The sequence below is a fragment of the Ruminococcus flavefaciens genome (assembly GCF_900143025.1).
GTDB lineage: Bacteria > Bacillota > Clostridia > Oscillospirales > Ruminococcaceae > Ruminococcus > Ruminococcus flavefaciens_I.
Window position 1 is genome coordinate 1 of the sequence record NZ_FRCT01000016.1, and the last position, 57,671, is coordinate 57,671.

The window sequence follows — 57,671 nt, forward strand, 5'->3', positions numbered from 1 at the left end:
TCTTATTCGCATTGTTCAATTTTCAAGATGCTGTTCCATACTCTCTCTTCCGAGACAGCTTTAATATTATATCACTTTCTTTCAGAGTTGTCAAGACTTTTTTCAAAATTTCTTGAAAAATTTTTCTCGATTCGCTGTTTTCTTTCAGCTCTCTGTCGGACAGTAAATATATTATAGCACCCTTTACAGGATTTGTCAAATCAAATTTTATGAATTTTTCAAAAACATTTTTATACAAAATCACAACTTACAACTTTTTCCTATTTTAACTGCTCAAATTTTTTCTTTATACATAATATAGCTCTGTCATCAGAAAAGCCATAGTACTTCCGACTGAATATCAGAAATACTATGGCTTAAAACTTCTGTATCGGCGCACCTCATTCCTGAGTTGCCGGCATATTTATTCCGCTGCAAGCAGCTGTTTATACGTATCAATATACAACTCAGCTGATGATGACCAGCTGTGGTCACACTGCATCGCACGCACGACGAGTTCCTCCCAGACCTGCTTATCCTCGTAATCACGACGGGCACGTCTGACTGCATCAAGCATATCGTTAGCATTGTATGTCTTGAATGTAAAGCCGTTTCCGTTTTCGCCGCCATTATCACGGACTGAATCTCTCAGACCGCCAGTTTCACGAACTATAGGTACAGCTCCGTACCTCATGGCGATCATCTGTGCAAGTCCGCAGGGCTCGCTCTGCGACGGCATAAGGAACATATCCGAGCCTGCGTATATCTTATGTGAAAGCTCAGGGATAAATCCCACGGTTACGGACACCTTATCAGGATATCTTGCAGCCATTTCAAGGAAGAAATCCTCGTATATCTTCTCACCGCTGCCAAGTACCGCGAACTTTACTCCGCTTCGCACTATCTCCTCAAAGACGCACCTTATCAGATCAATGCCCTTATGCTTTACAAATCGTGTAACTATACCTATTACAGGCTCGTCACCGGGAGCAAGTCCCAGCTCTGCAAGGAGAGCTTCCTTACATTTAGCCTTACCGTCAAGCTTCTTAGTTGAATAATTTTCAGCTATCATTTTATCCTTTTCAGGATCATACAGCTTTGTATCAATTCCGTTCATTATACCGCGCAGCTTGTACTGCTTGGTAACGAGTATCCTGTCGAGACCATGAGCGTACCACGGGTCAAGTATCTCCCAAGCATAGCTCGGACTGACCGTAGTTATCATGTCACTTGTCTCGATAGCCCCCTTCATCATATTGACAGAGCCGTCATACTCGATAAGTCCTGCGTTATACATAGGTATGCCCATGAGTTCACTGAGAACTTCTTTTCCGTATTTGCCCTGATACTCTATATTGTGTATGGTATAAACAGTCTTGATACCATCATATCCCTGCTGATACTTGTAGTAAACATTGTAATACACAGGTATCAGCGCAGTCTGCCAGTCGTTGCAGTTGATGATATCAGGAGTAAAATCAATGTACTTCAGCATTTCAAGCACTGCCCTGTCAAAGAAAACAAATCTCTCACAGTCGTCATAAAAGCCATAAAGTCCATCTCTTGAAAAATAATACTCATTATCAATGAAATAATAGGTCACGCCGTCCTTTATAGCCATGAATATGCCGCAGTACTGCTTACGCCATGAAACGTCTACGGTCATATTCGTAAGGAAAACCATTTTTTTGCGGAATTCCTGCGGAACCGATTTATACAGAGGGATAACCACTCTGCAATCATGTCTTTTTGATTTTATAGCCTTTGGAAGTGAACCTACTACATCTGCAAGTCCGCCCGAAGCTGCAAAAGGTACAGCTTCACTGGCAGCAAATAGTATTTTCATATTTTATCACCGCCGTCAGATCTTACCGCCTTTTCCTATATATAGCGGATATGTCTCGGAGCCTGTAAGCACCTTTTCATTGCTTATCTCAACGTTTTTATCGGTTATTACCGATGCGATGCTGCAATTTTCTCCAACCTTTGTCCCCTGAAGAAGAACGCAGTCCTTGACCACTGTATCCTTTCCGACTTTAACGCCTCTGAAAAGTATGGAATTGATTACCGTACCCTCGATGACGCAGCCGTCTGCAATGAGTGAATCCTTTATATTTGACTCCAGACCGTATTTTACAGGTCCGTTATCACCTATCTTTGTAAGAACAGGCATATTCTTCGGGAAAAGTGCGTCCTTCTTTGCAGGATCAAGGAGAAGTCTGTTGGCTGCATAGTATTCCTGAATACTGTCTATCCTTGTGAAGAAGCCTTCATGCTTATAGCCCATTATCTTGAATTCGTCCTTCTTGCGCTGGAGTATCTCGCGGGTAAAGCTGTACTGATTTCGGCTTGCCGCATCTGATACTATCTTCTTTAAGAAGTCCTTTGTGACGATACACATTTCCAGCCAGATATTGCACTCGCCTGTTATCTGCGGATCAACAAGAACGTCCTTCAGTCTGTTTTCATCATCGAATTCAAGCACAGTCGTGCAGTTGTCCTTTTCACAGTTGTAAAGACCTCTGCTGTACACCAGTGTTATATCAGCCTCTGTTTCCATATGCTGCTTGAGCACAGGATTGAAATTGAGGGTAGTAACTACATCACAGCTTGCCATGATGACATATTTAGCGTTTGAATGTTCAACATATCCCCAGATATTATTCAGAGCGTCCAGTCTACCGTTGTAGATACCGCCTGTCTGGCTGTACGGCGGCAGAAGGTGGAGTCCGCCCTTTTTACGTGAAAGATCCCAGTCACGTCCCGAACCGAGATGATCGAGAAGTGAGCCGTAATTTGACTTTGTGATAACGCCAACCTCTGAAACTCCCGAGTGAACGAAGTTTGAAAGCGGGAAATCTATAAGGCGGTAACGTCCGCCGAAGGGTATAGAACCCATAGTTCTCCTCTTTGTCAGCTCACTGACATAAGAATCATGCATACTTGCAAAGATAAGTCCCAAAACATTATAATTAACACTCATAGTAACATTCCTCCGTCAGATATTTTCGCCGATGATCTGCTTTGGCTCAACGACCTTTTCAGCCGAAACAGTAACGTTATTTCCGACAACGGCAATGCCCCATTTGTCCTTGTCCTCTACATTTTCGGGACTTGTTCCTATATGAGCGCGATTTTCGATAACGCTGTCGCTTCCGATTATTGCATACTCGACAACAGCACCCGATTTGATAACAGTACCGGGCATAACGATGCTGTAGTTTACAGATGCACCTGCCTCGATAGTAACTCCCGAGAAAAGGATAGAGAAATCAACAGTGCCGTCGATAGTGCTTCCTTCTGAGATCATAGAGTTTTCTATGCAGGCATTGTCGCCAACATACTGCGGAGGCATATTGCTGTTGCGTGAATATATCTTCCAGTTCGGATCATAAAGATCAAGGGGAACGCTTGGACTGAGAAGATCCATATTAGCTTCCCATAAGGAATCAAGAGTTCCAACGTCCTTCCAGTAGCCCTCAAACTCATAAGCAAAAAGTCTCTGCTTGTCACGGAGCATGGAGGTGATGATATCCTTGCCGAAGTCCTTTGACCAGGGCTCGCCCTTCTCACGCTTAACGTTAGCATCGTTTTCATTTTCTATAAGATATTTGCGGAGCTTCTCCCATGTGAATACATATATTCCCATTGAAGCCAGAGTAGACTTAGGTACCTTCGGCTTTTCAACGAAATCCGTTACCTGCTTCTTCTCATCGCATATCATAATACCGAAGCGTGAAGCCTCAGCCTTAGGAACATCAATTACGGAGATAGTACAGTCGGCATTGTTTTCAACGTGGAAATCCACCATTTTTGAATAATCCATTTTGTAAATGTGGTCGCCGCCTAAGACAACAACATACTCAGGGTCATAACGCTCGATAAAGCGCATATTCTGGTAGATAGCATTAGCCGTGCCCTCATACCACGAAGCACCTGTCTGGGTCTCATAAGGTGGGAGAACGTGTACTCCTCCGTTCATCTTATCAAGGTCCCACGGCTGACCGCTTCCGATATATTCATTCAGTACAAGAGGCTGATACTGTGTGAGAACGCCCACTGTATCAATACCCGAATTCGTGCAGTTTGAGAGAGGGAAATCTATAAGACGATATTTGCCGCCGTATGGCACTGCGGGCTTTGCAACATTTTTGGTCAGTGCATATAGTCTGCTGCCCTGACCGCCTGCAAGGAGCATTGCAACGACTCTTTTTTTAGTATACATATTATTCCTCCTGGATCGTTTAAAACATAATGGAATTTATTTTGCCTTGGCAGAGGTCTTTTTCTTTGCCGAGGTCTTGGTCGTTTCTGTCTTGTCAGCCGCCTTTGCTGTCTTTACAGAAGCAGATTTTGATGCAGAAGCAGTGCGCTTCCTTGCGGGAGCTTTTTCAGCCTCTGCCGTTACAGCCTTTGGCTCTCTCTTTTTCACAGGCGAGAATTTAAGATATATCACCGAAAGAGGAGCGAGGGTCATAGAGATACTGTTATCATGTCCGTGCATAGGAACATTTTCCGACTTGAACGAGCTTTCCGTAATACCCGATCCGCCGAACTCAACTGCATCGGTATTGAATATGAGCTTGTATTTCCCCTTCTGAGGAACGCCTATCCTGTAATCGCGGCGTTCAACAGGTACGAAATTGCATACAGCTATTATCTCATCACCGTTATCGTCGATACGTCTGAAAGCAATAACGCTCTGCTTGTAATCGTCATTTGATATCCAGCTAAAGCCGTTCCATGAATCATCATTCTGCCAGAGAGGCGGATTATCGACATAGAATTTATTCAGCTTTTCAGAGAACTTCAAAAGCCCCTTGTGCGGAGCGAAGTCCATCAGATTCCAGTCGAGCTGCGACTTGTAATCCCATTCCTTCATCTGACCGAACTCCTGTCCCATAAACAGAAGCTTCTTGCCGGGGTGGGCGATCATATACGCGAGGAAAGCACGGTACGAAGCGAATTTCTGCTCATACTCACCCGGCATTTTGTTCAGCATCGAGCATTTGCCGTGAACGACCTCATCATGTGATATAGGCAGTATATAGTTCTCGGAGAATGCATAGAAGAACGAAAATGTGAGCTTATCGTGATTGAATGCACGGTAGATTGGGTCAAGTGACATATAGCTGAGCATATCATTCATCCAGCCCATATTCCACTTGAAGTTAAAGCCGAGTCCCCCTATATCGGTAGGCTTGGTGACCAGCGGCCATGCCGTTGACTCTTCGGCTATCATAAGTGCATCGGGGTGCTTGAGAAAAACTGCTTCATTGAGATGCTTGAGGAACTCCACAGCTTCAAGGTTCTCGTTGCCGCCGTAGATATTGGCAGCCCACTCGCCCTCACGTCTGTCATAGTCAAGGTAGAGCATTGAAGCTACAGCGTCAACTCTCAGACCGTCAACATGGAATTCATCAAACCAGTAATTTGCGCTTGAAATAAGGAATGAGCATACCTCAGCCTTGCCATAGTCAAAGACTCTCGTTCCCCATGCTTTATGCTCCTTCTTGCGGTCATCGGTATATTCGTAGCAGCAGCTGCCGTCGAATTCGTAGAGACCGGCTTCGTCCTTAGGGAAATGCGCAGGCACCCAGTCAAGGATAACGCCTATCCCTGCGGCATGGAACATATCTATCATCTTTCTCATATCATCGGGAGTGCCATAGCGCGAGGTAGGCGCAAAATAGCCTGTTACCTGATATCCCCACGAACCGTCGTAGGGGTACTCGGTAAGGGGCATGAACTCCACATGAGTGTATGACATTTTCTTGAGATACGGGATTATTTCCTTTGCGAATGTCACATAGTCGAGGAACTTCTCCTCACCGTAGTTCTTCCACGAGCTGAGATGCACCTCGTAAACATTCATAGGGCTTTTGTAAATGCTCACATTGCTTTTATTTTCAAACCATTTGTCATCTTCCCATTTGTAATCGCTCTCGTATATCTTTGAAGCTGTACCCGGACGCGTTTCAAAATGAGGCGCATAAGGGTCAGCCTTCATAAGTATCCTTCCGTCCTGAGTCTCGATGCTGAACTTGTAAGTATCAAACTGTTCAAGTCCCTTGATCTCAGCCTCCCAGATACCCTCAGAAATAAGCGACATAGGGTTTTGTGTTCTGTCCCAGCCGTTGAAATCGCCGACAACAGATACACTTACAGCATTAGGAGCCCAAACTCTGAAAGTGAAAACCTTGCTTCTTCCCTTTTTCTTAGAATGAACGCCAAAAAATTTATATGCTTCGTAGTTTTTTCCCTGGTAAAAAAGGTACAGAGGAAAATCGTTATTGTTATTTTTATTAACAGACATAATTCAGCCTCCTTTGCTATAATACATTTTATCAGAATCAGCAGAATTATTCAAGCTTTTTTGAAAAACGCACATAAATTTTATAGGTTATGCTAATATTGCCATATCTAATTAGTGCAATTTGACATATTTATTTTGAGGATTTCTCGCACCCTCTTGTTATATTGCACAGCTATCGCCCAGCTTTTGCTTATGCTGTATGACATTTGAGTTAATATTTTGTTAACAAAATTCCTCACTCCCTGACTCTGAAAGCGATCACAGTAACGTCATCGGAATGAATGGTCTGATTGAAAACATCAGCTTTTGTGCATATTTCGTCCACGATATGTTTCATGTCATCACCGCCCAGAAGCAGCTCTTTTATGAAGGGATAAGCATTTTCAGAGATACCGTCGGAAAACATTATCACTATATCCCCCGCCTCAAATTCACACTCTCTTGTGAACAGCTCCGAGTGCTCATATATCCCTATAGGGAATGTGGGAGCAGTTATTTTCAGCACATTGCCGCCGTGACGGATAAGAGTTGCCGCCGCACCTGATTTTATCACTGTCAGGCTGCAATCATCAAGGTCGAAGCACAGTCCGTCCAGCGTCGCAAAGCTCTCCTCCCGTGACTTAGTCACCATGAATGAATTGATGAGCTTCACTGCCGAAGCTACGCTGACTCCGCTGCATACAAGCCTGCGGAAAAGTCCTGCCACCATACGTGACTCCACAGCCGCATTGTTCCCTGTGCCCATTCCGTCGGAAAGTACAACATAGCCCATGCCTGCACCGTCTGTAAAGACAGTATAAGTATCACCGTTTGCGGCAGAATTATCAGCACAAGATGATGAAGCGTACACCTCCATACTGTAACGCGGTCTTTCATACACCCTTATGCGCAGCTCCTTTCCCGAACGTATAAGCTCCGTGCAGGACATCTGCAAATGCAGCTCATCTGCTATAAGGTCGCATATCCTCGTACCGTTTTCAGGAGCGTTTTCCTCTGAAAAATAAACCTCCGCAATGAGTCTGTTCCTGTTGTTGTAATAAGCCGTTACCGACGAGATGACAAATCCGAATTTTTCCAGTTTCAGCCTTATGCTCCTGCCGACTGTTTCCGAGCAGCGTATATCCAGTCTTTCGCCCGTTGATCTTATGATATCCTCGGTTATGAGCATCTGCTCGTGAAGCAGCTGGCGGCTTTCCGAAAAGCGCATTTCCATAAGCTTTGCAGCCGCCTTTTCCCTTGCACTTTTCAGGAATACCTCCGATATCTTCTCCTTGTGAAGGCAATCCGCAAGCTCCTGCGGAAAGCTCTCCTGCGCAAATTCACCCATTTCCGCAAGTCTTTCAAAACCGCGGTAAGTATTGCCTCTGTCGGACTTCCAGCAAAATGGTCTGCGATAGCAAAGAGAGCATACCTCAGCCGAATTTGCTTCTATTTCGTTTTCCGCATCACAGCATTTTGTAAGCATCTGCGATACTCTTTCCGACTCCTTTCTCAGCTCTCCCACAGTCTCCGAAAGAAAGCTCATACGCGTATTTATCATGTCCGTCAGGGAAGTATTTTCACTGTCGGTACGTATCCATTTATCGGAAAACACACTTGCCGTCGGTATAAAAATACCTGCTGCGCATATAATATCTATCATACCTCCCACACTGCTCAGAGTCAGACCTGTAAGCACAGTAAAAACAAAACTTATCCCTGCAAAAAAGGCTGCTGCCGTAAAGGGCTTCTGTCTGCGCATATATCCCGTAAGAAGTCCGGCGGCAGGCAGAAGGACTATCCCCATACCTGCCTCCGATGATGACAGAAAAGCACCGCAGACTGTAAGCGCACCGCAGATAACTCCCCCTGTCTGCCCGTAAAAATAAGCTCCCGTAACGGTAACTGCTGCCCCAAGTACAACTCCTGCATTTACAACAGGTATATCCGCACCGCACAGCGACGAAACAGCAACTATGTACACAACTGCACATGAAAAACCGCCGCTGCCCGAAAGGTCGATCACCCTCTTATGCTTCAGGTCCATAATAAACTTTGCAGCCGAATAAGCCGTAAAGCCTGCAAGTCCGCCGTAAAAGGCATAAAACAGCAGCTTTCTCGCCAGCTCTCCGATGACGGCAGAAACCGCCGCACCCGATACAAGTACGCTCACCCCTGTATTAACACCGCACAGTCTCTCATCGTTTTTTGGTTCAAGGAACATTTTGATAATAACTATCAGCGCTATAGACGAAAGCTTAACGATGTTTCTTCCAACTCTACCGCCTATGATGCTCCGAACCATGCTGCCCGTGAATACCGCCGCCGAACAAGGAAGCCCGACTGCTCCTGCCACCGAAATATCTGCAAAGGAAGCCACTCCTCCCACCCTTGCTCCCGACAGCAGAAATCCTGCAAGTCCGCAGGCGGCAAAGGAAAATGCAAAGGAAGAATACTGCCATTCCCTCAGTATTTTTATATTCATCATCAACTATCACCTCGCAAAATATACCAATGATTATATCACATTCCAAGCGCATGATATGTCGGAATACGCTGTCAGATACGCAGACTCTTCCCCGATTTTTGCCGCAAAAGAAAAAAGCTGTGCATAATCGTAATACTGATATAGAATATTTATGTAAACTATTGAGGAGGACCCTTTTGAAAAAGGGTCTCTCCTCAAACTCCTCCCCTAAAACTTTCAGTTTTATTTTTTCACAGATAGGGCACACCATAAATAAAAAAGTCCCGCAAGTAATGCGGGGTGTGCCCTATCTGTGAAAAAATCAGCTAAAAAGTCTTTGGAAAGGGGTTCGGGGTTACTCCCCACAGTGTGGGGAGATGCCCGAAGGGCAGAGGGGCGCGCCTCCGTCAGAGGAAGCCTTTCTTCAGAAAGTTTTTCCCCGATAATTGCATATATACTTCTGTGTTTGTATTACGATTATGCACAGCTCATCAAAAAAACTTTATTGAATACGAACAAAATCAGCAAGCGATTTTATGCAAAACAGAGAAATCAAAAATTTCTTTTTCAATAATCAACGGTTTTCCATTGATTTCCGCTTATTTTTGCCCCTCTTATGAAAGCACATTTTTATTCTCTTCCCGTTGCCATATACAAAAGAGCGTTGCATATAGCCGCAGCCACATTGCTGCCGCCCTTTCTTCCTCTTGCAACTATGCAGGGTATACCGCTTTCGATTATAAGCTCCTTTGACTGCACCACATTCACAAAGCCCACAGGTACGCCTATGACAAGCCTCGGCACAAATGTACCTGCGTCGATGTGCTCACGGAGCCTTATAAGCGCAGTCGGAGCATTTCCCACGGCGTAAATAACAGGCTTTCCGAGCCTCGCTGCCTTGTCAACAGATGCCACCGCACGGGTAGTCCCGTTTGCAGCCGCAGCCTCCGCTACATCACTGTCCGCCATGAAGCACTCCACCGTACAGCCAAGCTTTCCGAGAGCAGCCTTGTTTACTCCCGACTTCACCATATTGGTATCCGTAACTATTACAGCTCCCTCAGAAAGCACCGCCAGAGCCTTCTGCACAGCACCCTCGGAGAAATACATATTGTCGTAGTAATCAAAATCCGCAGTAGTATGTATCGCCCTCATAACTATGGGACGTATATCATCGGGAAGCTTCCTTTCTCCCAGCTCAGCCTCTATTATCTCAAAGCTTCTGTGTTCGATATCCTGCGGAAGAACATATTCAAGCTCCATTATATCCCCTCCCCGATTATCCTGTAAAGAAGCTCCATATCAATACTTCTGCGCACTCCATCTGCAAGCATATCGAACTGCGCCTGCTTGTAGTTCTCTCTGTTCACGATACCGCCGCGGTAGGTGATGTCCTTGTGCTCGAACAGCCTTTTCACCAGTCTTTCGGACACGTACTGACTGTCGAAGATACCGTGTATATAACAGCCGTAAACATTGCCCTCATAAGCACCTCCACATTCCAAAAGCTCAGGGCTTTCGCTTTCTGTAGTACCCATGTGTATCTCATAGCCGCTGAACTCCGCTTCGCTGAGACATTCAAAGAATCCGCCTATCTTGCAGAAGTTTCCCTTAGTCTGGGTCTGCACCTTTTCAGCGCCGAATACAGTCCTGCATTTCAGCAGTCCCATACCGCTTATACTTCCGCCGCCCTCACTTCCGAGCGGATCTGATATGCTCTCTCCCAGCATCTGAAAACCGCCGCATATGCCGAATACAGGTACGCCTCTTGCGACACATCTTTTCACCGCAAGTTCCATACCGCTTTCACGCAGCCATTTCATATCGGCAATGGTACTTTTAGTACCAGGAATTATTATCATATCGGGCTCTTCAAGATCATCGTATTTTGTAACATATCTCACACTTACACCGTCATACTGCGCAAACACATCGAAATCCGTAAAGTTTGATATCCTCGGCAGTCTGATAACAGCGATATCAATGATACCCTTACTGCCTCTGCTGTCAAGCTTACGCGAAAGGCTGTCCTCGTCCTCGATATCGCATCTGAGATAAGGCACAACTCCTAGTAAAGGCTTTCCGCCCCTCTCTTCAAGTATTTGTTTTCCGCTGTCAAACAAGGAGATATCGCCCCTGAACTTATTCACCACAAGTCCCTTCACCATGTCAAGCTCATGCTTTTCAAGCAAACTCAAAGTGCCGAGAAGCTGCGCAAAAACACCGCCTCTGTCAATATCCCCCACCAGCAGCACGGGAGCCTTTGCAAGCTGTGCCATGCCCATGTTTACGATATCATCAGACTTCAGATTAAGCTCCACAGGACTTCCCGCACCCTCGATGACTATGATATCATGCATAGCCGAAAGCTTGTTGTACGACTCCATTATCTGCGGTATCAGTTCTTTTTTACGCTTGAAGTATTCAGCCGCGGTCATATTTCCCACAGCTTTTCCGTTTACGATGACCTGCGAGCCAACGTCGGTAGTAGGCTTTAAAAGAACAGGATTAATGAGCACGGACGGCTCGATGCCAGCTGCTTCTGCCTGCATCGCCTGTGCTCTTCCGATCTCAAAGCCGTCGGCGGTTATGTAGGAATTAAGAGCCATATTCTGTGATTTGAAGGGCGCACAGGAATAACCGTCCTGACTAAAAATACGGCAGAGCGCAGCCGCAAAAAAGCTTTTTCCTGCATTGGACATAGTCCCCTGTATCATTATCGCCTTAGCCATTAAGACACCTCCTCATTGCGGAAATAAGTACTTCATTCTCATCATGTTTTTTTACAGCGATACGGTAAAAGCTGCTGTCAAGTCCGCTGTAATCGCCGCAGCAGCGCACAAGTATCCCTTCTCTCAGCAAAGCTTCGCCGAGAGCTTCATCAGCTCTGAAAAGGATAAAATTCGCATCTGACGGATAGGACTTCACTCCTGACGCGCTTAGCTCATTTTGCAGGTATTCTCTTTCATTCTTCACGAGCTCCGCTGCTTTGCAGACATATTCCTCCTCATCAAGAGCAGCGATACCTGCCGCCTGTGCAGGAGTCGAAACGCTCCAGTACTGTCCTGTGCCCGATATCTTCTCAGCAATATCCTTATCGCCGCAGACCGCACAGCCAAGCCTCAGACCTGCCATTGCATAAAGCTTTGTGAAGGAGCTGAGAATTATGGTTTTAGCATTAAGAGATCTGATAGCTGACAGTTCTTTTTCTCTCCCCGTGAAGCCCATAAAGCTCTCATCGCAAACCAGAAAAGCTCCGTTTTTTTCACATTCACGGGATATTCTTCCGAGTACATCAGGAGCAATTATCCGCCCTGTAGGATTGTTGGGAGTGCAAAGAAAAACCATATCATGTCCGCAGATATGAGATAGTATTTCTTCCGTGACCTCAAATCCATTCTCCTCGGAAAGCACGTATTCATCGACCTCACAGCCATTTTCAGCAAGTGCCTTTCGGTACTCGCTGAAAGCAGGCGAAACGATGAGTGCACGCTCAGGTTTAAGCGCCGATACAGCACGGTAAATAAGATCGTCCGCACCGTTTCCGCAGACTATATTATCCGCAGGAACACCATACTTCTCCCCAATTTTTTCCCTAAGTTCAAAGCAAAACGGGTCTGGATATCCCTCCGAAACCATAACAGCATCAACAGCTGCCTGTCGTACACCTTCTGGCATACCGACAGGAGAAATATTCGCGGAAAAATCATAGATTATATCAAGTGACAGGTCATTTCCGCCGTGTTTTCCGTTCAGCATAAAATACCTCCCACGATGATGCATCTTACAGCAAGTGCGGCTGCAAAAACAAGTGCAGAGCTTGCATACATGAGCCTGTTAGCGCGGCGTATATCCTCATTCTCAACAGGACGCTTCGGGTCGCCGATGAACTCCTTTTTATGGAGCTCTCCAAAGTAATAGGCATCGCCTGCAAGCTGAACTCCCAGAGCCCCTGCACAGGCAGACTCGGTCTGCGCAGAATTCGGACTTGCGTGCTTGCGTCCGTCACGTATCCATATACGGTATGCGTCCCTACAATTCAGCCCTATAAAAGGCGCAGTCACCACCATAGCAAGAGCCGTAAGCCGTGACGGAAAATAGTTCAGTACATCGTCCAGCTTAGCTGCAAAACGTCCTATATCGGCATACTTTTCATTTTTGTAGCCTATCATGGAGTCCATAGTATTCACGGATTTATAAAACGCTCCCAGTACCGCGCCGCCAAAGGACATATACATTATGGGGGCAGTAACTCCGTCTGAGGTATTCTCAGCAACAGTCTCCACAGCTGCCTTGATTATGCCCTCTTTGTCAAGAACAGCCGTATCACGCCCAACTATCATAGAGACCGCCTTACGCGCACCCTCTACATCATTTTTTTCAGCCGCATGATATACCTTCATGCTCTCATCTCTCAGGCATTTTGCCGCAACGAGATAATAGCACATTACGCCCTCCGCAGCAGCTCCGAGCCACGTTGAAATCGAGTACAAGATAATTAGTATCAGAAGCGGCACAGATACCGATATCAGTATAACTGTCAGTGCAAGAAAAACTCCTCCCTTTCGCAGGTCAGAGCTCCATTTTCTGCGCACAATGGCTTCCAGCTTTGATATCAGCTTACCTATGAGCCTTATAGGGTGGGGCAGACTGTAAGGGTCGCCCAGTAAGCAGTCCAGCACAGCCGCAATAACAAGGGGCAAAGCCCCGATAATGTAATTCATATCTTCTCCGTTACCGTGATATTTTTTCCGTCAAATTCCGTGATATAGCCGTGACCGTTGCCAATATGCCAGTCGTAGTAGCCCTTATGAGGTACTGCAAATTTTTCCAGCATCGCCATGATAGTACCGCCGTGAACTACAAAGGTCACTTTTTCGCAGTCAGCAGCCTTTTCAATACACTTCAGAAAGCCCTTGATACACCTTTTTTTGAAATCCGCAGGGTCTTCACCATTTGGGAAAGCAGCCTCTCCTCCGCTGTCTATCCAGCGCTGATATCGGCTGTCCATAGAGAGTTCGATATAGTTCTTGCCCTCAAAATCGCCGAAATCGCACTCTCTCAGCTCATCACAAATGCTCATTTCCACGTTAGGGAATATGAGCTCCGCAGTCTGTATGCAGCGTTTCATGGGACTGCAAAAAAGCCTTCCGCACTGCGGATAATCTATCTTCATAAGCTCGGCGATCCCCGAAAAAGCAAGGGGCTCATCTGTACTGCCGATGTATCTCAGCTCAGTATTTCCCACAGTCTTGCCGTGGCGAATAAGATCTATCCTCACTTGCCCTCTCCTTTCAGAAAATGCGCAATACCGCAGATAACACGCACTACCTCATCGCTTTCGGCAGCAATGATACAGCCGCAGCGTCCCACGTTTTCGCGGTACACTCTTTCTTTCCTTTCCATAGGAACTATGCCGCAGCCTATCTCGTTCATTATCAAGATACAGCTGCTGTTTTCGCGGCAAAGTCGCTTTGTAAATTCAACAGGGTCAGCTCCCGTATCCATAAGTCTTGAAACCAGCCTGTGATAGTCCCTGATACATTTTGCCGTAAGGACTTCTTCAAACTCACAGTCCTCACCGCTGATGATATCTTCCTTCCTTATACCGAACAGCTTTAAAGCGGTCTCAGCCTTTCCCTGATAAGCTCCGCCTGTGATAAGCTTCATACTCAGACCACCTCCGTAAGCCTTGATACAACCGCAGCTGTAAGAGCTATGATAAGCTCGCACATCTGCAAGAACCAACCTGCAAGATCTCCCGTGATACCGCCGAATTCCTTATACGCAACATAACGGTAATACATCACTGTTAAAATTACAGAAATTATAACTGCCGCACCTGTCCTAAAGCTCACAAACATCATAGCTGCGCATGAAAAAGCTGCTGTAACAGCAAGAACAGAGACAGTAATTTTTTTATGAGCAGGCAGTGTAAAGCTTTGCAGCGTTCCCTCTTTTTTCGCAGCCCTGAAGGTCACGGCGGTAAGTCCGCTGAGAGCCCTTGACAGCACATACCCCAAGCCTACGATAACAGCGCCCTCAATGGAGTAAAGCTCCGATAAAGCAGCAGTACAGACGATAAGGTATACTCCCAGCTTTATAGCTGCAAACGCACCTATATGAGAGTCCTTTAGTATCTCAAGTTTTCGGGCTTTATCGCCCCATGAAGCCCTTGCATCGCAGGTATCGCAGAAGCCGTCAAGATGTATGCCGCCTGTGACGAGAATATTTATGAGCATTATAACAGCCGCATACATAAAGCCGCCGAAGCCTAACTCCTCACTAAAAAGCTGCCAAAGCACGGCAAGTCCGCCGATAACAGCACCTATTAGGGGAAAAAAGCAAAGAGAATAACGCCTGTTTTTTTCATTCCATTCTATCCTCGGCATTGGGATACGGGAGTACATCTGGAATGCCGAAACTAAAGACTTTAGCAAATTACCGCTCCTTTCCGCGGTACGGGTATACCGTATACACATTCGATGACATTGTCCGCAAACTCCGAAATCCTGCGGTTTATCTCGCTGAGCTGACTGATATACAGCATAGTTTCAGGTGAATAATCAATACCGTCGCAGCTCACCTCATTAGTCACGATTATAAGCTCCGAGACTCTTTCCGAAAGAGATTTTATATCCGAAACTATCTTGTCCGCAGGCTTTAAAATATCATTTTCCGCAAACATCTCATTTGCACAGAGGTTTCCCATACATTCAAGGAGAATACCGATGTTTTCAGGCACTTCTACGCTGCCGACATCACGCTGACACTCAACGGTAACGTAGCCCTTGCCCTCACGCATTTTTCTGTGACGAGCAATTATCTCCCACGCCTCTGCACCAAATGGCACCATAGTCGCAATGTAGTATTTTTCACCGCCGAAAAGACTGAAAAGCTTTTCAGCATACCGCGATTTACCGCACTTTGAGCCGCCTGTGACAAGAGTTATCATTTCAGTTCAGCATACCTTTCTATACCGGAATTTTCAAACTTATGGGAATTATAATAAAGCGCAGCCGCGCCGTCAAGCAGCGGCAGGAGAAGTATTCCACCCGTGCCTTCGCCCAGCCTGAGACCTCCGTCAATAACTGCTCTGAGCCCAAGCTTTTCAAGGAGTCCCCTCCCCGCAGGCTCGGCTGAAACGTGAGATGCAAGCATATAGTCAACGCAGTTTTCCGAAAACATAGAAGCAAGAACAGCAGAAACTGCCGAAATTACGCCGTCTATGACTACAGTTACACCATATACCGCACTACCGAGAAAAAGACCTGTCATGCCAGCTATCTCATAGCTCCCGAGTTTTGAGATAAGCTCGGCAGGATCGTCGGAATAAGGCGAATTTACGGAAATTGCACGTTTCACGACTTCAATTTTATGTGTAAGCATCTCACTTGAAAGCCCTGCGCCGCGGCCTGTGACCATTTCGGGAGGAAGTCCAAGCAAAACTGAGGAAAGCGCTGCCGTAGGAGTTGTATTACCGATGCCCATTTCGCCCGTAACTATGAGCTTTACGCCCTTTGCAGCGAGCTCTCCGACAATGTCCATTCCGACCTGTAAAGCTCTGAAAACATTTTCACGCGGCATGGCAGGTCCTGTAGCAATATTGTCCGAACCGTATGCGATCTTTCTGTTCAGAAGCTTATCATTATCCACATCATCAGCGATACCGATATCCACAGCAAGCACCTGCGCACCATAGAGTTCAGCAAGAGAATTTATATTTGATTTTCCGCAAGCTATAGCCTCTGCACAGATCTTGGTCACAGAGTGGTCAGTCTGTGTGACCCCCTCGGCAACCACACCGTTATCTGCGCACATCACAACTGCTGCTCTTGAAGAAATATCAGGAAATTCAGTCTGCTGAACAGCAGCAATTTTGTTCCAGAAATCCTCGAGTGCACCAAAACTGCGCAAAGGTTTTGCAACTCCGTTCCAATGCTCCTGCGCCAAATAAATATACTTTTTATCAGTTGGAACTATATTATTTATCCTTTTCATGTTTTTCTCCAAATTCCATACAGGCGGCAGCAAACCGCTCCGCAATGCTTATATCGGCGTAGAAATAAAGATGCGGAAAGCCTGCATACAGCGTATTATCGGCATGAACGCACTCCCAGCTTCTTCCGTCGGATTTACGCGCAGCAAAATCCGATCCGCAATTCGTACTATCCCAGTAATGGAATTCATGTGCAGCAATTTTGTTTGATTTCATACATACAAGACAGTTTTTCCGTGCTTCAAGAATTACATATCCAAAACGCTGAAGTTTCTTCGTCGGAAATACAGTTCCGCTTATAGCTCCGACCATATTATAACTTTCTTTGTCAGACAGCTGCATCTTTTCATGCAGATACATAAATCCCCCGCACTCCGCAATAGTCGGCATACCGCACTTTATCGCATCTCTGACAGCTTTAAGCATATCGTGATTATGTGACAGCTGCCTGGAATATAACTCGGGATATCCTCCGCTCAGAATAAGTCCGCAGCTATTGTCGGGAAGCTTTTCATCCCTGAGCGGCGAGAAATACTCAATCTTGCAGCCGATTTTTTCAAGCAGAGCAATATTGTCCGAATATAGAAAACAAAACGCTTCGTCTTTAGCAACCGCAATAATTGGTCTGCAATTCTTTTCAATAATATGCAGTTTTGGTTCTATAAAAGGCGGATACGGATTACACGGGGCTCCAATTACTTCATCAAGCAGTATGTTTTTCTCTGCAAGTACCCGAAGTTCTGAAATCTTTTCCTTTATATCCTGCACCTCATCAGCTGTGACAAGTCCGAGTTTCCTGCTTTCAAAAGTAAAACTATTCGTCGGCATATAGCCATAATATCCAGTTTTGAACTCAGCGCACAGCTCCTTCATACGCGGAACAAGTCTCTCGGGCAGTCTGTTGAAAATGAAGCCCTTAATCATATTCGGCTGCTTATATTCAAGAAAGCCTTTCATAATCGCGCCGATCGACTCGCTCGCACCTTTGCAGTCGATAACGATGATAGCAGGAGTCCCCGTTATCATGGAAACAGAATGAGCAGAACCTCTGCCGTCGACTCCGTCATAGAATCCCATAACTCCTTCAGTTACCGAAATATCGGAGTTTCTACCATTTTCAAACATCAGATATTTCAACGTTTCATCGTCACAGAAAAAGCTGTCGAGATTATGCGAAGGAACTCCGATGACTTTACGGTGAAACATCGGATCAATATAATCAGGTCCGCATTTGAACGCTGAAACATTAATATCCCGAGCCTTCAACGCAGCAAGAATTGCACAGGTTACAGTGGTTTTTCCGCAGCCGCTGTGAGTGCCTGCGATCATTATTCTTTTCATTTCTACTTCCTTTTTATTATAAATATCGGGTTTTCAGCTGACATCATTGTGTGTCCGCCTATTTTTCGAGTCCTTGTAACAGCTAACTGCGTTATATCGGGAACAAGTCCATACTTATCAAAAATACGGATACACTCCGAAAGAGTTTCAAGAGATACTGCGGTTACAGTCAGTCGGATATTGCTATTTTTGGTAATTACAGCACCGATAATCCTCTCCATTTCACCGCCCGAACCACCTACAAATACGCAGTCAGGTACAGGAAGCTCCTCCACTTTTTCCGCTGCGTCGCCCTCAACCACAATTATGTTATCACAGCCGAATTTTCGGCTGTTCTCGATTGTCAGTCCTATCGCCTCAGGGTTCTTGTCAATGGCATAGACAGTCCCTTTTTCACACTGCACAGCCATTTCAACAGACACAGAACCGGTTCCGCAGCCGATATCCCAGCACACATCGTTTTTGCCTATTTTAAGCCCGGCGACCACATTTGCACGTATCTCCTTCTTGGTCATCGGAACCTTGCCCCTTACGAAACTTTCATCGTCGATGCCGCATGGAATAAACCTCTCAAAATCGGGATTTTCAGCCAGCATCACGCTTAATCCGTCTGCACAGTACCCGATAAGCTCGTGAGCTTTTCCTATAGTGATCTTTTCATTTTCATAGCCGAGATTTTCACCGATATATACCAGAATATCGCCTTTTCCGTATTTGTAGAGCTTTTTGCATATGTCTGCTGCGGCAACATCTCCCCCAAGCAGAAAGAAGGTTTTCTCGTGAGAGCAGACGCTCCTGACAACATTTCCGCTTTTTCCGTGAAGGCTTACAAAATGGCAGTCCGACCAGTCCTTTTTCAGCTTTGACAAAAAATAAACAGGTGAAGATATGCCGCTGATAAATTCAGTTTCAACATTGGTCAGAAGCTCCGAAAGCTTCTTTGCACCGCTGAAAAATCCGCAGTCTCCAGACATAAGGACCGCCACGTTCTTGCAGCCGCAAGTCTCGATATATCGCACTATCTCAGCACTTTTGTACTCCTCGAAAAACTGCTTTTCCATATGTCTGAACGGTTCAAGCATACGCTTTGCGCCGATGAGAACGTCCGCTTTTTCAACAGCTTCAACAGCTTCAGCGGTCATGTTTTTTTCACTGCCCATTCCGATACCGACTATATATACCTTCACCTGCTCACCTCATTCTGATATAATTTTTATAATTTCGTCCAATGTATAGCCTTTTTCCAAAGGTCGTTCAAGTACGATGACTTCAGCCCCGCAAAGCCTTGCAGCTTCGATTTTTTCAGGAAATCCACCTGTCGTGCCGCTCTCCTTTGTCACAAGAATTTCAGCTCCGCTAAGTTTTAAATGCTCAATGTTCCACTCAGTGCTGAACGGACCTTTTTCGGCTATAACTCGGAACCTATCAATACCAAGCTTCTCGCATTGTTCTATGATATCCTCATTCGACAGCACCCTGACCCAGAGCCTTTCCCTGTATTTTTTCACAGCTGTCAGCTTTGGTATTTCCTTGCTGCCGAGAGTACTCAGAACATTTTTTTCAGTGCTGTTGAGGACTTCAACAAGCTGCTCCATATTCCTGACTTTTCTGCACTCCGTAGTCTCTGATGAGCTTCGCAAAAGCCTGTAATACGGCATTTGCGTTACCGTACAGGCTGCTTTTATATTCACTGTTACCTCCGTGGCGTAGGGGTGGGTCGCGTCGATCACGCACTTGCATTTAAGCTCAGAAATAAGCTTTTCCATGCCGCTGCTGTCAAGTCTGCCTGTGATTATGCGCAGATATTCGCTGACAGGAAGCAACTCCGCACCGTAATCCGTTGCCACGCAAACTGCCGATCTTATGCGTTTTTCGCAGCAGTATTCCGCAAGCTCCCTGCCCTCGGTAGTACCGCCGAAAATAAGCAGCTCACACATTTCTGTACCCTCTCGGAGTGACCATTTTTCCATTTATCACCTTGGTTTCGGAGTTTCCTACAAACACAGTCGTAAACATATCCACCTGTGTATCACGCAACTCACTGAGCGTCAATATTCTGCTTTCCTGTCCCTCTCTGCCTATATTCCGCACGTAGCCGCATACCGTATCAGTGGAGCGGTATTCAAGGATAATATCGCAGGCATTTCTGAGATAGTCTGCGCGTTTTTTCGACGAGGGATTGTAGAGCGCGATAACAAAATCCCCCTCAGCCGCGCATCTCAGCCTTTTTACTATCTTTTCAATTGGCGTGAGCAGATCAGAAAGGCTTATTATAGCCAAATCGTGGGTCATCGGCGATCCGAGCACCGCCCCTCCGCTAAGCGCAGCCGTAACTCCTGCAACTACCTCAACTTCCACATCGGGATAGTTTTCGGAAAGCTCTATTGCAAGCCCTGCCATGCCGTAAAGCTGGCTGTCTCCGCTGCAAACGAGCGAGACAGTTTCGCCGTTTGAAGCCTTTTCGAGGGCAAGCTCCACCCTGTCCTTTTCCTGTCTCATTCCCGTAGACAGACAGTTCTTTTCGGGATAAAACTGCTTTATCTGGTCGGTATAGACCGTATATCCCACTATAAGCGTACTTCTCAGTATCGCCTGCTCGGCTTCAAGAGTAAGACCGTTTCGGCTACCGCAGCCTATTCCAACTACATAGAGCTTCATAGTATCTTCCTCTCAAAATCAAGATATATCGGCTTTTCCGCAGCCGCTACAGTAACTCCGTCAGAGGCTGTTTTATGTATCATAAGCTTTCCGCCGCTGCCAAGAACCGCACTTCTTTCACAGACATTATCTGCTCCCGTTGTTTCAAGAACAAAATCGGAGCTTTCAAAATTGCCCTTGACGTTCATAAGCTCCTCGGCGGTAAACGTCCTCATTGGGATAGAATATTTTTGGCAGAAGCTGCAAAGCCCTTCCTCGTCCTTTTTGATATCTATCGTACAGACCTCAGATATCATGGTGATATCGAGGTCATATCGTCCAAGTGCATCTGATACCGCTTTCTCTATGCTATCCTCGGAAGTACCCTTTTTACAGCCGATTCCCAGCACTATATTTTTCGGGACAAGCCTGAGTGTAACTTCAAACGGCTTTGCGCTCATATCATGTCCGACATATACGCCCGTGCGGCATATTCCGAAGGCTGTAAGCTCATCGGGAAGGCTGCTGTGGGGATAGTCCGAGGAAAAGCCTATTTTCTCATCGTCAACAACAGCTGCGGCTATCTCCTTTGCAGCCTTCAGATCGGTAATTATAAGATCATTTGCAACTGCAAAGCTGTCGGGAGAAAACTTTCCGCCCACATCTGTAGCTGTAGTTATAACGGCAGTTCCGCCCACTGCTTCGGCAATAACCTCCGCAAGGCAGTTTGCTCCGCCAATATGTCCCGAAAGCACAGGGATAGTGAATTTTCCGTGATCGTCCATTACTATTACGGCGGGATCATCGGCTTTTGTGCCGAGATACGGAGCTATAGCCCTTACTGCTATACCGCAGGCACATATAAAAATAAAAGCGTCTGAACGCTGGAAAAGTCTGCCTACCATGCTGCCCATATTCCAGAATACTGCCGAATCATCGTCGGTATGCTTATGGAAGCAGTACCTGCTGACGAAGTGCTCACCTCTCAGCATTTCGGCTACTCGCTGAGAAAGCTGTCTGCCGTTTTCTGTCACGGAAAATATTGATATATTCATGTCTTGTCAGCCTTTCTGAATTCAGTTTCAAAGTCCTTGTCATAGAGCTTTGAGAGCTGATGATAGTCTCCGAGGAAATCGCCCACGGTTATAAGCGCAGTTTTCGTGATACCGTTTTTTCGTGCAGACTCCGCAAGCTCTCCCACTGTACAGCGTATCACCTTTTCATCTTCCCATGTAGCCTTGTACACTATCGCCGCAGGAGTCTCGCTGCTGTAGCCGCCTGCAATGAGCCGCGCAGAAAGCTCCGCAAGCATACCTGTGCTGAGGAATATCACCATAGTTGCTCTGTGAGCGGCAAGGCTCTCTATTCTCTCCTTTTCGGGCACGGGAGTCCTGCCTGCCATTCGTGTAAGTATCACGGTCTGGGATACGTCGGGGAGTGTATATTCGGCATTTAAAGCCGCAGCCGCTCCGCAGAAGGAGCTTACTCCCGGAGTTACCTTATACGCTATCCCAAGCTCGTCGAGCCTGTCCATCTGCTCGCGTATAGCTCCGTATATCGAAGGGTCACCTGTATGCAGTCTTACGGTGTTTTTTCCCTCGGACTCCGCTTTTTTCATTACCTCTATCACCTCATCAAGGTGCATGAGGGCACTGTTATATATCTCGCAGTCCTCACGGGCATAGCTCAGCAGCTCGGGATTTACCAGTGAGCCTGCATATATTATCACATCTGCCTGACCGAGAAGCTTCTGTCCGCGCAGAGTTATAAGGTCAGGCGCACCGCAGCCTGCTCCAACGAAATCAACCATTTTCTTCCTCCGAAATTGCATTTATAAGCTCATCTGCAAAGGCAGTCCTTACATTTATCTCACGCTTGTATGAAAAAGCCAGTGCGGCTATTTTTATTTCGTCCTTTACTCTGCCGCGGAGATAATAGTCCATGCGGCTGCTGAGTATTTCCAGTGTCTTGTCAAGGTATCCTGCCTCTGCAAGTATATCCATTGCCGCATCTGCCGTAGCACAGTCGGGGAGCTTTTTCAGTGTCTCCGTATCAGCTCCTGCAAGAAGACCACAGGTGACCAGCACTTCCATTCTTCCGTCAGCCCAGGAGGAATGAGTGTTCATGATGCCTGCCCCAAGCTTTACAAGCTTGCCGATGTGTCCCACTATGAGTATGGAGCTGAAGCCAAGCTCTATGCCGATATCTATAGCATCACCGATGAAATTGCTGCAAGTTACGCTTCTTTCCAGTGAAAACGGCATTTCGTCCTGCACGAAGCTTTCACTGTAATTGCCGATAGTCAGCAGCATATTTCTCTGCCCCTCTGCACGGCGCATTTTTGCTTCCGTGCGGATAGTCTCAATAAGTGCGGTATTGCTCATGGGCTCGACGATGCCGCTGGTGCCGATTATTGATATTCCGCCCTCGATACCCATTCGTGGATTGTAGGTCTTTTTGGCAAGCTCCGCACCCTCGGGGACTGATATAACTACCTCAAATCCTCCCGAGTAGCCGTACTTTTCAGCTGTTTCCATAACTGCCGAGGTTATCATTTTACGGGGCACGGAATTTATAGCAGCTTCGCCTACAGGCTGGTCAAGACCTGCCTTTGTGACTACTCCTATGCCCTCGCCGCCGAGTATTTTTACACCCTTATCTGCAAGGGAAACAGCTGCAAATACCTTTATTCCGTTGGTAATATCAGGGTCGTCACCGCTGTCCTTTTCAACGGCACAGGACGCTGTTTTTTCGGTAATAACAGGCTCTATGATATCGGGGCGGATAACTATGCCCTTAGGCGTGAGTATCTCCGCAGATGCCGATTTTCTGCCTGTAAGCAGCATTTCCGCAGCTGCCTTTGCAGCTGCTGTCGCACATGAGCCCGTGGTATATCCGCATCTCATCTTCTGTGAGCCCTTGTAAATATACTCCTCAAGCTTCATGGCGTTTCTCCTTGTCATACACTATAAATACCGTAAAATAGCTTAGTTCGTCCTTTATTTCATCAATACTGTGATATATCCTCTCGTTAGGAAGTCCACAGTTTTCCACTATGGCAGTACACTTTGAAAGTCCTTTTCTGCGGAGTATCTCCGCAAGCTCCATATATCGGCTGCCTGTTTTCATTATCACTTTCGTACCGCAGATATCAAGCTGTGCTTCAAAGTCCTCGCAACCGAACGGGATAACGTGAAAAGGCTCATTTCCGAGACACAGTGGTAATTTCAGTTTCGCAGCTGCCGCACTGAAACCTGTTACTCCCGGGCATATCTCAGTTTCAAAGCCCATTTTTTCAACACGGGCTCCAATATAGCTGAATGTGGAATAAACAGAAATATCCCCGAGCACAGGTACTGCTACATCGTTTTCCGCAAGCTCATTGCACAGAAGCTGCGCTATGCTATCGTAGTTTTCATCGAGCAGCTTTTTATCCCTTGTCATAGGGAAATCAAGGTATATTATGAGCTTGCCTGTAAGGTCTGCCGCCTGCTGAGCTATCGAAAGCGCAAGGGTGTTTTCGCCCTTAGTCCGCGGCACAGCTATAACGCCGCAGCTTTTCAGTATTTTCACTGCCTTCACAGTCATTAGCTGAGGTTCGCCTGCTCCCACACTGACTCCGTAAAGCTTTCCCATATCATTCCTTCATAAGCCTTGCGGAAAAGTCTATGAGCTGCTCCATATCAAGCTGCTCGATACGTGCAGTTTCGGGAAATCCCATAGCTTTCAGCGCGGAATACACATTTTCCTTGGGTATCCCCATTATGGAGGCAAGAGAGTTGGCAAGAGTCTTTCTGCGCTGCTCAAAGCCTGCCTTTACCACCTTGAAGAAGAATTTTTCCTTCTCCTCGTCAAGGCGGTGCTCGCCGTTAAGGTCTATGCGTATAACAGCTGAGTCCACATTTGGCGCAGGCATGAAGCTGCCGCGGGATACGTCAAAGAGTTTCTTTACTTCGCCGTAGTAGTTTACGCCTACAGTTATAGCTCCTGCGTCACGGCTGCCAACCTTTGCGCAAAGGCGCTGTGCGGCTTCCTTCTGTACCATAACTGTTATGGATTCGATAGGAAGTCTGTTTTCAAGGAGCATCATTATGATAGGCGAGGTGATATAGTACGGAAGATTAGCACACACTGCCACTCTGAGACCGTCGAATTCCTCCTTTATGAGCTTGTGCAGGTCGCACTTCATTACGTCCTCGTTGATTATCTTCACGTTGTCAAAGTCCGCAAGTGTTTCCTCCAGTATGGGAAGAAGCCTTGTGTCTATCTCGACAGCCGTCACCTTGTCTGCCCGTTTTGCAAGCTCCGCTGTGAGGACTCCTATACCCGTTCCTATCTCAAGTACTCCGAAGCCTTCGCAGGCATTACCGTTTTCTGCTATTTTAGGGCAGATGTCGGGATTGATGATAAAGTTCTGTCCCAGTCCCTTCGAGAAGCTGAAACCGTGGCGTGAAAGTATCTCCTTAACTGTACCGATATTCGTTAAATTCATTAGATATGCTCCTTAAACCTTGTGCCTTTCTTTTTCGGAAAACTCCTTCTGCTTAGCGTCATTGAGCTTTTCCATGCTGTTCACCAGATAGTCGGCAGAACGGTATGCTCTCTGAAAATCCATGTCCTTGAAATGGACCTTCAGGTCTACAAATTCGCCGTCTATGATAATATCAAGCTGACTTATCTGTCTGCCCACATATTTCTGTCCCGCATACTTTATGTACTCGTCTATCTCGCGTCTGTCCATTTCTCCGCCGATCACATTGATCTTCATAACTAAGCCTCCTGTTCTTATTTCAGTATGTTTATATTGTCCGCAAACGCAGCCTTTGCGATGACGCTTTCCTCGCCGTCACCGTTTATGAGGAGTATCTCCTTTCCATTGGAGTAAACTATTCCCTCATCGCACAGTGCGTAATCCAGAACACCCTTTTTTATCACGGTCTCGCTGCCATCGGCAGCTTTCTTCACAAGGACTCTGCTTCGCGGCAGTATACTCGGATTTTTATCACCCGACGCTGCATTTTCCTTTTCGTTCTTCTCGGCTTCAAGAAGTCTGCCCTCGAAATACAGCTCTCTGTTGGACTTTGTCTTTGTTTTCACATCGCCCTTCTGCTGATTTTTTCTCAGCGGTTCACCGCCGAATATAGTTGTAAATGCGTTGAGAAAACCGATTATCGCCTTTATGAGCCTTACGGGAAAAAGCAGTATGGATTTCAATATGGGCTCTTTCTTGGGTCTCGGCTCTTTATACGGCTGACGAATAAAGTAATAATTTCCCTCGGAGTCGTTCTTTGGCTTGATAAGGTCGGTATTCTCCTCGGCAAAAAGCTCGTCCATTTTTCCTGCATCTGTATCTACAGCCATTATGGAGCTTGGAGAAACTCCGCCGTCTCCGCCAATGGAAAAGCCCACAGTGGAACAGAGTATCCTGTTATCGTTTGCCGACCAGAAGGGATATCTCTCGGCAGATGCGCCGTCAGTTATCTCATCGTAGTCGCCCCGCTCATCAAAGACTGCAAGATGACCGTCCATAATTGCGGCTATTTTTCCGTCCCTGAAGCATATATCCGTAATCCGCCTGTTCATGCCTGTGTAGATATGTCCTTCGGGAGCTTTCGGCTCGTCGGCATTTTTCCTGTAGATAGCTCCCATTTCGCCGAATACTGCTGAATATACAAATCCGTCATAGGCAGACGAGATACCGAAAATGTTTGTCTGCTTTGAAGCGTCCTCGTAATGCTCCACAGCTCCCATGAATTCCGCACCTCTGCCGCTGTGCTTCCATGCCTTGTTCTTGTTTATCTCATTGACGGTATCGGCATACTTGTCAGCTCTTTCGCAGGGAAGCTGACTGACCTTTCCGTCGCTGCATACGTACATTGATCCTTCAGAAAGATATACTATCTTCATAACTCAATCCTCACATATTCCCAATCTTTCGCAAACTGCCTCGGCACATTTCATTCCGTCAACAGCTGCCGAAACTATACCTCCTGCATAGCCTGCTCCCTCGCCGCATGGAAAAAGCCCTTCCAGTGATACGGACTGAAGATCCTCTCCTCTGTTTATCCTTACAGGAGAACTGCTCCTGCTCTCTATGCCTGTCAATAGAGTATCTGCGTCGTCAAAGCCCTTTATCTTTTTTCCCATTTCCTTTATGCCAAGTCTCAGGGACTCGCATACATAGTCCGGAAGATACTCCTCGGGAGCTGCAAAATGTATATCGGGACGGTAGGAAGGCTTTACTCTGCCCAGCTCTTCACTGACCCTGCCTTCCATAAAATCCCCCAGCACTGCCGCAGGTGCGTGATAATTCCTGCCTCCTGCAATGAAAGCCTTCTCTTCAAGCTCGCGCTGAAAATACATTCCTGCAAGAGGGTGATCGCTGCCATAATCCTCTGTATTTATATTTACAAGGAGAGCACTGTTGGAATTCTCGGCATCACGGGCAAAAAAGCTCATGCCGTTAACTGCCAGCCTGCCCTCCTCAGATGAAGCCGCTACAACATGACCTCCCGGACACATACAGAAGGTATAGAGCGTGCGTCCGTTGGGCAGATGTATCGCAAGCTTGTAATCGGCGGCTTTCAGCGCAGGGTGTCCTGCAAAATCGCCGTACATTGCCCTGTCGATATCCTTTCTGAGATGCTCGGCACGTACTCCCACGGAAAAATTCTTCTGTGAAAGAGTAATGTTTTTGTCCCAGAGCAGTTCAAAAACGTCCCTTGCACTGTGACCTGTGGCAAGGATAAGACTTTTTGTTTCAAGACTGTTCTCCTGCCCGTCCTGTCTATATCTGACTGTGGAAAGAACGCCGTTTTCGGCTTCAAATCCGCAGAATTTCGCATTAAATCTAACTTCTCCGCCAAGAGAAACGACTCTTTCACGAAGTGCCTTTACAGCTCCACGGAGCTTGTCCGTACCGATATGAGGCTTTGCAAGGTAAAGTATCTCCTCAGGCGCACCGAACTCAACAAGCCTTTCAAGTATCCAGCCTATACGTCTGTCCTTTATGCCTGTTGTAAGCTTGCCGTCGGAAAAGGTACCTGCTCCGCCCTCGCCGAACTGCACATTGCACTCGGGGTCAAGCCTTCCGCCGCTCTGAAATTCCTCCACTGCCCTGCATCGGCTGTCCACATCGCCGCCTCTTTCAAGGACAACGGGCTTTGCTCCTGCCATTGCAAGGACAAGTGCCGCGAACATTCCCGCAGGTCCGAAGCCGACTATAACAGGACGATATGGCAGGCTTTCAAGTCTCGGTATCTTATACTCTGTATTTTCAGCCTTTACAGCGTTTTTCAGAGTTTTGAGCAGCTTTTCCTCACCCTTGGCTTCTATGTCAAGAGATATAAGAAAGTGTACATCTGATTTCTTTCGCGCGTCCACGGACTTCTTCGCAAGTTTTACGCTTATTATCCTGTCGCGGTTTATATGCAGCTTTTTTTCACATATGCGCACAAGGTCGCTGAGATCGGTATCAAGCGAAACTCTTATACCGCCTGCTCGTATCATAATGCTGCTCCTCTCAGTGACTCCGCACAGTTTCTGCCTGCAAATATTCCCGATGACCACGCCCACTGTAAATTGTAGCCGCCGCAGTCGCCGTCTACGTCAAGTATCTCGCCGCAGAGGAAAATGCCCTTTTCGCTTCTGAGCTGCAATCTGTCGTCAACGCACTCGCCGCTTATGCCGCCTGATGTTACCTGTGCGTCCTTCCACGGTGCGCTGCCGAGAATATCAAAATCCATGTTCTTTATGAGCTGTGCAACCTTTCTGAGATCGCTGTCTGTCAGTGATGATATCTTTTCGGTAAGCGGCTTGCCAAGTGCTCTCTTGGTTATGTATTCAGCAAGATTACGCTGAAAAATTCCTGTAAGAAGCTCGCCTGTGGTATGTTTTCCGCGCTGATAGTGAATGATGCGCAGATAGCCCATGAGCTGTTCGTTTTCCATATCAGCCGCAAGGTCAAGCCTGAGAGTCAGCTTTCCGTCGTACCTTGATACAAGATGAGCCATGTTGAAAACACATATGCCGGAAAGTGAGCTCTCTGTAAACTGTATCTCGCCTATTTCGTCCTTCAGGAAGCGTCCGCCCGAATAGGCTGTAACTCTGCCCTTTGCGCGGACTCCTTTAAGTCCTTTGAGTAGCTCGGGGCGAACTCTCAGAGGTGCAACAGCAGGGCATATCTTTGTAGTATGGCAGCCCTTGCTGCGGAGAAGCCTTATAACACTGCCGTCCGTTCCGAACTGCGGTGCAGCATAGCCTCCTGCTGCAACTATTATGCGTCTGCACGGGTACTTTTCACCCGAAGCCGTGCATATCCTGAAGCATTTTTCCGTACTCTCTATGAAGTTTGCCTCAAAGCCGCATCTTTCTATGACGCCCAGCTCCTCTGCCCTCATTCTCAGCGCATTGAGGACAGTTGCCGCATTATTGCTGCGAGGATATATCCTGCCCTTAGAATCGGCTGTACAAAGTACGCCCAGACTGCCGAAAAATTCCTTTGCCGATGGCGCAGACTGCATTATCCTCCTCAAATTGCTTACGCTGCCGTGATAATGCTCCTCGCTGAGCTCGGTGTTGCTGAGATTACAGCGTCCGTTGCCTGTTGCAAGCAGCTTCTTGCCTACTCTGTCAAGCTTTTCCAGTATGACTACCTTTGCCTTAGGCATTACTGTCTTTGCTTCAATTGCTGCTGCAAGTCCCGAAGCTCCTCCTCCGATCACTGCTATATCTGTGATTATTTCCCTGCTCATACCTTTCACCTCTTTGGTTCAACATCTAATATGACTACTTCGGGTCGGTTATTGAAGCGGAAAGGACCCGGATAAACTCCTAATCCCGATGTTATGAACATTTTCCCCCCGTCATAATCAAAAAAGCCTTTGTCATATATTTCAAGCTCCTTATCCGAGAGCTTTGGAAGCCATGTTTTTGTTTCCGAATCATAAAGCGGTCCCATAAAAGGGATCTGTACCATATCTCCGTGAGTGTCTGCACATATAGTAAGATCAGCGCCGAATGAGGCGAATTTCTCATAGTTGGGTATGTGTGCAAGCAGGATATCGAAGCAATCCGCGTCCTGCGTGAATTCGTTTCTCAGGTCAAACGTGGGACTGTAGTAAACATTGTCTATGCCCATGAGATGCACACGATTTCCCTTTATGTCAATGTATTCGCTTTCATATTCAAGCACATTCGCACCTGCGGCTTCAAGATCATCTATATATTCCCTGTCTGTGTCATGCTCTCCTGTAACTGCGTAGACGGGATATCCCGCCTCTGTGAGCTTCCTTGCAAGGTCTACAGGCTTGCTCATAAGCTCGCTGTCGCTTTCCCTTGTGTACATATCCCCGAGAAAAAAGACAGCATCGGGCTTTTCCTTGTCTATGGCTTCAAATATTGTCTTATTCTTTATGCCGTGTTTTGTGGCGTGCTGGTCGCTTATGACTGCAAAACGCAGCCTGCTGCTTACCATTGACGACTTCATGCTGACACTGTTGGTTTTCAGCGTGAAATTATTGAACCACCATACTATCAGCAGTATCAGTATCCACAATACTCCCGATGACTTCTTTTTCTCTTTCTTTTTGGGTGCTTCGTTTTGTTTTGCCTCGTTGTTCTTTATTTCGCTCATTAAACCTTATCCTTTATGTGTATATCAAGCTGGTCAAACGGTATCTCTATATCGTTTTCATCAAATGCAGCCTTTACTGCCTCTGTCATATTGTAACTCTCTTCAAGATAGTCTCCGTTGTTTACCCATACCAGCACTGCTATAGATACCGAGCTGTTATTGTGTGAGCTCATTCTGACTATAGGCGCAGGAGTCTTTAGTATGAGCTTTTCATTGGCGATTATGTCAAGTATCACCTGACGAGCCTTTTCAAAGTCCGCACTGTAGCTTATAGCAAAGCTCATATCTATTCGTCTTGCAGGCGTTTCGGTATAGTTCACTATCTTTGCATCGGTTACCTTGCCGTTTGGTATGAATACCGTCTTTCCGTCGAAAGTAAGCATTTTCGTATAGAATATGCCTATATCACGTATTGTTCCCACCGAGCCGTCAAGCTCTATTATATCTCCTGTGGTAAACGGCTTGGTAAAGAGAATTATAAATCCGCCGCTCAGGTTCGACAGACAGCTTTGCAGCGCAAGGCTGATAGCAAGTCCTGCTGCACCGAGAATGGTTATTATCGAGGACATCGGCACCTTCATTACAGACAGCGCCATAATGATAACTGCGATATAAAGGATTATTTTTATCAGCGATACAAGGAAGCTCTTTGCGGCTCCGTTAACATTGGACTTTGATACTGCCTTTCCTACTATCTTTGCTATGAGCTTTGATATGAGGATACCGATAACAAGTATGAAAAGTGCTACAATGACCAGAGGCAACGCCTTTCTAAGGTATTCAGCCGCATCACCGAAAAATCCAGAGGTCTTTTCGACCGACTCCTGTATTGTACCCATGATCTCATTGGTCTGTGCCTCAGTCACAACTTCCTCGATAGTGTCGGTTTCTATCATTTTATCATCTCCGAAAAACTGATACCTGCATTGCAGGATTGTTTTAATATTATTAATGTATAGATATAATTATTATAACATAAATTGCTAAAAACGTCAATATAAAGACGGTATATCGTGCAGGTCAAATTGCTTTGAAAACTCAACTCTAAGTGCCAAGAGCCGAGAACTTGGAAATACAGCCCGAAACCGAAGACGCAGGAACTAATTACACCGAAGCAGAATAAGTAAAAAAATAAAATTATTCCTTAAAGCTTGCAATGAGAAGAAATTTGTGATAAAATAATATACATAATGTGTCCCAATAGCTCAGTAGGATAGAGCGACTGCCTCCTAAGCAGTAGGCCGGAGGTTCGACTCCTCTTTGGGACGCTCTTAGCGGGATCGCCCGCAGATATGTTCGCGTTTCAGTAAAGCTGGAACGCGAATTTTTATTATTCATAAAAAATGACTTGACATTTTCCGGTCATGGGTATATAATGTAAAGCGCTGAAAAACACAGGCAAATGTTACCTATGGAGAGAGATTATGGAAGATGTTGAAATTTTTCTGAGCAAACTGGCTACTGAGGAAAAGCTCTACGCCGAGACTGCAAAAAAGCTTGACGATCCCGACATAAATGACAAATTCACACTGGCAGGAGCTATCGCTCAAAAAGGTTCACCTGCTTCGTATAAGGTGTATGTATCGGACGAGGATATAAACAACGATATCGTTGACGAGATCAAATCGGTATTTACAGAGGCTGCCGAACAGGATCCCGAGATAAAGGTGGAGTTCATTGTAGATGAATTTCTCAACCTCATTGACGACAAAGCAAGGATAACCTCCGAAAGCAAGCCCCGCACCCTTGTTCACAGGGACGGCGAGCTCCACCCTACCGTACATATTTGGATGATAAAACGCCGCGACGGCGGTATATTCGTGCTTCTGCAAAAACGTGCCCATGAAAAGGACATAAACCCTGACTGCTATGACGTTTCGGCAGCAGGTCATGTTACACAGGGCGAGGAATTCAGACACACTGCCCTTAAAGAGGTCCGTGAGGAGCTTGGACTTGATATAAACCGCAGTCAGCTTGAATTCATAGGACTGAAAAAGGCTGAATATTCAAACGGCGATATCCACGATAACGAGCTGGTGGCTGTATACATCTGCCGCGAGCCTGTCAATATCGAGGATCTCACATTGCAGTCCTCCGAGGTCTCCGAAGTGGGCTGGGCTGAGATAGACGAGCTCCTTTCAGTTATGAAATATGAGGATATACCTAACTGTATCTCACTCAAAGAGCTTGACATGATAAAAAAGGCTGTATTCTGATAAAGATATCAAAAATTCAGGAGGACTCCAAAAGAGTCCTCCTTTTGTTTTATGCGAAAAAATAAGGCTTCCGAAATTCGGAAGCCTTTATTGTCGTTATTCTGAGGCTGCTGCGCCGCCTGCTGAACCGCCGCCCTCTACAGGTGCAGCTGCTTCGCCGCCGGTTGAACCGCCGCCCTCTACAGGTGTTACTGTTTCGCCGCCGGTTGAACCGCCGCCCTCTACAGGTGTTACTGTTTCGCCGCCGGTTGAACCGCCGCCTTCTACAGGTGATACGGTTTCGCCGCCTGTCACACCGCCTGCACCGCCGTTAGGTGTGCTGGTGATAGGTGTTCCGCTGCCTGAATATCCGCCTGTAGCAGATGTTGTTGTGGTCTGGAAGGTAGGTGTGAAATAATTCTCACCGGGAGTACCGCCAGATGGTATCTTCTGTCCTGTGTAGAAGCCCGAACCCTGAGTGACCCTCGGGATATCTGTGCCTGTAGTCCTGCGGACAGTAGTTGTTTTGGTCTTTGTAGTCGTTGCGACCACCATATCGTTATTTGAAGTAGTTATTGACGTTGTCACCGATGTTCCCGTAGTGTCATTCTTATATATGCTTTCGCGTCCGAATGCCGTTATTACCTTTTCCGAAGGTGTTATTGGGAACATAACGAAGAAAAAGAGGATTGCTGCCGAAAGTGCAATGAAACAGCCGCAAGAGATGAGTGTTATCTTTGTGGATTTTTTCAGATTACTGAAAACGCCGTTTCCTTTACTCATGTAAAAAACACGCTCCTATATAATAAATATAGAATATTATACTACGTATTTCAGAAAAAGTCAAGCCTAAGATCGTCCGCATTTGTGATAATAAAATGAAAATTGACTTATATCCTCCGATCTGACGCTGTATTTGATTGACTTTTGCGGTAATTGATGCTATAATTGCCAATATAATGATATTTTAGATTTCAAAGGAGAAGAAATGATAGTACAGATACAAGACAAAGATAAAAAAAGAGCTATATCACGCAGGATCCTTGAAGCTTTAACAGAATGGTTCGAGGTTGAAGAGTCAAGAGAACAGTATATAAACGACTGTGCAGACTGGCTGTTTCTTGCCGCAGAGGAAAACGGCGATTATGCAGGCTTTCTCTGCTTGAAGGAAACAGGAAAAGATACCGCAGAGCTTGCGGTAATGGGCGTTTTGAAGGAGCATCACCGTCACGGTATCGGCATGAAGCTTGTTGAAAAAGCAAAGGAAGCTGCAAAAGCCGCAGGCTATTCATTCATGCAGGTAAAGACCGTCCAGATGGGCAAATACGAGGAATATGACAGGACTAATCTTTTCTATCTCGGCTGCGGCTTCAAGGAGTTTGAAGTGTTCCCGCTATACTGGGACGAAGCTAATCCCTGCCAGATATACGTTATGGCACTTTAAGATATAAAAAACAGCCTTTCGCTAATTACGGAAAGGCTGTTTTTTTCATGCGGAACGCCGAGAGCGGCGTTCCCTGCTAATTGCCGCTTACTTCTTTTTAAGCTTTGCCATTTTGTAGATGAAAAGCTCAAGGGAGATAAGTCCTATAACTGCTGCTCCGCAGATAAGGGCTGTTCTGCCTATTCCGCCTGACTTTTCGTCTTTATCTTTCTTTGTATCCTTGTCGTCTGACTTAGCTTTCTTTGTAGTGGTGGTGTCTGATTTTTCCTTTTTGGTAGTTGTTTCCTTTTCATCATCGTCATCACTTGGCTTCTTTCCGTTGCTGTGGTGACTTATTTCTATTCCGTCGTCACTTGCTTCCTGAGCAGTAAAGGCTGTGAGCCATGCAAGAGATGCGTTCCAGTTGATAGTACACTCGTTTACAGACCATGCCTCGATATTGTCAAGATAGCACTTCTGAGGCGGTATCTCGCCTTTCTTCCAGCCTGAGCCCTGTACCCACGGGTCCTGCATACCTGAGTTTGGTCCACCGCACATAACACCGTTTGGAGCCTTCGGGAATGTCTCGTCTATCTGCTTTGCCCAGAAACGATGATGCGGATATTCTATGGCGTGTGTACCGTAACCGGTAACGTAGGAATAGTCCATAGCGTTTCTGCCGAGGAGATAGTCCATACCGCCTATAGCGCCGTCAAGGTACTGAGCCTCATTTGTAAGGAGATAAGCGTAAGCCATTACTATGGCATTATCTGCAACAAACGAATTTGAGCCCCATATATAGCCCTTATCGCTGTCATTATAGCTGAGAGTGCTCGAACCGTAGGGCAGTCCGTAGCCCTGATTTTCCTCTAACTTGATATATTCGTCTGCGGCAGCTATGATAGCTTCCTGTAATATCTCTGCATCGCCCTTATCGAATTTCTCGGGATTGAGCGCAGCACTTAATGTTGCAAGTGCGCCTGTGTTGCCCCAGTCAAAGCTGCCCACTGTATCTACGCTCTCACCGCCGCCAAGCGACTTTGGAACATCAAGGAAGAACTTATTTTCAGTTGCTTCGTCATAATAGTCCTCATTGCCTGTTGTAATGAAAAGCTCAAGAGCTGCCCAGCAGAATTCGTCCTCAACATCGTCATCGCCGTAAGCTCCGCCGCCTACAGACTCGTCAAGAGGGGCGTACATATCAGGGTGCTTCTTTGCTGCCTCAAAGGCGTTTTCAGCAGCTTCAAGACACTCGTCTGCAAAGTCCTTGTCGATATCCTTCCAGAGTCTTGCAGCCTGTGCCGCACAAGCAGCAAGATTGAGTGTTGCTGCTGTCGTGGGAGGCTTTACGATACGCTTCATGTCATCATCGGCAGGAGCGATGCCCAGTGCTGTCCACTTTTCATCGTGAGCCTTGTGGTACGCCATGCCCTTGTATTCGCCCTTATCCACGATCATTTTCAGCATCCATTCCATTTCCCAGCGAGCCTCGTCAAGAAGGTCGGGAGTGCCGTTATTATTTTCGGGAATGAGCATGGTTCCGTCAGCATAGGCTTTCTCAAAGCCGTATTTAAGAGCAGTCTCGTACTGATTCTGCATGAGCCAGAGCGAGAAGCCGCCGTTAACAACGTATTTGCCGTGGTCGCCTGCGTCATACCAGCCGCCTGTAACATCTATGGAACCGCTGCTGCCGCTGTAGCCCCATGTCTGCTCTATCTCAGCCGTATCCTTCGGGTGACCTGCTGCACGGGCAAGCTCCGAGGTATCGCCTGAGGAGATGAAATCACTCTCTATCTCTATACCGCTTCTGTTCTGATAGAAGTAGTTCAGCGAGTCGTATAACAGTGAGGAATAATCCTCAGAGCCGTCTATCTTGAATTCATGGCTTTTATTGCCGTCCTCGTCCTCAAGATAATATGTACCTGGCTTGGTGAAGTCTGAGAAATCTATGATATGCACCTCGTCATCGGAGTCCTTATCAAGACCGAAAGGAGTGCTCTTGCCTTCGTATACAGTCTTTCCGTTCTCGTCCTTCAGCTCGAAGCTGACTGCCTTTGAGGAGTCACTGAGCAGAGTTGCTTTCTTGACTCTGTCCTTGAAATATCCCACCTGATTTGTGAGTATCCCAGCTCTTTCGTATTCTTCCTTTTCAGGATAGTCGTTCTCGTCGCTTGTAAGGTCTATAAGCGACATATTATCGAACTTTATCTTTGTTCCCACAGGGAAACAGTCGCCGTTGGTGTACTGACCGTCGCCGCCTAAATGGAACGCCCATTCTGCAACGTCAAGTGACTTATCGGCAGTAAAGGTAACTTCCACCTTTTTTGTCTCGTTTTTGCCTATCTGGATACAGTCCCATGTGGAATTGAAGTCGGGACCGTTGTCAGCCATCATGTTGTGCCATATCTCAACATCGCCGTCAAGGTTGCCTATCTTGGTATAGTATTTTCCGCTCTCGGAGGGGGTTATCTCGTAGGATACCTTATATTTATGCCCCGATACTATTTTAAGTCCTCTGTGTCTGAACTGGCAGTCCCAGCGGTCCTCGCCTCCTCTTGAAGCTCCGCCCGGATTTACTATCTCTACTGTATAAACTCCCTTGCTTATCTCAAATTTCATCTCTCCCGGAGCTGACTCCACTATATGCCACGGAAGACCTACACCGTCCTCAAAATCTGTCTGTCCAAGCTGCTGTCCTGCATTTGCTGTAATGGGCATGAGCTCTGTCCCTGCCTGAAGGAAAGAACTGCCTGCTATAACAGCTGCTGCCATTGCCCAGAGTGCCCTCTGAGCAAGTCCTTTTCTTTTTTTCATTCATAAACCTCCGTTCATGTTTTCAGTTTTCCAATACTACTTTAATACTTTTTGTACCCGATGTAAAGCCATGAAACGGAAAATTTACAAATTCGACTTTTAAAACAGTACTTTTGCCCATAAAAAATCGTATTGCCGATGAGATTTCGTTGAATTAGACCATTTGTGATTATTACGTCAAAAAATAGCAAAAAATGAACACCTGTACCCTTGATTTCTTGATTATGATGTGTTATAATTTAATATCGTGGAGAAATCTGCAAAAAACATGATTTTATTTTCGGAGCTTGTAAATGAACCACATTTTTTATATCATGGGTAAAAGCTCATCGGGAAAGGATACGTTTTTCAGACGCATCGTTTCCGAATTGGGTCTTACCCCGATAGTCCTGTACACTACCCGTCCTATCAGAGACAACGAAAAGGACGGAAGAGAATACCATTTTGTTGACAGAGATACCTTCGATGATATGATGAAAAAAGGCATGGTCATCGAAGAACGTACTTATGATACCGTCTACGGTGAATGGACATACTTCACCGCAGCTGATAGCATCTCCCTTGACAACGGCAGCTGTATAGGCATCGGCACTCTTGAATCATACCTGAAAATCAAAGAGCATTTTTGCGGTGATATCGTTATCCCTCTTTATATAGAGGTAAGGGACGATGTAAGGCTTATACGCGCTATCGAGCGTGAACGCACTCAGTCTGTCCCAAAGTATACCGAGCTCTGCCGCCGCTTTATTGCCGACAGTGAGGACTTTTCCGAAGAAAAGCTTGCTCAGGCAGGTATAACCGTAAGGTTCGACAACAGCGGCGAGGAGGAAAAATGCTTTTCGGAAATAAAAAGATATATAAGCGAAAAAGACATTTTGAAGTAATTTTCCGCATAAGAAGCGGAGTTTTGGGAGGTTTATTGTGGAATCGGAAGTAAAATTCAGCGACAGCGCAAAACGTACTCTGATAATCGGCGGCGGCGTTGCCTGTAAAATGCTCCTGCGGGAGATATTCAATGCTCAGAAGTCACCTTATACAGAGGATAAGGTCTCAGCACATTTCAACCCACTTTGCATTGTCGACAACGATCCTGCAAAAATGGGGACTGACGTTCTCGGCGTAAAGATCGTGGGAAGAACAGAGGATATACCGAGATTGGTCAAGGAATACGATATCGAACAGCTTATCCTTGCTATACCCTCAATCACAGCTGAGGAGCGCAAGGGTATCATAGATATATGCAACGATACAAAGCTTCCTCTGAAAATAGTTCCGTTTATCGGAAATCTTATCCTTGATGATTCAGCTACCCTTCTCGGACAGGTACGCGATATCAAGGTCGAGGAGCTCCTCGGACGTGATCCTATCAAGTTCGACAACAAGGACATAAAGGCTTTCATCAACAACAAGATATGCATGGTAACAGGCGGCGGCGGAAGCATCGGTTCCGAGCTTGTCCGTCAGATAGCAAAGTATCACCCCAAGCAGGTCATCATCGTTGATATATACGAAAATAACGCATATGAGATACAGCAGGAGCTTTTAATGGAATACGGCGGCGAGTTCAATCTCGTTACCCTTATCGCTTCTGTACGTGATTATTACCGTATCAACCAGATATTTGAAAGATATAAGCCTCAGATAGTTTTCCATGCTGCGGCGCACAAGCACGTCCCTCTCATGGAAGTATCACCTATGGAGGCTATAAAGAACAACGTTGTAGGTACATTCAATGTTGCCACACTTGCTCAGTTCCATAACGCAGAAAAATTTGTTATGATATCTACAGATAAGGCTGTAAATCCTACAAACGCTATGGGCGCTTCAAAGAGATGCTGCGAAATGATCGTGCAGTACCTCTCACAGCAGCATGAAGGCAAGACAGAATTCGTTACCACACGTTTCGGCAATGTACTCGGCTCAAACGGCTCTGTTATCCCGCTTTTCAAGAAGCAGATAGAGCAGGGCAAACCTGTAACAGTTACACATGAGGATATTATCCGCTACTTTATGACTATACCTGAGGCTGTAAGCCTTGTTATGGAGGCTGCTGCCATTGCTCACGGCGGCGAGATCTTCGTACTTGATATGGGTCAGCCCGTAAAGATAGTTACTTTAGCGGAAAATCTCATAAGAATGTACGGAAAAGTGCCTTATAAAGATGTACCTATTGTTTTCACAGGTCTCAGACCAGGTGAAAAGATAAAAGAAGAGCTTCTTATGAATGAGGAGGGACTCCAGAAGACCTCGAACAAGCTCATATTCATAGGCAAGCAGATAGATATCGACGAGGAATGTTTCGCAAAGAGCCTTAAAAAGCTCCGCGACGCTGCCCTTAAAAACGACGAGGCTATCGCTATAGCTGCTCTTCATAAAATGGTGCCTACATTCATTACTCCCGAGGAATTCAATACCAAGGAGCTTCTGAATCTGGAAGGCTGTACAGAATAAAGCTTATCGTAACAACGCAGCTAAAGCAGCTGCGGTGTGTTTTATATCAAGGAGGAATAATCATGGAATTCATCAGTGCAAACGACATAAGAGAGCTTTCAAATCCGGGTGTAGTTTCCCGTCAGCTCCTCAATCCCGAAAATTCCGCAAGTACCCGTGTTACTATTACTGAGGTACACCTTGAAGTGGGTGCAAGTCAGCCAAGACATACCCACGATGCTTCGGAGCAGATATGGTACGCAACAAAAGGCAGCGGCAAGCTCCTTCTCGAAAATGATACCACAAAGCCATTCAAGGCAGGAGATGTGGTGCGCTTCGCAGATAAGGACGTTCATGGTCTGCTCAACGACGGCGATGAGGAGTTCGTTTACGTGTCCGTAACTGCTCCACCTATCAATTTCGGCTACGCTTATAAGGATAAGAAATAATACGGTAAGCTTGTATCTGCAAGCGGATAATATCCCTACAAACATATACTCGAATATCGCGGCACATTCAGGACGCTTTACCAAACATTTTTACAACTTAACAACCTGCGCACACTGTTTGTGCCAATACAAACTATGGGCTAACAGCTTTGATAAAATCTTATTACTTATTAGCATCTTCTTTGCTTGACAGTGCAAAAGCAGTGTGCTATAATATGTGCATAAGTTAATATTTTGCAGTTCGGAACTGAGGGAAGCACGGTGAAATCCCGTCGCAGCAGTCACTGCCGTACAGTCGGATCGCTCGCCGAAATTTGCAGGTATTTATCGTTTTTGGACAATGAAAAACGTATGCCTACCCACTTCGCTGTTACGCGAAGCTTCTCAGTTGCGCTTTTCTGCCCTGCGGAAAAGCTTTTTTGTTGCCCTAATTATTTTTAAAGGAGTCGGTCAATATGAAAAAATCAATCGCTATGGCAGCAGCTCTGCTTATCTCATGTTCAGCTATCTGCATGACAGCAGGTGCAGAGGACGAAACAAAGGTCTATGTTACTATCTCTGATAATAACAGCAAGATCGTTATTGCTGAGGAGCCTATCGTTGTTACAGATACAGATAATGACGGCAAGCTCACTATCAATGATGCACTCTATCTCGCTCACGAAAAGTTCTATGAGGGCGGTGCAGCAGCAGGCTATAAGTCCTCCGTTGGTCAGTGGGGACTGGGTCTTGACAAGCTCTGGGGCGTTGAAAACGGCGGCAGCTACGGCTATTATGTAAACCATAATATGGCTATGGGCTTATCTGATATCGTTGCTAATGACTCATTTATAGATGCTTATGTATTCCCTGATCCTAAGGATCTCAATTACCACTACAGCTATTTCACAATAAGAAATCACGCTGATAGCGATCCAGGATATGAGACCGAAATGAACCTCATGTATGTGGATTTCGATGAGAACTGGCAGCCTGTAACAAAGCCTGTTGCAGGTGCAAAAATAACCATAAACGACAAGGAGACCGATATCGTTACCGATGAGAACGGCAGCTTCAAGGTTACTCTTACAGAACCAGGAAAGAACGTTGTAAGTGCTGTTACAGATTCAGTAAAGATAGCTCCGCCTGTATTTACTGTGAATATCAACGGTAATGCTGTAACTACTACTACTTCTACCACTACAGAAACTACTACTACAACTACAGAAACAACAACAACTACTACAGCAAAAACTACAAAAGCTACCACAAAGTCCACAGCAAAGGCTACTACTGCAAATAAGTCAAGCTCTCCAAAGACCGGAGACAAGGGTGCAGGTATAACTTTCTTCGCACTCGGTGCAGCTGCCGCAGTTGCTATTGCTTTCAGACGCAAAGATGAGGAATAAGATACTTTCGGGTATCCTGTGCTCTGTCATCACATTGATGCTTTCACTCAGTATTATCCCTTTAAGGGCTGAGTGCAGTGAATATACCGCCGATGATATCCAATCTGTCATCGGCGGTATCGTTGATTATAAGCTCAGACAGGCAGGCTGCGGCAGCGTACAGGAATGGCTCGGCAGCGAATGTGCGGAAGGTGCAGGCAGGACCTCGGACTGGTACGTTATCGCCCTCAGTCAGGACGGATATACCGACCTTTCCGCCTATGAAAGCTCTCTGCGCAGCTACCTCGACAATAATACTGTTGCTTCAGCTACCTCCCGTGAAAAATACGCACTTGCTCTGTGTGCCGCAGGAAGCTCCGACTGCTATATCTCCGATATCCTTGACAGCTCTATTGGCGAGCAGGGCATGATGAGCTGGATATACGGTCTTCATGTACTCAATAACGGCTATACCTGCCATAATTTCACTAAAGACTCTGTTGTGGACACTATCCTTTCCATGCAGTACGATGACGGCGGCTGGGCTCTTTTCGGAAGATACGGCGATATCGACGTTACAGCCATGACCGTGCAGGCTCTTGCTCCGAACTGCGGCAGAAGCGATGTTGCGGATGCTGTTGACAGAGCTCTTGACTTTATGTCACGCCGTCAGGAGGATAACGGCGGCTATCAGAGCTTCGGCACTCCCAATCCCGAAAGTGCCGCTCAAGTGCTTACTGCGCTGTCGGCTTTAGGCATAGACTGCCGATACGATGACAGGTTCATCAAGAACGGCAATAACGTCATCGACGGTATCACCGCCTATCAGCTCAGTGACGGAAGTTTCTGTCACGCTATGGGAGGAGACTCCAACGAAACTGCGACCGTCCAGTCAATGTACTCACTTATCGCCTTCAAGCGTATGGAGGAAGGACGCTCTCCCCTGCTTATCCTTGATAATTGCAGCCTGCACAGGCAAGATGCTCACGAAAATGATAACAGTGTTGAGCATAACGATGATAACGTAAATAACAATGCAGAAAATCATACTAATGCTCAGACTACGGCTGCAAATAAGGGTACGGACGCAAAAGCCACCGTTTCCACAGCAAAAATATCGGTTACGACTGTCAGCAGCAAAACTACAATTTCTTCAAAGACTGCTGTTATTACTTCAACTGTTATAAGCTCAGCTTCTGATGCAAAGATATCTGCAACTACTATTGTTCAGCAGTCAAACAAGCACAAAAACTATAAGCCCGCTGTCATACTGATTATTATTGGTTCAGCCGCTGTTATCGCACTTATAATGCTTATCATCGGCAAACGCAATTACAAGAACTTCATATTCCTTGCAATTGTTGCAGGCGCGGCAGTTATCATCGTTCTTGTCACAGATATTTCCTCACCCGAGGAATACTACAGCGGCAAGAAAAAGCACAAGGAAAATGCCATAGGAACTGTTACCATAGAGATAAGATGCGATACTATCGCAGGCAAGTCAAACTCAGAGTATATCCCCGAGGACGGTGTTATACTTGCGCCTACTGCCTTTGATATAGAAGCAGGTGACACAGTTTTCGATATCCTTACAGAGGCTGCTCAGACCTACGGCATACAGGTAGAAAATACAGGCAGCTCAGGCGGCTCCCACGGTATGATATACATTGCGGGAATAAACTACATCTACGAATTCGATTTCGGCGACCTTTCAGGCTGGGTCTACCACGTAAACGGTATCACGCCCTCAAGGAACTGCGGAGAATACGTGCTCAGCGACGGCGATAAAATAGAATGGCTCTACACCTGCGAGCTTGGTCACGATCTTGATGAGGTATACGAAAATGAGGAAGTTTTCTGAATACAACCCCATAGTCATTGCAGTATGGTTTTTCAGCGTTACAGGGATAGCAATGTTCTGCAACTATCCCCTGCTCATGGCGATATCACTTATGGGCGGAGTGCTTTTATTCATGGTAAGGAACGGATTTTCTCACGGTAAGGAGCATCTTTTCTTCTGGATACTCTTTGTGATACTCGCCCTTGCAAATCCGCTCGTATCACATAACGGAAAGACCGTACTCTTTGTTATGAACCATAATCCCGTAACTCTTGAAGCTCTGCTGTACGGCGTGAATTCGGCAGCTATGATAATCGGTGTGCTGTACTGGTTCCGCTCATTCACTCAGATAATGACGAGCGAAAAGCTGCTGTATCTCACAGGCGCACTTTCGCCAAAGCTGTCGCTTGTGCTGTCAATGGCACTCAGATTTGTACCGCTTTTCAGCAGGCAGTCAGCCAAAATCAACGATGCTCAGACCGCAATGGGACTCTACAAGGACGACAACATCATTGACGACATAAAGGGGCGTACAAGGGTGTTTTCGGTCATGGTAACATGGGCTTTGGAAAACGGCATAATCACGGCAGACAGCATGGAGGCTCGCGGCTACGGCACAGGAAAGCGCACTCAGCTGCGGCGCTTCGGTTTCCGCAGCGGGGATATTATCCTGCTCATTGCTACACTGCTGCTTTTAGGCGTAACTGCCGCGGCTGTGGGGACAGACTCCCTCAGCATAGACTTTTACCCTGAAATAAAACTAAATTCTCCCAATATACTCGGTATATCGGGAATTATATCCTACGGCGCACTCATACTGCTGCCGCTCATTATCGAAACGGAGGTCAGATTAAAATGGAAATACTTGCGGTCAACGATCTGACCTTCACTTACCCTCAATGCAGCTCTCCTGCACTGAAAAACATCTGCCTTTCACTGGAAAAAGGAGAATTCGCTGTACTCTGTGGAGCTACAGGCAGCGGTAAATCCACTCTGCTGCGTATGCTGAAACGTGAGCTTTCGCCGCTGGGAGATGTGAGCGGAAATGTCAGCTTCTGCGGAAAGGAGCTATCCTCCCTCGATGACAGGACTTCCGCTGCTTCAATAGGCTTTGTAATGCAGCGTCCCGAACAGCAGATAGTCACGGACAAGGTGTGGCATGAGCTTGCCTTCGGACTGGAAAATCTGGGCGTAAAGTCCGATGAGATATACCGACGCATTGCTGAAATGGCAAGCTATTTCGGTATCGGCGACTGGTTTGACAGAGATACCGCTGAGCTTTCGGGCGGACAGAAGCAGCTCCTCAATCTTGCTTCCGTCCTTGTCATGCAGCCCGAGCTGCTTATACTCGACGAACCTACCGCACAGCTTGACCCTATTGCTGCCGCAGACTTCATAGCTACCCTCAAACGACTCAATCAAGATTTCGGTCTTACTATAATAATGGCGGAGCACCGCCTTGAGGACGTTGTTCCCATATGCGATAAGCTCATAGTCATGGAAAAGGGCAGTATCATCGCTGATGCTCCCCCCTCAGAAGCTGTTGCACAGCTTAAAAACCGCCCTCAGATACTCTGCGGTATGCCTGCGGCTTCGCGTATTTACGCAATGCTCGGCGGCAGCGGCAGCTGTCCGCTGACAGTCCGCGAGGGCAGGTCTTTCATCGAAAACAGCTATAATAATACGACCCGTGTACTTCCGCAGGCATCGTATGAGCATAACGACTCTGCGGCACTTGAATTCAAGGACGTTTATTTCCGCTATTCCCGTGACGGCAGGGACATTCTTGACGGACTGAGCTTCACAGTGTACAGCAGTGAGATATTCTGCATATTGGGTGGAAATGGCTCAGGCAAGACTACTGCTCTTTCCGCAGCAGCAGGGCTCCTCAGAGCCTACAGCGGCAGGATAAAGGTGCTTGGCAAGAAGCTTAAAGAATACAAAAACCGCTCTCTTTACCGCGAATGTCTTGCAATGCTTCCTCAGGACGTTCAGACAGTATTTCTGAAAAATACTGTCCGCGAGGAACTTGAAGAATGTGGTGCGGAGCTTTCTGAGCTGCCTTACGACATTTCTCATCTCCTTGACAAGCACCCATACGACCTTTCAGGCGGTGAACAACAACTTGCTGCACTTGCAAAGGTACTCGCCGCAAAGCCGAAAATACTGCTTCTCGACGAGCCTACAAAGGGGCTTGACTCCGCTGCAAAGCTCAACATGATAAAAGTTATGCAAAGCCTGAAGGCTAAAGGAGTAACCATTATAACCGTTACTCACGATGTGGAATTTGCCGCAGTCTGTGCAGACAGGTGCGCTATGTTCTTTGGCGGAAAAATCGTTTCCACAGGTACTCCACATGATTTCTTCCCTCGCAGCAGCTTTTACACAACTGCTGTGAGCAGAATGACCCGCGGTTATTACGACAATATCATCACCGTTGACGACGCAGCCGAAATATGCCGAATTAACGGCAGAAGGGAGTAGTGCCATGCTCCTGATAAAAAGCAAAAAAATGCGCGATATGATAAGGATTGCCGTCCCGTTTATTGCAGTGCCTATGATAACGATAGTGGGAGCAGTTGCTTTCGACGAAAAAAAGCACATAATCATATCTCTCGCCGTAGCGGTTTCTGCACTTCTCCTATTCGCGGCAGGCTTTGAAAAAAAGTCCACGGGAACGCGCCGAATGGTCATTGTTGCAGTCATGGTGGCTTTATGCTTTGCAGGACGCTTTATCCCCTTTCTAAAGCCAATAGCCGCACTTACTATAATTACAGCTCTGTATCTCGGCAGTGAAGCAGGCTTCTTGGTAGGTTCGTTGTCTGCAATACTCTCCAATTTCTACTTCGGACAGGGTCCGTGGACTGCCTTTCAGATGCTTGCATGGGGACTTATAGGTTTCTTCGCAGGACTCCTTGCAGACAGGCTCCTGAAAAGCCGCGTTCTGCTGCTCATATACGGAGCAGCAGCAGGTCTGGCATATTCATTCATCATGGATATATGGACTGTCCTGTGGTATAATCAGGGCTTCGATATAAATCTCTATCTTGCGGCACTTGTAACAGCTATCCCCTACACTGTGTCATATGCGGTATCAAACGTACTGTTCCTTTATCTGCTCGCGCCGCCTTTCGGTGAGAAGCTCCAGCGCATTAAGATAAAATACGGAGTATAAACAGCTCTATATCAATTTTCAGAAAGGATAAAACAATGAAAGACTGCATTTTTTGTAAAATTGCCGACCATTCCATACCGTCAATGACTGTCTATGAGGACGAATATACTATTGCCTTTATGGATACGGCCAAGGACGTTGACGGTCATATTCTTGTTATCCCCAAAACTCACGCCCATAATATCCTTGACTGCGATAATTATACTCTTTCACAGCTTATATCCGCCGTAAAGAAAGTATCCTGTCATCTTGTTGAGAACTGCGGCTTCGAGGGAGTCAATCTCCTCAATGCCAGCGGAGAGAGCGCAGGACAGTCCGTACAGCACTTTCATATCCATGTGATACCGAGAAAAAGCGGCGATAGAATCAACGCATGGCCACATTTTGACGGTGCAAAAGAGGATATTGAAGACGTTTTCAAGAAGATAATTATAAAATAACGCTTTTACTATATTTTTCGGGCGACGAAACGCCGCCCATACATTTGCAACTTACGAGATGTCGAGGGCGCCGTCCCCTACAATTAATATTTGACTTTGCAAAACAACTGTGCTATAATAGTAGGGTAAAAATTAAATCCAATGGAGGTCTCTCAAAATGGGAATGTTTGACAAGCTTATAGCAAACCTTAAATCCAGCAAGAAAACTATCGTCTTCACTGAGGGCAGCGATCCACGTATCCTCTCCGCAGCTGACAGACTTATCAAGGAAAACCTCATGGGCGTTATCCTCTGCGGCAACGTTGACGAGGTAAAGGCTGCTGCAAAGAACGGCGGCTTCAATATTGACAGTGCAGAGATACTTGATCCTGCTACTTATCCTGAAATGGACGCTCTCGTAGCTCAGATGGTAGAGCTCAGAAAGGGCAAGATGACAGAGGAAGAGTGCCGCACAGCTCTCTCAAAGTCCAACTACTTCGGTACTATGCTCGTTAAGGCTGGCAAGGCAGACGCTCTTCTCGGCGGTGCTACATACTCCACAGCTGATACAGTAAGACCTGCTCTCCAGATAATCAAGACAAAGAAGGGTTCAAACCTCGTAAGCTCTTCATTCATTCTCTTCCGTGAGAAGGACGGCAAGGAAGAAAAGATAGCTATGGGCGACTGCGCTATCAATCTCGGATACACAGACAGACTTGACAAGGACGGCAATGTAGTTCTTTCAGCTGCAAGACAGCTTGCTGAGGTTGCTGTTGAGACTGCAAAGACTGCTGATTTCTTCGGCATTGATCCTAAGGTAGCAGTTCTCAGCTTCTCTACATACGGCTCAGGCAAGGGCGGCACAGTTCAGCTCAGCCACGATGCTGTAATCGAAGCAAGAAACATTGATCCTAACCTCGTTATCGACGGTGAATTCCAGTTCGACGCTGCTGTTTCAGCAGAGGTTGCTAAGACAAAGTGCCCTGACTCAAAGGTTGCAGGACAGGCTAACACATTCATCTTCCCACTTATCGAAGCTGGTAACATCGGCTACAAGATAGCTCAGAGACTTGGCGGCTATGAGGCTTACGGTCCTATCCTTCAGGGCCTTAACGCTCCTATCAACGACCTTTCAAGAGGCTGCAACGCTGACGAAGTTTACAAAATGGCTATCATCACAGCAGGTATGGCAAACTGAGGCAGTTTGATCCCAGCCACGTTGGCACTCGTAAACTCGTTTACTCTTAACAAAATCGTTAATTGTACATCGCTTACGGCACAAGCTGAATTAATAAAAAAATCGGGACTATATGTAGGGGACGGCGTCCCCGACGTCCCGCAATTCATGCAACAATATAATTATAAAAAATGGGACTGCATTTGTTTGCAGTCCCTTTGTGTTTTTACTGAGCATTTATATCATTGTTATCTTCATTTGTTATTTCAACGGGCTTTTCCGTAACATCACTTATGCGCCAGCCATTTTCGGTGTTCACGATAGTAAATGTGGTCTCAAGAGTAAAATTTTGCGACTCGATTTGATGTGTATGTCTTATAGCTGCAATTATATTGCCATTCTCGTCAAACTCACTATTTAAATCGTATCCTTCCCATTTTAATGTTTCTACACCGATATCGTGGATACCTTTTTCGATATAGTATCCATTATCCGTGGTGCACACGAATGTATGCTTTTTAGTATCTTCATCAATATCAGAACACATTTCAAGTACTTTATGTCCTAATTCATTATCAAGTATTTCTAAACAGCGCTTTTCAATATCTGCCCATGTGGGGTATCTCTGGTCGATAACGCGATAGAACTCTAACTGATACTCAAACTGACCGTCCTCTGTTTTCATTGTCCTTGAGATAATATCAGACTTGTCAACTTCAAGGTCTCCTGCATGGAGGGCACACATAAACTCCCTGTAATCGTCAATAAGAGACTTTGCAATAGTGTCTGTGTCAACTTCCTCTGCTTCGGTCAGTTCCTCTGTAACAGCTTCTGTTACTTCCTCTGTCGTAGTCTCTGTGGGCTCAAGAACTATCTCCTCCACCTCTGCTGACGGCGACTGACCGCTGCGGCTTATAAACGCCATACTGCCGCCTATTCCGGCAACAAGGAGCACAGCCGCAGCCGCAACACTTGCGCCCTTATACCACTTAGGTCTGCGGTATTTTTCAACTCCCGATACATCAATACAGTTATTCTCATTTTCATTGTTTATATCAAACTTTCTTTTACTCATAGCGTACAGCCTCTCTTTCTGCTCGTCATTGAGGACGGGATACTCTTTCGAGAGCCTGTCAGCAGTTTTGTCATCTATATCATTGAATAAATCCTCTGATCTCATTGATATCCCTCCTCCGTGATACCTGCCTCGCTCAGAAGCTCCCTGAGCTTTTTTCTTGACCTGCTCAGCCTTTTCTGTACCGCGGTGTCGCTCAGTCTTACAAGCTCGGCTATTTGTTTTGTTTTCATTCCGTAGTAATAGAAGTAAACTATGATAGACGCATCAGGCTCACCCAGCTTTTTCATACAGTCGAGAACTGCCTCACGCAGAGCTGCTCTCTCCGCAGTCTCCTCAACTCTGATATCAGCCGAAAGCTCGCCTATGCTCTCCGACTCAATGGATATTGTAGTTTCAGCCTTAGGTGAAAGCCGCCTGAAATAGCCTATAGCAGTACGTTTTGCTATAGTGCCGATTATTCCTCTCAGATCGCCGTCTGCCTCTGCATGGCTTTCAAGATATCGGAATACCGCCGCAAATGTATCGCTGAGACACTCGTCAATGTCCTCGCTTGTGCCGCAGCCCTTCAGCTTGTTTGCGCATATCGCATAAACATACCCGCAATACTCGTCAAACAGCGCACGTCTGCCCTCCTCGGCTGACTGCTCCATTTTACAGTGCAGCTCTTTATCTGTCATCATTTCACTCCTTTGAATGCATTCATATATTACACTCGCTTTAGCCTGTGTTTTTCTGACCTGTCATAAAAAACTAAGGGAGAGACATTTTCATCAGGTCTCTCCCTTATTATTCATTTACTTCTCAGCATTTCTGCAACTTCTTCTACGGAGCATTTATAGTCGCCGTCGCCGCTGCGCTTATAAGTGCCTGTATAAATACTTCCGCCCAGATATATAGGCTCCTCGCCCTTTTTTATACGCGGTACGTTTATCACGATTATATGCTTGCCCTCGGTCTCAACTATCCTCACATCACGCTCGGCAAGGATATTTCTGCTGACCTTTCTCTTGTCGTTGATTATCTCCCAGAAGTCGCTGATAAGCCACTCGGGGTCAGGCAGGTCTACGGGGTGAAGTGACTTGTCCTTATGCTCCTCTACACCGAGGAGAATTATACCACCGAGAGTATTTGCGAAAGCAGAATATGTTTCCCAAAGACTTATGGGCAGTCCGCCTATAGCTTTTTTCGCTTCTATGCGGTTATTTTCCTTGTATTTTTCGATCTTTGTAAGGTCTATCACTTTTTCACCTCCTATACACGGGACGCTGTCCCTTACTTACCGCTGAATATCACAAAGTGATTTTTACAGTAGTCTATCATTCCCTCAGCTCTCATTCGGCTAAGCTCCTTCGACAGAGCTGTACGCTCAAGATTAAGATGATCTGCCATTTGCTGGCGGTCGTATGGTATATCGAATTCGCTCTTGCCTGTTTGCAGTGCAACTGTACCGAGATAAGCCATAATGCGCCCTCTTGCACTCTTTGATGCTGTATGATAGCTTCGCTCCGAAAGCATGAGTTCATTCCTCAGCGACACCATAAGAAGATTATTCCTGAGCTTTACCGCCCATTCTTCATTCCTGTCCGCAAGCCTGCTCATGTCAAGAAAAAGCACGCTGCAATCCTCGTTTGCGCAGTAATCCACAAGCAACGGCTCATCGGGCAGCATGGCATATGCCGCTGCAAAAGTCTGTCCTTTCATAATTATGCTCAGGACCTTACGTTCACTGCGCGTATCGCTGCTTTCAACGGAAACACTGCCGTCGGCAACTATGCACAGGTCATTCGTCATTGTTCCTGCACTGAGTATATTCGTGCCTTTTCTGTAGCTTCTTACTCTCAGCTCCATTGCCATAAGAGCCGTTTCAAGCTCCTCCCTTGAAAAGTTCACGAACATTGCAGTTTTCAGCAATAATTCAGTGTTCATATCTCCTCCGAAAAAAGTACGTCAGCTCTGCATAAGTGCCTGAAATTCCTCCTCTGTGATTATAGGTACTCCAAGCTCCTTTGCAGTTTTGTTTTTAGATGAATTTGAAGTTGAATCGTTATTTATAAGGTAATCAGTCTTTGAAGATACCGAACCTGCTGCCTTTCCCCCATTTTGCTCTATAAAGGCTTTGAGCTCGTTTCTGTTCTTCCATATATGGACTGAACCCGTTATTACAAAGGTCTTGCCTGCAATGGCAGACTCGCCGTTCACAGCTTCTGCTTCGGTTATTTCAAGCTCTGCAAGCAGGTTATGGAACTCCTCAAGATTTCGGCTGTCCCTGAAAAAGCTGACATAATCGCTCGCAAGCACCTCGCCTATGCCGTCAATTGCCGTAAGCTCGGCTGTTGACAGCTTTTCTATCTCCTCGGCTGTAGTGTATGTGCCGCATATTAACCTTGAAGCCTGCCTGCCTATATTGGGTATTCCCAACGAATACAGCACACGGCTAAGCTCTGTTTTTCTTGAAGCCTCAACTGCGTCTTTAAGCTTCTGATATGACTTCTCGCCGAAGCCCTCAAGAGTGACTATCTTTGCCTTATGGTCGTCAAGGTGGTAGAAATCGCGAAACTCACGGACAAATCCCTCAGATATAAGAGTCTCAATAGTTGCCGTTGACATTCCAACTATATTCATGGCATCACGCTGCACAAAATGCTCGAATTTACCGATATGCTTAGCTGCGCAGTCCTTATTGGGACAGACAAGGGTCTCAACATCGTCATCTGATGTGCGCACCTCCGTTGCAGCTCCGCAGACAGGACATACAGAGGGTATCTCCAAAGTTCCCGAAGCTGTCTTATTCTCCAGCACCTGCGGGATTATCATATTTGCCTTGAATATGGTAAGTGTATCGCCTATGCCAAGTCTCAGCTGCTTCACTATGCTGAGATTATGGACAGAAGCTCGTGAGACCGTAGTTCCTTCAAGCTCCACAGGGTCAAATATCGCAACAGGATTGAGCAGACCTGTACGGCTCGCCGACCACTCCACCTCGCGGAGCGCAGTATCCGCAGTCTCGTCGCGCCACTTAAAGGCAATGCCGTTTCTTGGCGCATGAGAGGTCTCGCCGAGGCTTAATCCGTAGGCTACATCATCATACATGAGCACAAGACCGTCGGACGGAAATTCATTTTCCACAATAGCTTTTTCAAAGTCCGTAACTGCTCCCTCAACGGTATCGGAGTCCACAAGAACGCCGTAAACTCGCTGAAAACCGAGCTCCTCCAGCCAGTTGAGCCTTTGCGAGAAGGAGTTCTCCTCATAGCCCTCGGCTGACACAAGATTGAATGCAAAAAAATTTATATTTCTCTCCGCAGTAACACGGGAGTCAAGATTACGTACAGTTCCCACGCAAAGATTACGGGGATTTTTGTACTTTGCCCCCTCGTCTATCTCGGAGTTCACCTTTTCAAAGTCCTTGTACTTCATCAGAGACTCACCGCGTACTACCATACGACCGCTGAATGGGATACGAGCAGGTATACCCTTGATGTGCCGTGCGTTTGCGGTTATATCCTCGCCTATCTCACCGTTTCCGCGGGTCACAGCCTGTACCAGCTTTCCCTCCTCATAGGTCAGCACAAGAGTAAGTCCGTCCAGCTTCCAGCTGAGAAAGCCCTTATGACTGCCCAGCCAGCTTTTGAGCTCGTCAACGCTCTTGGTCTTGTCAAGCGAGAGCATTTTCGAGGGGTGACGTATCTTTTTCAGTGAAGAAGACACCTCATAGCCTACCTGCTGTGTACGGCTCCCGCTGAGGATAATGCCTGTCTTTTTTTCAAGTGCTTCAAGCTCATCATAGAGGTCGTCGTACTGTTTATCGGACATTATCTCAACGCCTGTATTGTAATAAGCGTCCGCAGCCTTTGCCAGCAGCTCGTTCAGCTCCTTCATTCGGTTTATATCATTTACAGCCATAAAAGTAACTCCTTTTTTTAGTTGCTATTATTATACCACATTTAGAATAATAAATCAATTAAATATCAGTAAACAGTTTAGTATAAGACTGCAATATCTGCCATTACACAGTAAACAACTGCCCCAATATTCATATCAAACAAATACAAGCTCATTTTTTTGTATATAACATAGAAAAAATTTTTCCTGATAATCAATGGTTTTCCGTTGAAAAAACAGTTTTTTATACCCTATTATAGAAGGGCATAAAAAAAGGACGACACAAGGTCGTCCCTAAGATTAAAACCTACTGCTTCTCAGCCTGTCCATAAGCTCCATAACTGCGATAGTATCGCTGTGCGGAACCAGCGGACTCTCCTTCAGCCCCTTTTCAAGGCATCTGTGGACTTCCTCCACCTCGTACTCATAACCGTTTATCGCATCGGGGTGAACGAACTTTTCGACCTCTTTTCCGTCCTTACTGAAAAGCGTACCCTCGCAGGTACAGTGGAACCAGTTTCCGAGGATAATATATCCCCTGCTGCCTGATATCACTGCATTATTGCTGAGCTGCACCTCAAAGCCATTGTCCGCAGACACAAACGCACCGTTATTGTAGCGGAGTCTTATGGAATTGCTTATATCAACTCCGTATCGCATATGGGCATCATAAACTATCTCATCGGGCATTCCGAGAAGATCGTGTGCAAGTGTAAGAGGATATACGCCCAGATCAAGGAGACAGCCGCCGCCGCAGTCCTCACGGAAAAGCCTGTCATTCGCATCATAAGGGATATGATTGCTGAAATCAGCCTTTATGTACTCGATCTCGCCTATCTGTCCCGAAGCTATCCATTCCTTCATCTTTCTGTATACAGGTCTGCACTTCATCCACATGGCTTCCATGAAGAAAAGTCCCTTCTTTTCCGCAAGAGCAATAAGCTCCTTTGTTTCCTCAGCGTGAACGGTAAGAGACTTCTCACACAGCACGTTCTTGCCGTTTTCAAGGCAGAGAACTGCATCATCAAAGTGTGACGACATAGGAGTAGCTATGTAAACTATCTCAGCGTCGCTCTGCTCTGCAAACTCCTTATAGCTGCCGTAGCTTTTTTCAAAGCCGAATTTCTTTGCGAAATCCTCTGCCTTTTCAGCAGTTCTTGAAGCGACTCCGCAGAGCTGCGCGTTTTCGTTATGTCTTAGAGCTGTTGCAAATGTATGGGCTATCTTACCTGTACCGATAATGCCCCATTTAAACTTTTTCATATTGACCTCCGATCAGTTATTTGACTGTGAGCAGTCGATAACACAGTCTATAGCGATTATTACTGCAAGTGCAAGTACAATGTCCTCACCGTCATTGATGTCAATTTCAAAGCTGTCGCCCCATGTCATCCAGTGCTTATGGATAGAAGCTATATATCTTCCGCCGCTTTCTATTGTATAATCATGCGCCATAACACTTCCGTTAATCTTCCAGTCAATCCCCTCAAGATGATAATCGTTCTTGAAGAATTTGAACTCCTTTACAATATCCGTAACGTGAGTATTGCCGATATATACCGAAAAGCGCGGCAAAAGCCTCATAAGTCTCTGCTGAATGAATGCTACCTCATTGTTATTATTGTCATAAAGATGCATTCTGCGTCCGATAGATATTTCTCCTACCGCATTGAATACCTGATTTCCATATTCGTCTGTTATAGATGTACGCTGTCTTAATGAAAATACCTTCTGCTTAAAATATAGTTTCATATTTTTTCCCCATATCATGTTTTATAGTTTATCTTCCAAGCTGCCAGAAAGCAACTGCGCTTGCTGCTGCAACATTAAGCGAGTCTACCTCATGTGACATGGGTATCTTCACCGTATAATCGCAGTCAGCTACAGTCTTTTCCGCAAGTCCCTCACCCTCAGTACCGAGAACTATGGCAAGCCTTTCCTCCGCTGCAAGCTGAGGAGCATCAATGCTCACCGAGTCATCGCTGAGAGCCATTGCAGCCGTTTTAAATCCAAGCTCACGGAGCTGCTGCGGATAATCCCTGTCACTGTCAAGGTAAGTCCACGGTATCTGAAAAACCGTTCCCATGCTCACTCTCGATGAACGCCTGTACAGCGGATCAGAGCAGGCAGGAGTGAGAAGTACAGCGTCCATATTCAGAGCTGCTGCGGAACGGAATATAGCTCCCACATTGGTAGGATTCACCACATTCTCCAGCACGGCTACACGCCTTGCGTTTTTACATATATCGCTGACCTTCGGCAGCTCACGCCGTCTGAAGGCACACAGAGCTCCACGTATCAGCTTGAAGCCCGTCAGTTCGGTTATCTCGTCAAATTCTCCCGTATAGACAGGAATACCGCCGCACCTTGAAAGGATATCCTTCATCTGACCGTCAATATCTTTATGTTCCATGAGCATTGCATAGGGCTCATAGCCCCCGTTTATCGCACGTTCTATGACCTTTGGGCTCTCCGCAACGAAAAGTCCGCCATCAGGCTCGAAATAATGCAAAAGCTGAGGCTCGGAAAGCGCGGTAAATATTTCGGTAATGCCCTTATTTTCGGAAGTTATCTCAATTATATCTGCCATACCGTCATTCACCATTTCTTATAAAAAGAGAGCCGAAGACAGTCTCTGTCATGCCTGCGGCTCTCTCTAAAAACTTATTTTGTACCGAAAATTCTGTCTCCTGCGTCACCAACGCCGGGAACGATGTACTTGTCCTCATTGAGTCTCTCGTCCATTACACCTGCATATATCTCAACATCAGGGTATGCTGCCTGAACAGCCTTAACGCCCTCAGGTGAGCAGATGATGCACATGAACTTGATATGCTTTACGCCAAGCTCCTTCAGTTCCTTGATAGCAGCAACTGCGGAATTTCCTGTTGCAAGCATAGGATCAACGATTATAGCGTCACGCTCCTCGATATCATCAGGCATCTTTGCGTAATACTTTACAGGTGACTTTGTTTCAGGATCGCGGAAAATTCCGATATGACCTATCTTAGCAGCAGGAACAAGTGTAGTAACACCGTCTATCATGCCAAGTCCTGCACGGAGAATAGGGATAAAAGCAAGCTTTCTTCCCGAAATTATCTTTGTTTTTGCAACAGCAAGAGGAGTTTCAAGCTCTATCTCCTTCAGCGGAAGATCTCTTGTAGCCTCATAACAGATAAACATTGCTATCTCAGATACCAGCTCACGGAACTCCTTTGTACCTGTGTTCTTATCTCTCAGAAGAGATATCTTATGCTGTACCAGCGGGTGGTCTATAATGTGTAATTCAGCCATATTTAACAGCCCCTTTCAGTTTTTCTTTTCTATCTCGGTTATAAGGTCGATACGTCTCTGATGACGACCGCCCTCAAAGCCCGTAGTAAGGAATATTTCAGCAAGCTCACAAGCAAGTCCCTGTCCGAGAGTTCTTGCGCCCATGCACATAACATTTGTATTGTTATGCAGGCGTGTGAAGCGTGTCGAGAAGGAATCAGCACACAGTGCAGCTCTGATGCCCTTGAACTTGTTTGCGGCAATTGACATACCAATACCTGTTCCGCAGATGAGTATGCCCTTTTCACAGTTGCCTGCAAGTACCTCCTTGCAGACCTTTTCTGCCATTACGGGATAATCGCATGGTTCTCCGTCAGTACCCATATCCTTGAACTCAAAGCCCTTTTCGGAAAGTGCTTCAATAACTGCCTTTTTCATTTCCACACCAGCATGGTCACAGCCGATAGCTATCATCTTTAAACATCTCCATTGTTATTATTTATTCTTGGCTTCCAGATCCTTTTCAGCCTTTACCTTCTGCAAGTAGGATACCTCCAGCTCTTCTGGCTCTGAAAGCTTTCTTGAAACTCCCGCAAGACATACTCCCACAGCACTCTGAAGCCTTCCCTGAGGCGGTGCTATGGTGAATGCAGGAGAATTATATGCATTATAGAATTCAGCAGCTCCGTCACCGCAGAGCAGTGCTTCCTTTACATTGAAAGCAAGGTACTCCGCAAGCTCGTCACGGGAGATTATCTGCTCCTCCGTTATCTGCTCTACGCAGTAGCCGTCGCTCTTATAGGTACAGGTGTAAACAAGCTCGCCTCTCGCCTTCATAATGGCACATATATGCCCCTTATAGGCAAGATTGTTACAGGCAAGTCCGAGAAGAGTAGATACTCCGCAGCATTTTACGCCAAGTCCGAAGCTCATTGCCTTTACGGCTGCAACGCCTATACGCAGTCCCGTATAAGACCCGGGACCGTTTGCAGCAGCTATGCCGTCAAGGTCGGAAAGCTCCTTTCCTGCCTGCGCAAGAACGTCCTTTACCATAGGCATTATGACCTGCGAATGGGTCTTTTGAGTATATACCGTACTCTGAGCAAGAAACAGCTCAGTCTCGGAATCGAAAAGTGCTGCGGAAGCTGTCTTTCCCGATGTATCAATCCCAAGCAGCAGCAAATCTTCCACCGTCCTCAATTATAATTTCTCTGTCGTTTTCGCCAATGCTGTTTATTGTAACATAAATAGTGTCCTTCGGAAGAAATTCAGCGATATTCTCCGACCATTCAACTGCCGCAACGTTTTCCTCAAATGGATAATCATAAAAGCCTGTGGACTCAAGGTCGTCCTCGGTATTTATGCGGTACATATCGAAGTGATAAAGCGTGATATTCTCGCCGCGGTACTCATTTACAAGGGCAAAGGTAGGCGAAGTCACGCTGTCGCCCAGTCCCATGCCAATGGCAAGACCTCGGGTAAAGGTAGTTTTTCCTGCGCCGAGTCCGCCCTTATATGCTATCATATCTCCTGCTTTAAGGAGACCGCCCAGCTTCTGCGCGGCTTCAATGGTCTCCGCAGGTGAATGAGTTATTATCTTCATATCAGAAAAGTCCTGTGATACAGCCGTTATTGTCGCAGTCGATATTCAGTGCGGCAGGAGCCTTTGGAAGTCCCGGCATTGTAAGGATATCGCCTGTGTATATTACAACAAAGCCTGCGCCCGATGAAAGTCTTGCATCGCGGACTGTTATTTTGAAGTTCTTAGGCTTTCCGAGAAGGTTAGGATTATCGGAA

Annotated in this window: 57 protein-coding genes and 1 tRNA gene (1 of these 58 running past the window's edge); 14 read left to right on the top strand and 44 right to left on the bottom strand. The window is 46.3% G+C overall.

Features of this window, described 5'->3' with window-relative positions; genetic code table 11:
- Positions 1-403 precede the first annotated feature (403 nt).
- From glgA to BUB28_RS13565, 5 genes are all read right to left on the bottom strand, one after another.
- Positions 404-1,825, bottom strand: coding sequence for a glycogen synthase GlgA (glgA, locus tag BUB28_RS13545; RefSeq protein WP_072952081.1), 1,422 nt, complete (start codon positions 1,823-1,825; stop codon positions 404-406).
- Between the two features lie 15 nt (positions 1,826-1,840).
- Positions 1,841-2,962: a glucose-1-phosphate adenylyltransferase subunit GlgD gene (gene glgD / locus BUB28_RS13550; RefSeq protein WP_072952082.1), complete on the bottom strand. Its 1,122-nt coding sequence runs from the start codon at positions 2,960-2,962 to the stop codon at positions 1,841-1,843.
- 15 nt (positions 2,963-2,977) lie between these two features.
- A complete protein-coding gene (locus BUB28_RS13555) occupies positions 2,978-4,204 on the bottom strand; it encodes a glucose-1-phosphate adenylyltransferase (protein ID WP_072952083.1) in 1,227 nt (408 codons plus the stop codon).
- Between the two features lie 36 nt (positions 4,205-4,240).
- On the bottom strand, positions 4,241-6,295 hold the full coding sequence (gene glgB / locus BUB28_RS13560; RefSeq protein WP_072952084.1) for a 1,4-alpha-glucan branching protein GlgB: 2,055 nt from the start codon (positions 6,293-6,295) through the stop codon (positions 4,241-4,243).
- Positions 6,296-6,530: 235 nt separating this feature from the next.
- Positions 6,531-8,579 carry a SpoIIE family protein phosphatase gene (locus BUB28_RS13565; protein ID WP_072952085.1) on the bottom strand — a complete coding sequence of 683 codons (2,049 nt, stop codon included), beginning with the start codon at positions 8,577-8,579 and terminating at the stop codon, positions 6,531-6,533.
- On the opposite strand from BUB28_RS13565, the gene BUB28_RS17300 reads away from it, so the two are divergent.
- Positions 8,563-8,889, top strand: a complete 327-nt coding sequence (locus tag BUB28_RS17300; protein ID WP_207647110.1) for a hypothetical protein — start codon at positions 8,563-8,565, stop codon at positions 8,887-8,889. The genes BUB28_RS13565 and BUB28_RS17300 overlap by 17 nt on opposite strands.
- A gap of 482 nt (positions 8,890-9,371) precedes the next feature.
- Here the strand turns inward: BUB28_RS17300 and BUB28_RS13575 are convergent, their stop codons facing one another.
- The 24 genes from BUB28_RS13575 to BUB28_RS13685 are packed head-to-tail and all read right to left on the bottom strand — an operon-like array spanning position 9,372 to position 31,248.
- Positions 9,372-10,004, bottom strand: a complete 633-nt coding sequence (locus BUB28_RS13575) for a precorrin-8X methylmutase (protein WP_072952087.1) — start codon at positions 10,002-10,004, stop codon at positions 9,372-9,374.
- Entirely contained in the window at positions 10,004-11,473 is a 1,470-nt protein-coding gene (locus BUB28_RS13580; protein ID WP_072952088.1) for a cobyric acid synthase, read from the bottom strand. Before BUB28_RS13580 ends, BUB28_RS13575 begins: the two co-directional genes overlap by 1 nt.
- The gene (locus tag BUB28_RS13585) at positions 11,466-12,500 is read right to left on the bottom strand and encodes a pyridoxal phosphate-dependent aminotransferase (RefSeq protein ID WP_072952089.1); all 1,035 of its coding nucleotides are present in this window, start codon (positions 12,498-12,500) and stop codon (positions 11,466-11,468) included. The genes BUB28_RS13580 and BUB28_RS13585 overlap by 8 nt, the downstream gene beginning before the upstream one ends.
- Positions 12,494-13,465: an adenosylcobinamide-phosphate synthase CbiB gene (gene cbiB, locus BUB28_RS13590; protein WP_072952090.1), complete on the bottom strand. Its 972-nt coding sequence runs from the start codon at positions 13,463-13,465 to the stop codon at positions 12,494-12,496. Before cbiB ends, BUB28_RS13585 begins: the two co-directional genes overlap by 7 nt.
- Positions 13,462-14,022 (bottom strand): histidine phosphatase family protein, encoded by a 561-nt coding sequence (locus BUB28_RS13595; RefSeq protein WP_072952091.1) that lies wholly within the window; start codon positions 14,020-14,022, stop codon positions 13,462-13,464. Before BUB28_RS13595 ends, cbiB begins: the two co-directional genes overlap by 4 nt.
- Positions 14,019-14,411, bottom strand: coding sequence for a bifunctional adenosylcobinamide kinase/adenosylcobinamide-phosphate guanylyltransferase (locus tag BUB28_RS13600; RefSeq protein ID WP_072952092.1), 393 nt, complete (start codon positions 14,409-14,411; stop codon positions 14,019-14,021). Before BUB28_RS13600 ends, BUB28_RS13595 begins: the two co-directional genes overlap by 4 nt.
- 2 nt (positions 14,412-14,413) lie before the next feature.
- Positions 14,414-15,181, bottom strand: a complete 768-nt coding sequence (cobS, locus tag BUB28_RS13605) for an adenosylcobinamide-GDP ribazoletransferase (RefSeq protein ID WP_081373534.1) — start codon at positions 15,179-15,181, stop codon at positions 14,414-14,416.
- A complete protein-coding gene (locus BUB28_RS13610; protein ID WP_072952093.1) occupies positions 15,175-15,696 on the bottom strand; it encodes a bifunctional adenosylcobinamide kinase/adenosylcobinamide-phosphate guanylyltransferase in 522 nt (173 codons plus the stop codon). The genes cobS and BUB28_RS13610 overlap by 7 nt, the downstream gene beginning before the upstream one ends.
- Positions 15,693-16,742, bottom strand: coding sequence for a nicotinate-nucleotide--dimethylbenzimidazole phosphoribosyltransferase (gene cobT, locus BUB28_RS13615; RefSeq protein ID WP_072952094.1), 1,050 nt, complete (start codon positions 16,740-16,742; stop codon positions 15,693-15,695). The genes BUB28_RS13610 and cobT overlap by 4 nt, the downstream gene beginning before the upstream one ends.
- Entirely contained in the window at positions 16,726-18,081 is a 1,356-nt protein-coding gene (locus tag BUB28_RS13620) for a cobyrinic acid a,c-diamide synthase CobB (protein ID WP_072952095.1), read from the bottom strand. Before BUB28_RS13620 ends, cobT begins: the two co-directional genes overlap by 17 nt.
- Before the next feature lie 2 nt (positions 18,082-18,083).
- A complete protein-coding gene (gene cbiE / locus BUB28_RS16570) occupies positions 18,084-19,268 on the bottom strand; it encodes a precorrin-6y C5,15-methyltransferase (decarboxylating) subunit CbiE (protein ID WP_081373535.1) in 1,185 nt (394 codons plus the stop codon).
- Between the two features lie 9 nt (positions 19,269-19,277).
- Positions 19,278-20,051, bottom strand: a complete 774-nt coding sequence (gene cobK / locus BUB28_RS16575; RefSeq protein WP_081373536.1) for a precorrin-6A reductase — start codon at positions 20,049-20,051, stop codon at positions 19,278-19,280.
- Positions 20,011-20,739 carry a precorrin-3B C(17)-methyltransferase gene (gene cobJ / locus BUB28_RS13630; RefSeq protein WP_072952096.1) on the bottom strand — a complete coding sequence of 243 codons (729 nt, stop codon included), beginning with the start codon at positions 20,737-20,739 and terminating at the stop codon, positions 20,011-20,013. Before cobJ ends, cobK begins: the two co-directional genes overlap by 41 nt.
- On the bottom strand, positions 20,736-21,773 hold the full coding sequence (locus BUB28_RS13635; RefSeq protein ID WP_072952097.1) for a cobalt-precorrin 5A hydrolase: 1,038 nt from the start codon (positions 21,771-21,773) through the stop codon (positions 20,736-20,738). The genes cobJ and BUB28_RS13635 overlap by 4 nt, the downstream gene beginning before the upstream one ends.
- Entirely contained in the window at positions 21,770-22,528 is a 759-nt protein-coding gene (gene cobM, locus BUB28_RS13640) for a precorrin-4 C(11)-methyltransferase (protein ID WP_072952098.1), read from the bottom strand. Before cobM ends, BUB28_RS13635 begins: the two co-directional genes overlap by 4 nt.
- The gene (gene cbiD, locus BUB28_RS13645) at positions 22,521-23,663 is read right to left on the bottom strand and encodes a cobalt-precorrin-5B (C(1))-methyltransferase CbiD (RefSeq protein ID WP_072952099.1); all 1,143 of its coding nucleotides are present in this window, start codon (positions 23,661-23,663) and stop codon (positions 22,521-22,523) included. The genes cobM and cbiD overlap by 8 nt, the downstream gene beginning before the upstream one ends.
- Positions 23,653-24,354 carry a precorrin-2 C(20)-methyltransferase gene (cobI, locus tag BUB28_RS13650; protein ID WP_072952100.1) on the bottom strand — a complete coding sequence of 234 codons (702 nt, stop codon included), beginning with the start codon at positions 24,352-24,354 and terminating at the stop codon, positions 23,653-23,655. The genes cbiD and cobI overlap by 11 nt, the downstream gene beginning before the upstream one ends.
- 1 nt (position 24,355) lies before the next feature.
- A complete protein-coding gene (gene rsmA / locus BUB28_RS13655; protein ID WP_072952101.1) occupies positions 24,356-25,210 on the bottom strand; it encodes a 16S rRNA (adenine(1518)-N(6)/adenine(1519)-N(6))-dimethyltransferase RsmA in 855 nt (284 codons plus the stop codon).
- A gap of 12 nt (positions 25,211-25,222) precedes the next feature.
- The gene (locus BUB28_RS13660; protein ID WP_072952102.1) at positions 25,223-25,486 is read right to left on the bottom strand and encodes a hypothetical protein; all 264 of its coding nucleotides are present in this window, start codon (positions 25,484-25,486) and stop codon (positions 25,223-25,225) included.
- 17 nt (positions 25,487-25,503) lie between these two features.
- Positions 25,504-26,625, bottom strand: coding sequence for a hypothetical protein (locus BUB28_RS13665; RefSeq protein ID WP_072952103.1), 1,122 nt, complete (start codon positions 26,623-26,625; stop codon positions 25,504-25,506).
- Between the two features lie 3 nt (positions 26,626-26,628).
- Positions 26,629-28,227 (bottom strand): NAD(P)/FAD-dependent oxidoreductase, encoded by a 1,599-nt coding sequence (locus tag BUB28_RS13670; RefSeq protein WP_072952104.1) that lies wholly within the window; start codon positions 28,225-28,227, stop codon positions 26,629-26,631.
- Positions 28,224-29,471 (bottom strand): aminoacetone oxidase family FAD-binding enzyme, encoded by a 1,248-nt coding sequence (locus BUB28_RS13675; RefSeq protein ID WP_072952105.1) that lies wholly within the window; start codon positions 29,469-29,471, stop codon positions 28,224-28,226. Before BUB28_RS13675 ends, BUB28_RS13670 begins: the two co-directional genes overlap by 4 nt.
- A 5-nt stretch (positions 29,472-29,476) precedes the next feature.
- Positions 29,477-30,352 carry a metallophosphoesterase gene (locus BUB28_RS13680; protein ID WP_072952106.1) on the bottom strand — a complete coding sequence of 292 codons (876 nt, stop codon included), beginning with the start codon at positions 30,350-30,352 and terminating at the stop codon, positions 29,477-29,479.
- Complete coding sequence (locus tag BUB28_RS13685) at positions 30,352-31,248, bottom strand: mechanosensitive ion channel family protein (protein WP_081373537.1); 897 nt, start codon at positions 31,246-31,248, stop codon at positions 30,352-30,354. The genes BUB28_RS13680 and BUB28_RS13685 overlap by 1 nt, the downstream gene beginning before the upstream one ends.
- A gap of 298 nt (positions 31,249-31,546) precedes the next feature.
- On the opposite strand from BUB28_RS13685, the gene BUB28_RS13690 reads away from it, so the two are divergent.
- A tRNA-Arg gene (locus BUB28_RS13690) sits at positions 31,547-31,620 on the top strand.
- Positions 31,621-31,776: 156 nt separating this feature from the next.
- On the top strand, positions 31,777-32,568 hold the full coding sequence (locus BUB28_RS13695) for an NUDIX hydrolase (protein WP_072952107.1): 792 nt from the start codon (positions 31,777-31,779) through the stop codon (positions 32,566-32,568).
- Positions 32,569-32,664: 96 nt separating this feature from the next.
- On the opposite strand, the gene BUB28_RS17110 is transcribed toward BUB28_RS13695, so the two are convergent.
- A complete protein-coding gene (locus BUB28_RS17110; RefSeq protein WP_072952108.1) occupies positions 32,665-33,330 on the bottom strand; it encodes a hypothetical protein in 666 nt (221 codons plus the stop codon).
- 205 nt (positions 33,331-33,535) lie between these two features.
- Between BUB28_RS17110 and BUB28_RS13705 the strand changes: the two genes are divergently transcribed.
- Positions 33,536-33,991: a GNAT family N-acetyltransferase gene (locus tag BUB28_RS13705; protein ID WP_072952109.1), complete on the top strand. Its 456-nt coding sequence runs from the start codon at positions 33,536-33,538 to the stop codon at positions 33,989-33,991.
- 87 nt (positions 33,992-34,078) lie between these two features.
- Here the strand turns inward: BUB28_RS13705 and BUB28_RS13710 are convergent, their stop codons facing one another.
- On the bottom strand, positions 34,079-36,784 hold the full coding sequence (locus BUB28_RS13710) for a glycoside hydrolase family 9 protein (RefSeq protein WP_072952110.1): 2,706 nt from the start codon (positions 36,782-36,784) through the stop codon (positions 34,079-34,081).
- 293 nt (positions 36,785-37,077) lie between these two features.
- Here BUB28_RS13710 and BUB28_RS13715 point away from each other — a divergent pair, with 293 nt between their 5' ends.
- From BUB28_RS13715 to pta, 10 genes are all read left to right on the top strand, one after another.
- Positions 37,078-37,668: a guanylate kinase gene (locus BUB28_RS13715; protein ID WP_072952111.1), complete on the top strand. Its 591-nt coding sequence runs from the start codon at positions 37,078-37,080 to the stop codon at positions 37,666-37,668.
- A 37-nt stretch (positions 37,669-37,705) separates the two neighbouring features.
- Positions 37,706-39,235 carry a polysaccharide biosynthesis protein gene (locus BUB28_RS13720; protein ID WP_072952112.1) on the top strand — a complete coding sequence of 510 codons (1,530 nt, stop codon included), beginning with the start codon at positions 37,706-37,708 and terminating at the stop codon, positions 39,233-39,235.
- A gap of 62 nt (positions 39,236-39,297) precedes the next feature.
- Positions 39,298-39,663 (top strand): cupin domain-containing protein, encoded by a 366-nt coding sequence (locus BUB28_RS13725; RefSeq protein ID WP_072952113.1) that lies wholly within the window; start codon positions 39,298-39,300, stop codon positions 39,661-39,663.
- Between the two features lie 455 nt (positions 39,664-40,118).
- Complete coding sequence (locus tag BUB28_RS13730) at positions 40,119-41,051, top strand: NPXTG-anchored protein (RefSeq protein ID WP_072952114.1); 933 nt, start codon at positions 40,119-40,121, stop codon at positions 41,049-41,051.
- Positions 41,041-42,891, top strand: coding sequence for a DUF4430 domain-containing protein (locus tag BUB28_RS13735; RefSeq protein WP_072952115.1), 1,851 nt, complete (start codon positions 41,041-41,043; stop codon positions 42,889-42,891). Before BUB28_RS13730 ends, BUB28_RS13735 begins: the two co-directional genes overlap by 11 nt.
- On the top strand, positions 42,875-43,753 hold the full coding sequence (locus tag BUB28_RS13740) for an energy-coupling factor transporter transmembrane component T (protein ID WP_072952116.1): 879 nt from the start codon (positions 42,875-42,877) through the stop codon (positions 43,751-43,753). Before BUB28_RS13735 ends, BUB28_RS13740 begins: the two co-directional genes overlap by 17 nt.
- On the top strand, positions 43,726-45,354 hold the full coding sequence (locus tag BUB28_RS13745) for an ABC transporter ATP-binding protein (protein WP_072952117.1): 1,629 nt from the start codon (positions 43,726-43,728) through the stop codon (positions 45,352-45,354). Before BUB28_RS13740 ends, BUB28_RS13745 begins: the two co-directional genes overlap by 28 nt.
- 4 nt (positions 45,355-45,358) lie before the next feature.
- Positions 45,359-46,045: an ECF transporter S component gene (locus tag BUB28_RS13750; protein ID WP_081373538.1), complete on the top strand. Its 687-nt coding sequence runs from the start codon at positions 45,359-45,361 to the stop codon at positions 46,043-46,045.
- A gap of 35 nt (positions 46,046-46,080) precedes the next feature.
- Entirely contained in the window at positions 46,081-46,485 is a 405-nt protein-coding gene (locus BUB28_RS13755; RefSeq protein WP_072952118.1) for an HIT family protein, read from the top strand.
- A gap of 157 nt (positions 46,486-46,642) precedes the next feature.
- The gene (gene pta, locus BUB28_RS13760; protein ID WP_072952119.1) at positions 46,643-47,662 is read left to right on the top strand and encodes a phosphate acetyltransferase; all 1,020 of its coding nucleotides are present in this window, start codon (positions 46,643-46,645) and stop codon (positions 47,660-47,662) included.
- 205 nt (positions 47,663-47,867) lie between these two features.
- Here the strand turns inward: pta and BUB28_RS13765 are convergent, their stop codons facing one another.
- From BUB28_RS13765 to BUB28_RS13825, 13 genes are all read right to left on the bottom strand, one after another.
- Positions 47,868-48,821, bottom strand: a complete 954-nt coding sequence (locus BUB28_RS13765; protein WP_072952120.1) for a hypothetical protein — start codon at positions 48,819-48,821, stop codon at positions 47,868-47,870.
- Positions 48,818-49,399, bottom strand: a complete 582-nt coding sequence (locus tag BUB28_RS13770; RefSeq protein ID WP_081373539.1) for an RNA polymerase sigma factor — start codon at positions 49,397-49,399, stop codon at positions 48,818-48,820. The genes BUB28_RS13765 and BUB28_RS13770 overlap by 4 nt, the downstream gene beginning before the upstream one ends.
- Before the next feature lie 110 nt (positions 49,400-49,509).
- The gene (locus BUB28_RS13775) at positions 49,510-49,959 is read right to left on the bottom strand and encodes an AlbA family DNA-binding domain-containing protein (RefSeq protein ID WP_072952122.1); all 450 of its coding nucleotides are present in this window, start codon (positions 49,957-49,959) and stop codon (positions 49,510-49,512) included.
- Between the two features lie 32 nt (positions 49,960-49,991).
- Positions 49,992-50,645 (bottom strand): Crp/Fnr family transcriptional regulator, encoded by a 654-nt coding sequence (locus tag BUB28_RS13780; protein ID WP_072952123.1) that lies wholly within the window; start codon positions 50,643-50,645, stop codon positions 49,992-49,994.
- 21 nt (positions 50,646-50,666) lie between these two features.
- Entirely contained in the window at positions 50,667-52,622 is a 1,956-nt protein-coding gene (gene ligA, locus BUB28_RS13785; RefSeq protein WP_072952124.1) for an NAD-dependent DNA ligase LigA, read from the bottom strand.
- A gap of 279 nt (positions 52,623-52,901) precedes the next feature.
- Positions 52,902-53,864, bottom strand: a complete 963-nt coding sequence (locus BUB28_RS13790) for a Gfo/Idh/MocA family protein (RefSeq protein ID WP_072952125.1) — start codon at positions 53,862-53,864, stop codon at positions 52,902-52,904.
- A 12-nt stretch (positions 53,865-53,876) separates the two neighbouring features.
- Positions 53,877-54,353, bottom strand: coding sequence for an LURP-one-related/scramblase family protein (locus tag BUB28_RS13795; protein ID WP_175547859.1), 477 nt, complete (start codon positions 54,351-54,353; stop codon positions 53,877-53,879).
- Positions 54,354-54,381: 28 nt separating this feature from the next.
- The gene (locus BUB28_RS13800) at positions 54,382-55,191 is read right to left on the bottom strand and encodes a TrmH family RNA methyltransferase (RefSeq protein ID WP_072952127.1); all 810 of its coding nucleotides are present in this window, start codon (positions 55,189-55,191) and stop codon (positions 54,382-54,384) included.
- A gap of 74 nt (positions 55,192-55,265) precedes the next feature.
- Positions 55,266-55,895 carry a uracil phosphoribosyltransferase gene (upp, locus tag BUB28_RS13805; RefSeq protein WP_072952128.1) on the bottom strand — a complete coding sequence of 210 codons (630 nt, stop codon included), beginning with the start codon at positions 55,893-55,895 and terminating at the stop codon, positions 55,266-55,268.
- A gap of 15 nt (positions 55,896-55,910) precedes the next feature.
- Positions 55,911-56,348: a ribose 5-phosphate isomerase B gene (gene rpiB, locus BUB28_RS13810; RefSeq protein WP_072952129.1), complete on the bottom strand. Its 438-nt coding sequence runs from the start codon at positions 56,346-56,348 to the stop codon at positions 55,911-55,913.
- 21 nt (positions 56,349-56,369) lie between these two features.
- The gene (gene tsaB / locus BUB28_RS13815; protein ID WP_072952130.1) at positions 56,370-57,056 is read right to left on the bottom strand and encodes a tRNA (adenosine(37)-N6)-threonylcarbamoyltransferase complex dimerization subunit type 1 TsaB; all 687 of its coding nucleotides are present in this window, start codon (positions 57,054-57,056) and stop codon (positions 56,370-56,372) included.
- Entirely contained in the window at positions 57,037-57,477 is a 441-nt protein-coding gene (tsaE, locus tag BUB28_RS13820) for a tRNA (adenosine(37)-N6)-threonylcarbamoyltransferase complex ATPase subunit type 1 TsaE (protein ID WP_072952131.1), read from the bottom strand. The genes tsaB and tsaE overlap by 20 nt, the downstream gene beginning before the upstream one ends.
- 1 nt (position 57,478) lies before the next feature.
- Positions 57,479-57,671: the end of a formate--tetrahydrofolate ligase gene (locus BUB28_RS13825; protein ID WP_072952132.1), read on the bottom strand. Its footprint extends 1,481 nt past the window's final position; only the last 193 of its 1,674 coding nucleotides appear in the window; the start codon falls outside the window, past its right edge; the stop codon is at positions 57,479-57,481.

Excerpts from the sequence above, each read along its gene's own strand:
- glgA (WP_072952081.1), bottom strand. The coding sequence starts at position 1,825 with ATGAAAATACTATTTGCTGCCAGTGAAGCTGTACCTTTTGCAGCTTCG.
- glgD (WP_072952082.1), bottom strand. The coding sequence starts at position 2,962 with ATGAGTGTTAATTATAATGTTTTGGGACTTATCTTTGCAAGTATGCAT.
- BUB28_RS13555 (WP_072952083.1), bottom strand. The coding sequence starts at position 4,204 with ATGTATACTAAAAAAAGAGTCGTTGCAATGCTCCTTGCAGGCGGTCAG.
- glgB (WP_072952084.1), bottom strand. The coding sequence starts at position 6,295 with ATGTCTGTTAATAAAAATAACAATAACGATTTTCCTCTGTACCTTTTT.
- BUB28_RS17300 (WP_207647110.1), top strand. The coding sequence starts at position 8,563 with ATGATGCTCCGAACCATGCTGCCCGTGAATACCGCCGCCGAACAAGGA.
- BUB28_RS13565 (WP_072952085.1), bottom strand. The coding sequence starts at position 8,579 with ATGGTTCGGAGCATCATAGGCGGTAGAGTTGGAAGAAACATCGTTAAG.
- BUB28_RS13575 (WP_072952087.1), bottom strand. The coding sequence starts at position 10,004 with ATGGAGCTTGAATATGTTCTTCCGCAGGATATCGAACACAGAAGCTTT.
- BUB28_RS13580 (WP_072952088.1), bottom strand. The coding sequence starts at position 11,473 with ATGGCTAAGGCGATAATGATACAGGGGACTATGTCCAATGCAGGAAAA.
- BUB28_RS13585 (WP_072952089.1), bottom strand. The coding sequence starts at position 12,500 with ATGCTGAACGGAAAACACGGCGGAAATGACCTGTCACTTGATATAATC.
- cbiB (WP_072952090.1), bottom strand. The coding sequence starts at position 13,465 with ATGAATTACATTATCGGGGCTTTGCCCCTTGTTATTGCGGCTGTGCTG.
- BUB28_RS13600 (WP_072952092.1), bottom strand. The coding sequence starts at position 14,411 with ATGAAGCTTATCACAGGCGGAGCTTATCAGGGAAAGGCTGAGACCGCT.
- BUB28_RS13610 (WP_072952093.1), bottom strand. The coding sequence starts at position 15,696 with ATGATAACTCTTGTCACAGGCGGCTCAAAGTGCGGTAAATCGCGGTAT.
- cobT (WP_072952094.1), bottom strand. The coding sequence starts at position 16,742 with ATGAAAAGGATAAATAATATAGTTCCAACTGATAAAAAGTATATTTAT.
- BUB28_RS13620 (WP_072952095.1), bottom strand. The coding sequence starts at position 18,081 with ATGAAAAGAATAATGATCGCAGGCACTCACAGCGGCTGCGGAAAAACC.
- cobK (WP_081373536.1), bottom strand. The coding sequence starts at position 20,051 with ATGGAAAAATGGTCACTCCGAGAGGGTACAGAAATGTGTGAGCTGCTT.
- cobJ (WP_072952096.1), bottom strand. The coding sequence starts at position 20,739 with ATGAAGCTCTATGTAGTTGGAATAGGCTGCGGTAGCCGAAACGGTCTT.
- BUB28_RS13635 (WP_072952097.1), bottom strand. The coding sequence starts at position 21,773 with ATGAATATATCAATATTTTCCGTGACAGAAAACGGCAGACAGCTTTCT.
- cobM (WP_072952098.1), bottom strand. The coding sequence starts at position 22,528 with ATGGTTGATTTCGTTGGAGCAGGCTGCGGTGCGCCTGACCTTATAACT.
- cbiD (WP_072952099.1), bottom strand. The coding sequence starts at position 23,663 with ATGAAGCTTGAGGAGTATATTTACAAGGGCTCACAGAAGATGAGATGC.
- cobI (WP_072952100.1), bottom strand. The coding sequence starts at position 24,354 with ATGGGAAAGCTTTACGGAGTCAGTGTGGGAGCAGGCGAACCTCAGCTA.
- rsmA (WP_072952101.1), bottom strand. The coding sequence starts at position 25,210 with ATGAATTTAACGAATATCGGTACAGTTAAGGAGATACTTTCACGCCAC.
- BUB28_RS13660 (WP_072952102.1), bottom strand. The coding sequence starts at position 25,486 with ATGAAGATCAATGTGATCGGCGGAGAAATGGACAGACGCGAGATAGAC.
- BUB28_RS13665 (WP_072952103.1), bottom strand. The coding sequence starts at position 26,625 with ATGAAGATAGTATATCTTTCTGAAGGATCAATGTACGTATGCAGCGAC.
- BUB28_RS13670 (WP_072952104.1), bottom strand. The coding sequence starts at position 28,227 with ATGATACGAGCAGGCGGTATAAGAGTTTCGCTTGATACCGATCTCAGC.
- BUB28_RS13675 (WP_072952105.1), bottom strand. The coding sequence starts at position 29,471 with ATGAGCAGGGAAATAATCACAGATATAGCAGTGATCGGAGGAGGAGCT.
- BUB28_RS13680 (WP_072952106.1), bottom strand. The coding sequence starts at position 30,352 with ATGAGCGAAATAAAGAACAACGAGGCAAAACAAAACGAAGCACCCAAA.
- BUB28_RS13685 (WP_081373537.1), bottom strand. The coding sequence starts at position 31,248 with ATGATAGAAACCGACACTATCGAGGAAGTTGTGACTGAGGCACAGACC.
- BUB28_RS13695 (WP_072952107.1), top strand. The coding sequence starts at position 31,777 with ATGGAAGATGTTGAAATTTTTCTGAGCAAACTGGCTACTGAGGAAAAG.
- BUB28_RS17110 (WP_072952108.1), bottom strand. The coding sequence starts at position 33,330 with ATGAGTAAAGGAAACGGCGTTTTCAGTAATCTGAAAAAATCCACAAAG.
- BUB28_RS13705 (WP_072952109.1), top strand. The coding sequence starts at position 33,536 with ATGATAGTACAGATACAAGACAAAGATAAAAAAAGAGCTATATCACGC.
- BUB28_RS13710 (WP_072952110.1), bottom strand. The coding sequence starts at position 36,784 with ATGAAAAAAAGAAAAGGACTTGCTCAGAGGGCACTCTGGGCAATGGCA.
- BUB28_RS13715 (WP_072952111.1), top strand. The coding sequence starts at position 37,078 with ATGAACCACATTTTTTATATCATGGGTAAAAGCTCATCGGGAAAGGAT.
- BUB28_RS13725 (WP_072952113.1), top strand. The coding sequence starts at position 39,298 with ATGGAATTCATCAGTGCAAACGACATAAGAGAGCTTTCAAATCCGGGT.
- BUB28_RS13730 (WP_072952114.1), top strand. The coding sequence starts at position 40,119 with ATGAAAAAATCAATCGCTATGGCAGCAGCTCTGCTTATCTCATGTTCA.
- BUB28_RS13735 (WP_072952115.1), top strand. The coding sequence starts at position 41,041 with ATGAGGAATAAGATACTTTCGGGTATCCTGTGCTCTGTCATCACATTG.
- BUB28_RS13740 (WP_072952116.1), top strand. The coding sequence starts at position 42,875 with ATGAGGAAGTTTTCTGAATACAACCCCATAGTCATTGCAGTATGGTTT.
- BUB28_RS13745 (WP_072952117.1), top strand. The coding sequence starts at position 43,726 with ATGGAAATACTTGCGGTCAACGATCTGACCTTCACTTACCCTCAATGC.
- BUB28_RS13750 (WP_081373538.1), top strand. The coding sequence starts at position 45,359 with ATGCTCCTGATAAAAAGCAAAAAAATGCGCGATATGATAAGGATTGCC.
- BUB28_RS13755 (WP_072952118.1), top strand. The coding sequence starts at position 46,081 with ATGAAAGACTGCATTTTTTGTAAAATTGCCGACCATTCCATACCGTCA.
- pta (WP_072952119.1), top strand. The coding sequence starts at position 46,643 with ATGGGAATGTTTGACAAGCTTATAGCAAACCTTAAATCCAGCAAGAAA.
- BUB28_RS13765 (WP_072952120.1), bottom strand. The coding sequence starts at position 48,821 with ATGAGATCAGAGGATTTATTCAATGATATAGATGACAAAACTGCTGAC.
- BUB28_RS13770 (WP_081373539.1), bottom strand. The coding sequence starts at position 49,399 with ATGATGACAGATAAAGAGCTGCACTGTAAAATGGAGCAGTCAGCCGAG.
- BUB28_RS13780 (WP_072952123.1), bottom strand. The coding sequence starts at position 50,645 with ATGAACACTGAATTATTGCTGAAAACTGCAATGTTCGTGAACTTTTCA.
- ligA (WP_072952124.1), bottom strand. The coding sequence starts at position 52,622 with ATGGCTGTAAATGATATAAACCGAATGAAGGAGCTGAACGAGCTGCTG.
- BUB28_RS13790 (WP_072952125.1), bottom strand. The coding sequence starts at position 53,864 with ATGAAAAAGTTTAAATGGGGCATTATCGGTACAGGTAAGATAGCCCAT.
- BUB28_RS13795 (WP_175547859.1), bottom strand. The coding sequence starts at position 54,353 with ATGAAACTATATTTTAAGCAGAAGGTATTTTCATTAAGACAGCGTACA.
- BUB28_RS13800 (WP_072952127.1), bottom strand. The coding sequence starts at position 55,191 with ATGGCAGATATAATTGAGATAACTTCCGAAAATAAGGGCATTACCGAA.
- upp (WP_072952128.1), bottom strand. The coding sequence starts at position 55,895 with ATGGCTGAATTACACATTATAGACCACCCGCTGGTACAGCATAAGATA.
- rpiB (WP_072952129.1), bottom strand. The coding sequence starts at position 56,348 with ATGATAGCTATCGGCTGTGACCATGCTGGTGTGGAAATGAAAAAGGCA.
- tsaE (WP_072952131.1), bottom strand. The coding sequence starts at position 57,477 with ATGAAGATAATAACTCATTCACCTGCGGAGACCATTGAAGCCGCGCAG.